Source organism: Arthrospiribacter ruber, assembly GCF_019343195.1.
Lineage (GTDB): Bacteria > Bacteroidota > Bacteroidia > Cytophagales > Cyclobacteriaceae > Arthrospiribacter > Arthrospiribacter ruber.
The window spans coordinates 346029-403699 of sequence record NZ_RPHB01000005.1 but is presented as its reverse complement, the minus strand read 5'-3'; the positions used below and the strand labels follow the sequence as shown (position 1 = coordinate 403699).

48 protein-coding genes, 1 tRNA gene and 1 other RNA gene (2 of these 50 cut by a window edge) are annotated in these 57671 nt (G+C 41.3%); 21 read left to right on the top strand and 29 right to left on the bottom strand.

The window, feature by feature from the left end:
* The 5 genes from EGN73_RS12470 to EGN73_RS12450 all read left to right on the top strand — a co-directional run.
* Nucleotides 1-1272: the 3' portion of a glycosyl hydrolase gene (locus EGN73_RS12470; RefSeq protein ID WP_219290217.1), read on the top strand. Its footprint begins 1878 nt before the window's first position; only the last 1272 of its 3150 coding nucleotides appear in the window; the start codon falls outside the window, past its left edge; it ends in the stop codon at nucleotides 1270-1272.
* A 286-nt stretch (nucleotides 1273-1558) separates the two neighbouring features.
* Nucleotides 1559-2845: a M24 family metallopeptidase gene (locus EGN73_RS12465; protein WP_246611565.1), complete on the top strand. Its 1287-nt coding sequence runs from the start codon at nucleotides 1559-1561 to the stop codon at nucleotides 2843-2845.
* Nucleotides 2846-3083: 238 nt separating this feature from the next.
* A complete protein-coding gene (locus tag EGN73_RS12460) occupies nucleotides 3084-6131 on the top strand; it encodes a SusC/RagA family TonB-linked outer membrane protein (protein ID WP_219290213.1) in 3048 nt (1015 codons plus the stop codon).
* A gap of 12 nt (nucleotides 6132-6143) precedes the next feature.
* On the top strand, nucleotides 6144-7559 hold the full coding sequence (locus tag EGN73_RS12455) for a RagB/SusD family nutrient uptake outer membrane protein (RefSeq protein WP_219290210.1): 1416 nt from the start codon (nucleotides 6144-6146) through the stop codon (nucleotides 7557-7559).
* Nucleotides 7559-9088, top strand: coding sequence for a S10 family peptidase (locus EGN73_RS12450; RefSeq protein WP_219290208.1), 1530 nt, complete (start codon nucleotides 7559-7561; stop codon nucleotides 9086-9088). The genes EGN73_RS12455 and EGN73_RS12450 overlap by 1 nt, the downstream gene beginning before the upstream one ends.
* A 293-nt stretch (nucleotides 9089-9381) precedes the next feature.
* On the opposite strand, the gene EGN73_RS12445 is transcribed toward EGN73_RS12450, so the two are convergent.
* Nucleotides 9382-9455, bottom strand: a tRNA-Pro gene (locus tag EGN73_RS12445).
* Between the two features lie 207 nt (nucleotides 9456-9662).
* Here EGN73_RS12445 and yiaK point away from each other — a divergent pair.
* Entirely contained in the window at nucleotides 9663-10688 is a 1026-nt protein-coding gene (gene yiaK, locus EGN73_RS12440) for a 3-dehydro-L-gulonate 2-dehydrogenase (RefSeq protein ID WP_219290205.1), read from the top strand.
* Nucleotides 10689-10736: 48 nt separating this feature from the next.
* Complete coding sequence (locus EGN73_RS12435) at nucleotides 10737-11330, top strand: sugar transferase (protein WP_219290202.1); 594 nt, start codon at nucleotides 10737-10739, stop codon at nucleotides 11328-11330.
* Nucleotides 11331-11376: 46 nt separating this feature from the next.
* Here the strand turns inward: EGN73_RS12435 and EGN73_RS12430 are convergent, their stop codons facing one another.
* The 6 genes from EGN73_RS12430 to ffs form a co-directional block, all read right to left on the bottom strand.
* Complete coding sequence (locus EGN73_RS12430; protein WP_219290199.1) at nucleotides 11377-11817, bottom strand: GNAT family N-acetyltransferase; 441 nt, start codon at nucleotides 11815-11817, stop codon at nucleotides 11377-11379.
* A gap of 132 nt (nucleotides 11818-11949) precedes the next feature.
* Nucleotides 11950-13359 (bottom strand): S41 family peptidase, encoded by a 1410-nt coding sequence (locus tag EGN73_RS12425; RefSeq protein ID WP_219290197.1) that lies wholly within the window; start codon nucleotides 13357-13359, stop codon nucleotides 11950-11952.
* Nucleotides 13360-13466: 107 nt separating this feature from the next.
* Nucleotides 13467-14177, bottom strand: a complete 711-nt coding sequence (locus tag EGN73_RS12420) for a cell division ATP-binding protein FtsE (protein WP_219290195.1) — start codon at nucleotides 14175-14177, stop codon at nucleotides 13467-13469.
* Between the two features lies 1 nt (nucleotide 14178).
* On the bottom strand, nucleotides 14179-14382 hold the full coding sequence (locus EGN73_RS12415; protein ID WP_009033271.1) for a hypothetical protein: 204 nt from the start codon (nucleotides 14380-14382) through the stop codon (nucleotides 14179-14181).
* Nucleotides 14383-14509: 127 nt separating this feature from the next.
* A complete protein-coding gene (gene fsa, locus EGN73_RS12410; protein ID WP_219290193.1) occupies nucleotides 14510-15169 on the bottom strand; it encodes a fructose-6-phosphate aldolase in 660 nt (219 codons plus the stop codon).
* A gap of 81 nt (nucleotides 15170-15250) precedes the next feature.
* An RNA gene (ffs, locus tag EGN73_RS12405) (signal recognition particle sRNA small type) lies at nucleotides 15251-15337 on the bottom strand.
* A gap of 142 nt (nucleotides 15338-15479) precedes the next feature.
* Between ffs and EGN73_RS12400 the strand changes: the two genes are divergently transcribed.
* The gene (locus EGN73_RS12400) at nucleotides 15480-15773 is read left to right on the top strand and encodes a hypothetical protein (RefSeq protein ID WP_219290191.1); all 294 of its coding nucleotides are present in this window, start codon (nucleotides 15480-15482) and stop codon (nucleotides 15771-15773) included.
* 42 nt (nucleotides 15774-15815) lie between these two features.
* On the opposite strand, the gene EGN73_RS12395 is transcribed toward EGN73_RS12400, so the two are convergent.
* The 6 genes from EGN73_RS12395 to EGN73_RS12370 all read right to left on the bottom strand — a co-directional run bounded on the left by EGN73_RS12395 (nucleotide 15816) and on the right by EGN73_RS12370 (nucleotide 21730).
* Complete coding sequence (locus EGN73_RS12395; RefSeq protein WP_219290188.1) at nucleotides 15816-17009, bottom strand: hypothetical protein; 1194 nt, start codon at nucleotides 17007-17009, stop codon at nucleotides 15816-15818.
* 4 nt (nucleotides 17010-17013) lie between these two features.
* The gene (locus EGN73_RS12390) at nucleotides 17014-17841 is read right to left on the bottom strand and encodes a type 1 glutamine amidotransferase (protein WP_219290185.1); all 828 of its coding nucleotides are present in this window, start codon (nucleotides 17839-17841) and stop codon (nucleotides 17014-17016) included.
* Between the two features lie 110 nt (nucleotides 17842-17951).
* On the bottom strand, nucleotides 17952-19058 hold the full coding sequence (locus EGN73_RS12385; RefSeq protein ID WP_219290182.1) for a carboxylate-amine ligase: 1107 nt from the start codon (nucleotides 19056-19058) through the stop codon (nucleotides 17952-17954).
* Nucleotides 19059-19147: 89 nt separating this feature from the next.
* Nucleotides 19148-20104: an ATP-grasp domain-containing protein gene (locus tag EGN73_RS12380; RefSeq protein ID WP_219290179.1), complete on the bottom strand. Its 957-nt coding sequence runs from the start codon at nucleotides 20102-20104 to the stop codon at nucleotides 19148-19150.
* A 16-nt stretch (nucleotides 20105-20120) separates the two neighbouring features.
* On the bottom strand, nucleotides 20121-20834 hold the full coding sequence (locus tag EGN73_RS12375; protein ID WP_219290176.1) for an esterase family protein: 714 nt from the start codon (nucleotides 20832-20834) through the stop codon (nucleotides 20121-20123).
* Between the two features lie 386 nt (nucleotides 20835-21220).
* Nucleotides 21221-21730 carry a gamma carbonic anhydrase family protein gene (locus tag EGN73_RS12370; RefSeq protein ID WP_219290173.1) on the bottom strand — a complete coding sequence of 170 codons (510 nt, stop codon included), beginning with the start codon at nucleotides 21728-21730 and terminating at the stop codon, nucleotides 21221-21223.
* 134 nt (nucleotides 21731-21864) lie between these two features.
* Between EGN73_RS12370 and EGN73_RS12365 the strand changes: the two genes are divergently transcribed.
* The 5 genes from EGN73_RS12365 (at nucleotide 21865) to EGN73_RS12345 (ending at nucleotide 27254) form a co-directional block, all read left to right on the top strand.
* Nucleotides 21865-22584, top strand: a complete 720-nt coding sequence (locus EGN73_RS12365; protein WP_219290170.1) for a YceI family protein — start codon at nucleotides 21865-21867, stop codon at nucleotides 22582-22584.
* Nucleotides 22585-22661: 77 nt separating this feature from the next.
* Nucleotides 22662-23912 carry an anthranilate synthase component I family protein gene (locus EGN73_RS12360; protein ID WP_219290167.1) on the top strand — a complete coding sequence of 417 codons (1251 nt, stop codon included), beginning with the start codon at nucleotides 22662-22664 and terminating at the stop codon, nucleotides 23910-23912.
* Nucleotides 23913-24989 carry a DNA polymerase IV gene (dinB, locus tag EGN73_RS12355; RefSeq protein ID WP_219290163.1) on the top strand — a complete coding sequence of 359 codons (1077 nt, stop codon included), beginning with the start codon at nucleotides 23913-23915 and terminating at the stop codon, nucleotides 24987-24989.
* 301 nt (nucleotides 24990-25290) lie between these two features.
* Nucleotides 25291-26250, top strand: coding sequence for a sterol desaturase family protein (locus EGN73_RS12350; RefSeq protein WP_219290160.1), 960 nt, complete (start codon nucleotides 25291-25293; stop codon nucleotides 26248-26250).
* A gap of 668 nt (nucleotides 26251-26918) precedes the next feature.
* Nucleotides 26919-27254 carry a rhodanese-like domain-containing protein gene (locus tag EGN73_RS12345; protein ID WP_219290158.1) on the top strand — a complete coding sequence of 112 codons (336 nt, stop codon included), beginning with the start codon at nucleotides 26919-26921 and terminating at the stop codon, nucleotides 27252-27254.
* Between the two features lie 45 nt (nucleotides 27255-27299).
* Here the strand turns inward: EGN73_RS12345 and EGN73_RS12340 are convergent, their stop codons facing one another.
* Entirely contained in the window at nucleotides 27300-29735 is a 2436-nt protein-coding gene (locus EGN73_RS12340; RefSeq protein ID WP_219290154.1) for a penicillin acylase family protein, read from the bottom strand.
* 133 nt (nucleotides 29736-29868) lie between these two features.
* Between EGN73_RS12340 and EGN73_RS12335 the strand changes: the two genes are divergently transcribed.
* Nucleotides 29869-30282, top strand: coding sequence for a Dabb family protein (locus EGN73_RS12335; RefSeq protein ID WP_219290151.1), 414 nt, complete (start codon nucleotides 29869-29871; stop codon nucleotides 30280-30282).
* A 406-nt stretch (nucleotides 30283-30688) separates the two neighbouring features.
* Here EGN73_RS12335 and EGN73_RS12330 read toward each other — a convergent pair whose 3' ends face one another.
* On the bottom strand, nucleotides 30689-31099 hold the full coding sequence (locus tag EGN73_RS12330; RefSeq protein ID WP_219290148.1) for a hypothetical protein: 411 nt from the start codon (nucleotides 31097-31099) through the stop codon (nucleotides 30689-30691).
* 110 nt (nucleotides 31100-31209) lie between these two features.
* Between EGN73_RS12330 and EGN73_RS12325 the strand changes: the two genes are divergently transcribed.
* Nucleotides 31210-31830 carry an alpha-ketoglutarate-dependent dioxygenase AlkB family protein gene (locus EGN73_RS12325; RefSeq protein WP_219290145.1) on the top strand — a complete coding sequence of 207 codons (621 nt, stop codon included), beginning with the start codon at nucleotides 31210-31212 and terminating at the stop codon, nucleotides 31828-31830.
* 604 nt (nucleotides 31831-32434) lie between these two features.
* On the opposite strand, the gene msrA is transcribed toward EGN73_RS12325, so the two are convergent.
* Entirely contained in the window at nucleotides 32435-33535 is a 1101-nt protein-coding gene (msrA, locus tag EGN73_RS12320) for a peptide-methionine (S)-S-oxide reductase MsrA (RefSeq protein WP_219290142.1), read from the bottom strand.
* A 243-nt stretch (nucleotides 33536-33778) separates the two neighbouring features.
* Between msrA and EGN73_RS12315 the strand changes: the two genes are divergently transcribed.
* The 3 genes from EGN73_RS12315 to EGN73_RS12305 all read left to right on the top strand — a co-directional run bounded on the left by EGN73_RS12315 (nucleotide 33779) and on the right by EGN73_RS12305 (nucleotide 39414).
* Nucleotides 33779-34357 (top strand): outer membrane beta-barrel protein, encoded by a 579-nt coding sequence (locus EGN73_RS12315; RefSeq protein WP_219290139.1) that lies wholly within the window; start codon nucleotides 33779-33781, stop codon nucleotides 34355-34357.
* A 103-nt stretch (nucleotides 34358-34460) separates the two neighbouring features.
* Nucleotides 34461-37169 carry a PQQ-dependent sugar dehydrogenase gene (locus EGN73_RS12310; RefSeq protein ID WP_219290136.1) on the top strand — a complete coding sequence of 903 codons (2709 nt, stop codon included), beginning with the start codon at nucleotides 34461-34463 and terminating at the stop codon, nucleotides 37167-37169.
* A gap of 115 nt (nucleotides 37170-37284) precedes the next feature.
* On the top strand, nucleotides 37285-39414 hold the full coding sequence (locus tag EGN73_RS12305; protein ID WP_219290133.1) for a TonB-dependent receptor: 2130 nt from the start codon (nucleotides 37285-37287) through the stop codon (nucleotides 39412-39414).
* A 456-nt stretch (nucleotides 39415-39870) separates the two neighbouring features.
* Here the strand turns inward: EGN73_RS12305 and EGN73_RS12300 are convergent, their stop codons facing one another.
* A complete protein-coding gene (locus EGN73_RS12300) occupies nucleotides 39871-40734 on the bottom strand; it encodes a TraB/GumN family protein (protein ID WP_219290131.1) in 864 nt (287 codons plus the stop codon).
* 253 nt (nucleotides 40735-40987) lie between these two features.
* Nucleotides 40988-41791 carry a universal stress protein gene (locus EGN73_RS12295; RefSeq protein ID WP_219290127.1) on the bottom strand — a complete coding sequence of 268 codons (804 nt, stop codon included), beginning with the start codon at nucleotides 41789-41791 and terminating at the stop codon, nucleotides 40988-40990.
* 344 nt (nucleotides 41792-42135) lie between these two features.
* Between EGN73_RS12295 and EGN73_RS12290 the strand changes: the two genes are divergently transcribed.
* Nucleotides 42136-45318 (top strand): S41 family peptidase, encoded by a 3183-nt coding sequence (locus EGN73_RS12290; RefSeq protein ID WP_425515030.1) that lies wholly within the window; start codon nucleotides 42136-42138, stop codon nucleotides 45316-45318.
* Between the two features lie 58 nt (nucleotides 45319-45376).
* Here EGN73_RS12290 and EGN73_RS12285 read toward each other — a convergent pair whose 3' ends face one another.
* The 7 genes from EGN73_RS12285 to EGN73_RS12255 form a co-directional block, all read right to left on the bottom strand.
* Nucleotides 45377-45787 (bottom strand): response regulator, encoded by a 411-nt coding sequence (locus EGN73_RS12285; RefSeq protein WP_219290120.1) that lies wholly within the window; start codon nucleotides 45785-45787, stop codon nucleotides 45377-45379.
* Nucleotides 45788-48469, bottom strand: coding sequence for a ligand-binding sensor domain-containing protein (locus tag EGN73_RS12280; RefSeq protein WP_219290117.1), 2682 nt, complete (start codon nucleotides 48467-48469; stop codon nucleotides 45788-45790). It lies immediately after the preceding gene.
* 323 nt (nucleotides 48470-48792) lie between these two features.
* The gene (gene fucP, locus EGN73_RS12275) at nucleotides 48793-50100 is read right to left on the bottom strand and encodes an L-fucose:H+ symporter permease (RefSeq protein ID WP_219290115.1); all 1308 of its coding nucleotides are present in this window, start codon (nucleotides 50098-50100) and stop codon (nucleotides 48793-48795) included.
* Nucleotides 50101-50114: 14 nt separating this feature from the next.
* Nucleotides 50115-50900 carry an L-fucose dehydrogenase gene (locus tag EGN73_RS12270; protein ID WP_219290112.1) on the bottom strand — a complete coding sequence of 262 codons (786 nt, stop codon included), beginning with the start codon at nucleotides 50898-50900 and terminating at the stop codon, nucleotides 50115-50117.
* A 9-nt stretch (nucleotides 50901-50909) separates the two neighbouring features.
* On the bottom strand, nucleotides 50910-51734 hold the full coding sequence (locus EGN73_RS12265) for an amidohydrolase family protein (protein WP_219290109.1): 825 nt from the start codon (nucleotides 51732-51734) through the stop codon (nucleotides 50910-50912).
* A 7-nt stretch (nucleotides 51735-51741) separates the two neighbouring features.
* Nucleotides 51742-52593 (bottom strand): fumarylacetoacetate hydrolase family protein, encoded by an 852-nt coding sequence (locus tag EGN73_RS12260; protein WP_219290107.1) that lies wholly within the window; start codon nucleotides 52591-52593, stop codon nucleotides 51742-51744.
* A gap of 132 nt (nucleotides 52594-52725) precedes the next feature.
* On the bottom strand, nucleotides 52726-53478 hold the full coding sequence (locus EGN73_RS12255; protein WP_219290104.1) for an SDR family NAD(P)-dependent oxidoreductase: 753 nt from the start codon (nucleotides 53476-53478) through the stop codon (nucleotides 52726-52728).
* 190 nt (nucleotides 53479-53668) lie between these two features.
* On the opposite strand from EGN73_RS12255, the gene EGN73_RS12250 reads away from it, so the two are divergent.
* Both EGN73_RS12250 and EGN73_RS12245 read left to right on the top strand, forming a co-directional pair.
* Nucleotides 53669-54541 carry an AraC family transcriptional regulator gene (locus tag EGN73_RS12250; RefSeq protein WP_219290101.1) on the top strand — a complete coding sequence of 291 codons (873 nt, stop codon included), beginning with the start codon at nucleotides 53669-53671 and terminating at the stop codon, nucleotides 54539-54541.
* Nucleotides 54542-54616: 75 nt separating this feature from the next.
* Complete coding sequence (locus EGN73_RS12245) at nucleotides 54617-55396, top strand: hypothetical protein (RefSeq protein WP_219290098.1); 780 nt, start codon at nucleotides 54617-54619, stop codon at nucleotides 55394-55396.
* Nucleotides 55397-55401: 5 nt separating this feature from the next.
* On the opposite strand, the gene EGN73_RS12240 is transcribed toward EGN73_RS12245, so the two are convergent.
* The 4 genes from EGN73_RS12240 to EGN73_RS12225 all read right to left on the bottom strand — a co-directional run.
* The gene (locus tag EGN73_RS12240; RefSeq protein WP_219290094.1) at nucleotides 55402-55806 is read right to left on the bottom strand and encodes a response regulator; all 405 of its coding nucleotides are present in this window, start codon (nucleotides 55804-55806) and stop codon (nucleotides 55402-55404) included.
* Entirely contained in the window at nucleotides 55803-56825 is a 1023-nt protein-coding gene (locus tag EGN73_RS12235) for a response regulator (protein WP_219290091.1), read from the bottom strand. The genes EGN73_RS12240 and EGN73_RS12235 overlap by 4 nt, the downstream gene beginning before the upstream one ends.
* Entirely contained in the window at nucleotides 56822-57268 is a 447-nt protein-coding gene (locus EGN73_RS12230; protein ID WP_219290088.1) for a response regulator, read from the bottom strand. The genes EGN73_RS12235 and EGN73_RS12230 overlap by 4 nt, the downstream gene beginning before the upstream one ends.
* Before the next feature lie 78 nt (nucleotides 57269-57346).
* Nucleotides 57347-57671 carry the end of an ATP-binding protein gene (locus tag EGN73_RS12225; protein WP_219290086.1) on the bottom strand. It continues 1676 nt past the right edge of the window, so the window shows 325 of its 2001 coding nt (coding positions 1677-2001); the start codon falls outside the window, past its right edge; its stop codon occupies nucleotides 57347-57349.

Here is a 57671-nt window from a genome sequence, read left to right as displayed (position 1 = left end):
GGTGATTTTGATCCTTATGTGTACAAAACGAGCGATTATGGAAAGACCTGGACTTTGATTTCTGATGGAATAGAAAAGTCGGAATCCAGCTTTGTGCATGTGACCAGAGAGGATCCGCTTGTAGAAGGTTTGCTTTACGCAGGGACTGACAAAGGGCTTTATATATCCAAGAATGACGGAGCGTCTTGGTTCAGGTTGAGAAATAACCTTCCTCCTGTACCGATTTATTGGATGACCATTCAGGAAAATTTCAGGGACCTTGTGATAGGGACATATGGGAGGGGCTTTTATATCTTGGACAATATTACCCCAATCAGGGAATTGGATGAAGATGTCTTGACCAAAGAAGTCCACCTTTTTAACCAGCGACCGGCATATAGGTTTCATGAACTTCAAGGGATAAAAACTGAAGGAAGGTCTATGACAACGGGCTTTAATCCTCCCTATGGAATGGATTTAAACTATTATCTCAGTGATCCTGCCCGAAAGGTAAGTATAGAAATCAGGAAAAAGGACGGGACGCTTGTCCGGACACTTGATGGTAAAAAGGATGAGGGCGTCAATAGAGTTTGGTGGGATTTGCGCTACGAAAGAACCCTCGAGCCGAGACTTTTGGTGGCTCCGCCGGACAAACCTTGGGTCAAACTGGAAGGCAGGGAATTTAGGCCTTTGGTAACATGGGATCTCGACCTATATAGAGGGCAGTTGGGTCCAAGGGTGGTTCCCGGGGAATATGAAGTCCATCTTATTGTGGATGGAAAAAAAGTGAAGCAATCTGTGGAGGTTATCAAAGATCCTAACACGGCGGGGACCCTGGAAGACATAGAGAAGCAAGTGGAATTCTCTCTCAAACTCAATGAGGCCATGAATGAAGTGGTCACGGCTATCAATGAAATAGAAGAAATAAGAAAGGAATTAGAAGAGCTGATCGTCCTACAGAATGATGAAGAAGTAGCTGTAAAAGTTAAAGATCTCGAAGATAAAATCCTCAAGATCGAAGGGGAGTTGTTTGATGTCAATCTTACCGGTGCGAGGGAAGATGCCTTCAGGAGCCCAATGAAACTCTATGGCAGAATTTCCGCTTTGGCCAGTGATATCGGAGGATTTGGTGCTGATTTCAGGCCGACCAATCAACAGGTAGAGGTATATGATGTCTTTAGAAAGCAATTGGACGATATACAGGTGCAGTATCAGAAGCTGATAGAAGAAGAAATCCCGGCATTCAACCAATACCTTATTTCCAGGAATCTTGAGTTGAGGTTGAGGAGATAAGCACTTGAACAGAGTAAGATCATGACAGAGGGCAAACCCAAATAGTAATTATATACATTCTATTCCTAATCAACAGACCCGAAAAATAACCTGCAATTTCATTGGCGTACAGAGGCGACAGTCCAACACAGTATATTTGACAATTGCTAAGTGGTTCTTTGTACTTGGCACTTCGTACTTAGTACTTTGTACATCCTTCTTGGTACAATGAAATTTAAGTCTCAGTTCAAAGGTGTCTTTAAGGGGGCTGTTTCCCTAAACCATAAAATTCACTAACCAACCAAATATGATGAACTTTAACCGACGAGCATTTATCAAAGCGGCGGCAATTGCCCCGGCAATAACTTTACCATTTGTGGGCTGTTCAGGTGCTGCCGAAAACCAGAAAGACCCCGCATCAGGAAATAAGCCTGATTTTAGTAAACTAAAAAATATGACTGCCGACGTGAAGCCGATCAGCAGGGAAGAGAGGCAATCGAGAATCGGAAAAGCGCAGGAGCTGATGAAGAAAAATGGCGTAGATGCCTTGTTTCTGGAGCCTGGTACCAGCATGAAGTATTTTTTGGATTTTGATTTTTTTCTGTCTGAAAGAATGGTAGCTGCTGTCATTCCGGCCAATGGAGAGCCTATTTATGTCTGCCCCAAATTTGAGGAGGATAAAGTAGGGGAGTTGGTAAAGTTCGGCTCCGAAATCAGGACATGGGAAGAGCATGAAAGCCCTTATGCTCTTGTTAAAGGAATTCTTTCTGACAAAGCTGGAAGGTCAGGCACCATGGGTATTGAAGAAAGGTGTAGATTTTTCCTTTTTGACGGGATCAAAAAGGAGGCGTCTTCTTTCGATTATGTATTGGCAGATCCCGTTACGGCAGGTTGCAGGATATATAAATCGCCTGCTGAAATTGCATTGTTGCAAAAAGCCAATGACATTACCATAGAAGCCTACAAAGTTTTGTTTGATTCCTTATATGAAGGAATGAGTCAGGATGATTTCAGGGAAATAGCCTCGCAGGCACATAAAGCCCTAGGAGCTACGGGATCTATTGGGGCCAATTTTGGAGAATGGACTGCTTTTCCCCATGGATCCAGTACTGTGCAGTATTTAAAGGAAGGGGATGTGGTGCTTGCTGACGGTGGATGTACCATAGAAGGATATAAGTCTGATATCAGCAGAACCATTGTGTTCGGTCAGGCGACAGATCGGCATAAAGAAGTCTGGAACCTTGCAAAAGAAGCGCAGACAGCGGCATTTGAATTGGCCAAAAACCAAAATGTAACATGTGAAGACCTAGATGCGGCTGCCAGAAAAGTAATCGAAGAAGGAGGTTTTGGACCTGATTATAAATATTTCTCTCACCGCTTGGGTCATGGAATAGGTATGGATGGACACGAATGGACCAACTTGGTAAGAGGGAATGATACACCTTTGGCTAAAGGAATGTGCTTCAGCAATGAGCCGGGAATTTATATAGTAGGAGAATTTGGAGTTAGGGTAGAGGATTGTATGTACATAGGAGACGATGGTCCTGTTTACTTTTCCCAGCCCAGCCCTGCTATTGACCAGCCTTTTGCATAAATCTAAGTGGGGACATGCTCTCCACTTCCATTTCCTTGAATACTAAACTATAAATGATACTTTTTCAATAATTATTTAATGAAAACAATGCCATTAATAATATTTATTTACCTTTAATCATTTATAATTAAACTATTAGTATGTAAAATTATTTTTATAGCACTATTCTTATGTAAATGGTTTTGATAATAAGGTATAAATCAAGAATTTAGATTCGTACTAACTAAATTATCATACCATGAGAAAAGCTTTACTTACGTCATGTATGCTGTTGCTTGCAGTCATCAGCGTATATGCCCAATCCCGGACAGTTACGGGTAGAGTGACCTCGGAAGAAGAACCCGAGGGGATTCCTGGTGTAAATATTCTGGTCAAGGGGACCGGAATTGGCACCACTACTGACCTTGATGGTCAGTTTTCCATCTCAGTCAATTCGGCTGATGATGTGTTGGTTTTTTCCTTTGTCGGATACAATAGGCAAGAAATAAGGGTGGCCAACCAGTCAAGTATCAATGTGAACATGGTTCCAGATACAGAAAACCTCTCTGAAGTAATTGTAGTGGGTTATGGAGAGCAGGACAGAAGGACCCTGACGAGTTCTATTTCTTCTATTAAAGGAAAAGATGTAGAAAACCTTCCGATTACTTCGCCGGATCAATTGCTTCAGGGCCGTGCACCAGGGGTGGTGGTCAACACAGAATCTGGTGAACCTGGCGGTGGCATGAACATCAGGATTCGGGGGACTACCTCTATTACTGGTAATTCAGACCCTCTTTACGTAATTGATGGAGTACCGATTATTTCGGACAATATCGCTGCCACTACTTTTGGTCAGCCGGTAAACCCACTTGCTGATCTCAATCCAGCCGACATCGAGTCAATGGAAATCTTGAAAGATGCTTCCGCTACAGCGATTTACGGTGCCAGAGCTGCCAATGGGGTAGTCTTGATTACGACCAAAAGAGGTAAAGCAGGAAAACCTGTCGTAAATATTACAATGTATGGTGGTATTTCTGAGCCTTGGAGAAATCCAAATGACCTAAGGGTGGATGGTCCTACGTTTGAAAGACTTCAAAACGAAGCCAGTCGTAACAACTGGATAGATCGCTATGGGTCTCTGGACGCTCCAAATTCTTCAGGACAGCCTTACGCTGCACCATTCCCTAACCCGGATGGTGCAATCGATACCAATTGGTTTGATGAAATTTTCCAAACTGGGTCCATCCGAAGCTTGGATGCCTCTGTTGCTGGAGGTGATGAAAGAATCAAGTACTTTGTTTCAGCAAACAACTTCTATCAGGAGGGTCTGGTAAGGCCATCTGAGTTCGAAAGAAGCAGTGCCAGAATGAACCTTGATTTTATGGTGACTCCAAGCCTGAAAATAGGTACAAGCGCCACTTATTCCGTGAATACCAGAGACAGGGCACTGAATGGGAATGCCATTGAAGGAGCTCTTTCCACGGCCTTCTTTTATCCAAGTAATTATCCTATTTATAATGAGGATGGTTCCTACCATAGACCTTTTTGGGAAAACCCGGTTGCTGTAGCCAACGAAACAGACTACCTGATGAAGACTACCAGGATCATTGGTAGTGTTTTTGCCGATTGGGAAATCACAGATGGTTTGGTCTTTAGGAGTACTTGGAGTATAGACAACAACCTAGTAGAGGAAGACAGGTATTTCAATACTTTCCTTGCAGCAGGTGAGGCCATCAATGGTTCCGCCCAGTCATATGTGACCAGAAGCAACAACTGGATCAATGAGAATGTGCTTACCTATCAGAAAAACTTCGGTGAGCACAACATAAACCTTCTTTTGGGAAATACTTTGCAGGAAAACCAGTTCTTAAGAACCCAGGCTATGGGTCAGGGTTTTCCATCCAATTCCTTCAAAAGAATTGAGTCTGCCGCCGTCAAGAACTCCAGTTCTACGGGTACTTCTTGGGGTATAGCCTCATTTTTTACAAGGGTAAATTACGGATATAAAGGTAAATACCTCTTTACTGCCAATATGAGGGCGGATGCTTCCTCCCGATTTGGTGCAGATAACAGATGGGGCTATTTCCCTTCCGTGGCAGGTGCTTGGAGAATGATCGATGAAGGATTTATGGAAAGCATTAGAGGTACAGTTTCAGATATGAAAATCAGGGCTTCTTATGGTATCACAGGTAACCAAGGTGGAATCGGTGACTTCCAGGCTTTAGGGCTTTGGGGAGGAATGCGAGGAGGGTTGAACCTCGGTGGTGTAGGCCAGCCTACAGGTCCGGCTTCCTATGTGGATGCCCCTGGAATTGCTCCCAATCAACTTGCCAATCCAGACTTAAGGTGGGAAACTACCGCTCAGTTTAATATTGGTTTTGATGTAGGTCTTTGGAATGATAGGCTTACCCTAACATTTGATTACTACGACAAGCAGACAAAAGACCTTCTTTTGAATGTACCTGTTCCAAAATCTCTAGGATTCAGTGTGCTGACACAAAATTTCGGGGAAATGGAAAACAGAGGTTTTGAATTGGGGATAAACGCATCTATTATTGAAAAAGAAAATTTCACTTGGACTTCTAGCTTTAATGTATCAAGAAACAACAACTTGGTGAAAAGACTGGCATTTCCATTTACTACCTTCACTAGGGATTATGTGAGGGTAGAAGAAGGATACCCAATGAATTCATTCTGGGTCCATGTACAGGAAGGAGTAGATCCACAGACTGGTGATATTATCTGGGACACCATGGGTGACGAGGAGTTTAATCCAAATATTCACAGACAGATTTTTGGAACTGCCATCCCTAGGTATGTAGGAGGTTGGACCAATATGGTCAACTATAAAAACTGGGATTTCATGGTTTTCTTCCAGTTTTCAGAAGGGGGTAACATTTTGAACTATGGCCGTTACTTCTTCGAACATGGGGGAGATAGGACCACAGGGTATTCCGCCCAACAATTGGACAGATGGCAGCAGCCAGGAGATATCACGGATATTCCCAGAATGTCTTCAAGAAACTATAGCGCCGATCTGAGACCTTCACGTCATGTGGAGGATGGTTCTTTCTTAAGATTGAAAAATACCAGCATAGGTTATACCATTCCGTCTCCAATCACTTCTAGAGTGGGAGTGGGAAGAGCAAGACTTTATGCAGCAGCTCAGAACCTGATCACTTGGACAAACTACACAGGTTTGGATCCCGAAGTAAGTACCAGCCCGTCTAATTTGGTAGCGGGGGTAGATATCGCTGTAATGCCACAGCCTAGAACCTATACTTTGGGAATAAACTTAACCTTCTAACCCACCACGAAAATGAAAAAGCATATATATAAAGGAATAGCGGCAGGATGGCTTATCCTGTCCGGTCTAGGAATAAGTTGTAATGTACTGGATCAGGATCCTCAGTTTCAGATTGCTACTGAAGAAGCATTTGCCAATGCAGTCAATGCAGAGGCGGCCCTTAATGGGCTTTACAATGAAGCACAATTGGTATACAACTGGAGGGTACAGACTTTGGGCGAACTGGCTTCTGACCTTGTGCAGTCAGTAGATACCTGGGACAACTTTAATGTAATAGATGAATTCAGACAGACACCTGATAATACCGAAATAGATGATCTTTACACGCAGATTTATAGGACTATAGATTTGGCCAATAACATCATTGCTTTTGCACCGAACGTCCCTGACCTTTCACAGGAAAGAATCAACGATATGCTGGGTCAGGCCTACGCTTTCAGAGGAATGATGTATTTTCACCTGGCTACTTATTTTGGAGGTATACCTGGAAAATATGGGGAACTGGGAGTAATTATAGAAACTGAGCCTTCAATAGGAGTCAGTGAAGATGCTTTCAAAGAAAGAGCTAGCCTTGAAGAAACCTGGAATCAGGCAAGGATGGATCTCGAGCAAGGTGAAAGCCTTTTGCCTGAATCCAGAGCAAGCAACTTTCTTTCTCGTTCTAGATTAACTAAAGCAGCAGCTGCAGCCATGTTGGCCAGGCATAGTCTTTATCTGGATAACTGGACGGAAGCTGAATCCAAAGCTACACAGGTAATCAACCAAGGTTCATTCGAGCTGGTACAACCCTTCTCTGATATCTTCAGAACAGATTTCTCTGCAGAATCTATCTTTGAAATGCATTATAATGTAGTGGATTTCAGTGGATTCAGACAGTGGTATTTTCCTGCATCGCTCAATGGTAGGGGTGGACTGAGCTTCCATCAGCCTTTTGCCCAACAATTGCTTGACAGGCAGGGAGAAGATGATAGAAGTGATCTTATTGCCTTAAATCCTGCTTTTGGTGGGGTATATTATTCCACCAAGTTCGATGAATTGCAAAATGCATCCAACGTTCCTGTACTTCGGATTGCTGAAATGTACCTGATCAGATCAGAAGCCAGAGCGAGACAAGGAAATGTTTCAGGGGCTATTTCTGATCTCAATGCTGTCAGAAACAGGGCAGGATTAGCTGATGTGAGTTCCTCTGGTGGTGAAGAACTGATAGATTTGATACTTGAAGAAAGAAAATTTGAATTTGCCATTGAAGGCCACAGGTTTTTTGACATGACAAGGACGGATAGAGCAATTGAGGTGTTTACTGATTTGCCAAGAACTACGGGATCTACCACCTACTCCATAGGGGACAGAGGAAGGTATGTGTTCCCGATTCCAAATTCGGAAATCTTCACCAATTCCAATATGGTTCAAAATCCAGCCTACCGTTAATGAAAGCTAAGTTTATATACATTTCATGCCTAGCCTGCCTCCTCTGGATGGGGAGTGCAGGCTCTTCGCTTATGGCACAGGGAATTTCTGCAGCCGCCAACCCGAATCAGCTTATCATGCAGGAGTTGGAAGTGAGCGAAAAGGACCACAGCATACAGGCTGCAGGAAAATCCCTAAGTTATAAAACCACTGCCGGGTTCATGCATATGTCCAATGAGGGCGGCAAACCCAAAGCAAAGTTTTACTTCACTGCATATACCCTCAAAAATGTCAGCAATCCAAAAGATAGGCCAATAACATTCGTTTTTAACGGTGGGCCTGGCTCTTCTTCAGTATGGCTGCACATGGGCGGTCTGGGTCCAAGAATGATTGAAATGACCGAAGATGGAGAAGCATTGCCTCCTCCTTACAATGTCATTGATAATCCCAACACATGGTTGGACAAAACAGATCTCGTATTTATAGATCCAATAGAAACAGGGTATAGCCGACCTGCAGAAGGTGAAGATAAGAAGCAGTTTCTAGGTTACGTGGAGGATATTGCTTCAGTTGGGGATTTTATCCGGGCTTATGTATCGGAGTTTAAGAGATGGAATTCTCCCAAATTCCTATCTGGAGAAAGTTATGGAACGACCAGGGCAGCAGGGCTCTCAGGTTACCTACAGGACAGGTATGGCATGTTTCTCAATGGCATCATCATGATCAGTGCGGTCACTAATTTTGCCACGCTTAATTTCGCACCTGGGCATGACCTTCCTTACATCATGTATCTTCCTACTTATGCAGCCATTGCTGAATACCATAAGGCTTTGCCTAACGAGGTGTCTGACTTAGATGCTTTTATCGAAGAAGTCAGACAATATGCAAAAGGGGAGTACGCTACCATGCTTATGAAGGGAGACCAGCTTACAGAAGATGATAAGCTAAGACTTGCTGACAAACTTCACCAATACACAGGTCTGTCTAAGGAATACCTGGAGAATACCCATTACAGAATTCATATCAGAAGGTTTGTAAAAGAGCTTTTGAGAGACAGAAAGCAAACTGTGGGTAGGCTTGACGGGCGAATTCTTGGTCTTGATTTGGATCATGCCGGCGAAGGCTTTGAATTTGATCCAAGTTACAACAAAGCCATTTATGGACCTTACAGCATGGCGATCAATGATTATGTGAGTAGGGAACTGGGCTTTGAAAGTAACCTGGCATATGAAATTCTCACAGGAAGAGTGAGGCCTTGGAACTATAGCAATGTTCAAAATGAATACCTGAACAATTCTGAAACCTTGCGAAATGCCATTCACAAAAACCCTTACCTCAAAGTGATGTTCATCAACGGTTATTATGATTTGGCTACACCTTTCTTTGCTACAGAATATACCGTAGATCACATGATGGTAGCTCCTGAATTGAGGGATAATATCAGCATGAAGTATTATGAATCAGGACACATGGTCTATATTCACAAGCCTTCCTTAGATCAAATGACAAAAGATGTCAGGGGATTTTATGAGGAGGTTTTAAAAAAATAATCCGCTTACAACCCCGATTCTCTTAAAGGCCGCCTTGTTATCAAGGTGGCTTTTTTTATATCATCTTTATCCTAGTCCCAAAAGAAGCTTGGGTAGGATTTTTGTCTACCTGATTCTGATAGCAGGGTGGATTTTCTTTTTTTGTGTTCTCTTTTCTTAAAAAATCTCAAACCAATTAAAAAGTATGATATTGAATGCCTCCAGCGAAGAGAGTCAATTGGAGTTTAACTTAAGCAAAAAGACTTCCTCAATAAACAAAAAAAGCCTCTTCAATAAAGAAGAAGCTTTTTTAGTCGGGGTGGCAGGATTCGAACCTACGACCTCCACATCCCAAATGTGGCGCGATACCGGGCTACGCTACACCCCGAGTTCCATTCAAGGTTGCAGGTTTTTTACCATACTTCCTCTAACAGGTTGGCAAAAGTAGAGGTAAAGTTGAAACAATCAAAAATTCCTGTGAAATCTTTGAAAACTTTTTTGCAACATTCCTAGAACACATCCTTTGAAATTTACTGTTTCAGGAATATTTCCAAGTTTACTGTGGCTGTAAGTATCTTTAATTTATATTTAGGTAATGGTAGAATGCATCAAAATTCCTTTTGCGGAAATATTCAAGCAACTGACAGAAATTCTCAATAGTAAAGGATTTTCTCAGTCTGAGGCAGAAAACTGTGCCTGGCTTTTTGCCCAAGCTAGTTTGGATGGCGTGCCATCCCATGGACTGAACAGGTTTCCGCTTTTTTGTGAATTTGTGGACAGGGGAATCGTGGACCCTAAAGCAAGTCCTGAACTAATCCTCCAAATGGGGATGTTCGAACGTTGGGACGGCAGATCAGGAGCAGGGCCACTCAATGCCCAATTTGCCATGTATAGGGCGATTCAGCTTTCAATGCAGAATGGCATTGGGATGGTTGCCCTACAAAATACCAATCACTGGATGCGTGCAGGGAATTATGGGCTACAGGCAACTGAAAAAGGCTGCATTGGGATTTGCTTTACGAATACCAAGCCCAACATGCCCGCTTGGGGAGGAAGTGAACCTAAACTTGGCAATAATCCCCTGGTCATAGCAATTCCGAAAAAGGATGGACCTTTACTGCTGGACATGGCCATGTCCCAGTTTGCTTATGGCAGGCTACAACTCTTCAAAAGTGCTGGCCAACAGGCTCACTTTGAGGCTGGATTTGATGATAAGGGTGGTCTGACCAAGGATCCGGAAAAAGTTTTAAACAACGAATTGGCTTTGCCTATAGGACTTTGGAAGGGGGCAGGTTTGTCCTTGATGTTGGATATCCTATGTGCAGTTTTATCAGGAGGAAACTCGGTACATCAAGTGGCAGGGAAAGGAACTGAAACATGTTTGTCCCAGGTTTTTATCAGCATTTCTCCAGTCAAATTAGGACTTGATCAAGACAAAATGGAAGAACAGGTTGTCGAGGTTTTGGAAGATTTAAAAAGATCGGCAGTATTTGAAGGTCAAGCAGTAAGGTATCCAGGGGAGCATCTTCTAAAGACCAGAAAGTCCAACATGGAAAATGGGGTGCCTGTGGAAAGCAAAATATGGGAAAAGATCAAAGAGATTGCTTCAAGTTTATCTTGAAATTTGTTTTGATATAAATCACCTCTATTTTTGATCAAATAATTATTCATGATTAAAAGGATTTTTGATTTTAGTGTTTCTTTTATTGCCTTGCTTTTATTGTCGCCTATTATGTTGATTACGGCTGTATTGATAGCAGTCAAACTTGGGAGACCTGTTATATTTTTGCAAGTCAGACCAGGGAAAAACGGTAGACCATTTAAGATGATGAAATTCAGGTCAATGACTGACAAGAGAGACGCTAATGGAGAACTTTTGCCTGACGAGTTGAGGCTGTCACCTTTTGGAACCAAGCTTAGGTCCACAAGTCTGGATGAATTACCCGGTCTGCTCAATGTGTTGAAAGGGGATATGTCATTGGTCGGTCCCCGGCCTTTATTGATGGAATATCTTCCTTTATACAATAATTTTCAAAAAAGAAGAATGGAAGTGCTTCCCGGTATTACCGGATGGGCTCAGGTGAATGGAAGAAATGCGATTTCATGGGAAAAGAAGTTCGAACTGGATGTTTGGTATGTGGATCACAGGAATTTTTGGTTGGACTTAAGGATTTTGTGGATGACATTGATAAAAGTATTTAAAAGGTCAGACATCAATGCTCAGGAAAGTCAGACTGCACATAAATTTTTAGGAAGTAAATAGTCAAAAATTATTTCTTTAAAACGGGCTTTATATTTCAATTTAATATCTATTTGTTGAGGCTCATTTCTAAGATTGGAAAAGGATTTCCCTGCGCATCAAGCGGATTTTTCTTGAAAGTTTCGAAACCCATCTTCCTGTAAAAACCGACAGCTTGCTGGTTTTGCTCATTGACATCGACACGGCTAATGTTCTTCTCATAAATGGCAAATCTAGTCAGTGCTTGTCCGACACCCTGTCCACGATATATAGGATGGATAAAAAGCATTTCGATTTTGTCTGAGGACAATCCTAAGAAACCCAGTCTATTGCCTTCCAGATCGAAGAAAGAATACAAATCCACATGTGAAAAGGCTTTGCCTTCAATTATGATCTGTTTGATTTCCTGGATTTTTTCTTCTGTCAAAAAATCATGGGTGGCACGTACTGAGGCCTCCCAAATCTCTAATAATGCAGGATGCTCTGATGGATTATTACTGGATTTTATCATGACTATTTGGGTTTTTACAAAGAAAACAAAGTCCTGTCAATTCCCCTTTCCATTGATATAAAACAAAAGTTTCTAAAGAGGAAATCATAAAGTATTAAAAAAGCTGTCAGTTTTTTTTTGACAGCTTTACTGTTAGGGCTTTTGAGGAAATTTGAAATCTTCGATAATGGTCCTCCCAGTGTAGGCTTTGTTGGCAAAAGAATCCCCCAATTGAATCCTATCTACCTGTGCTCTTCTTTCTGTAGCAGATGAACTGCCTGTAATATCGTCTATGGCTAATCTCAGGTAATACTCTTCAGTATCTCCTAGAGGAGCCAAAAATCTTTGGCTCAATTCTTCCGCTTCGATATCCGGGGCAAAACCATTGATAAAGTCGGACTGTCCGGCACTGTTGAAAAGCATGGTGATAATAGGCATCATGCCAAAATCGTTTTCAGGGTTGTCACTATCCTGAAGTAAGGCGGAACCCACATTTTTACCTTCAGTGGTAGTTCCGATCAATTTGACATCCATGTATGGTTTTAGTCCATTGATGATCATTTCACTGGCTGAAGCTGTCCTTCCGGTGGTAAGAATGTATACCCTGTTATTTTCCAGAATAGGTCCCAAGTTTTGGCTTTTGGACAGGAATTCAAGGTTGTCATCCTGAAACTCCTCAAATTGGCTCAAGAAGCTGTTGTATCTTTGTTCCAGGAATACATCCTCAGTAGTGACATTTGGAGCTACTAAAGAGGCCAAGTTGAGTGTGCTGGCTAAGGAACCTCCTCCATTATAGCGAAAATCCAAAATCAGGTTATTGATTCCTTCTGATTTGAACTTCGCAAAAATATCATCCATTTGCCTGTCATATCTATCTTCCTGGCCCGGTATACCCCTTGCAAAGAAGTGGTAGACTACATAACCTATTTTTTGATTTCCAACTGTGTAAACTGTATCAAGGAAGTTAGGGTTTTCGGAGAGCTGAACGGTGGATAGGCTTACCTCTGGCTGAGGCTCATAATGATCTTCCTCTTGGTTGTACCTGAGAAAGCTGACAGAATGGTTTTCTGAACGGGAACTTAGCAGACTTTGACGATTGGAAAGGGTGATTGTAGTTCCATTTATCTGAGTGATCACATCTCCACGCTTCAGCCCTTTTTCTTCAGCTGGACTTCCTTTTTTGATATAAGCCACAAATGCCAGTACATTTTCATTGTTCTGACTTTCTCTGGCAAGCAGGATTTCATATCCTGCTTCTCTACGGATTCCTTGCAGGCTGTTGGCTATTTCTTGGTAATTTGGGAAGATGGCAGAATACCTGTCAGTAGGCTTGAATAGCAAGGCATTAAAATACTCCTCCGGGTCAGAATCAATGGCAATAGGATCATTCATCTGTTCAAGCCAATAATAGCCCTGATCCATAAGGTTTTGAATCCATATATTGATTTTTCCGTTTCTGGAATTTCTTTTTTCAGTTTCCACAGGATCTTCTCTTTCCTGACAGGAAAAAAACACCAATGTCATTACAGATAGAGACAGAAAGAGTTTTAAGATTTTTATCATGATAGTATCCGTTGGTCCATTTATAAACACTTGTAGATGTACCAGTGTTTTTTTTAGCTTCTAATGGTACAAAAATATAAGGGAAAAGTCAAAAAAAAATACCTCAATTAAAATGAGGTATTGATGGAGATATCCGCTGTTTTACTATCCAATAACTTACCTTTTTCGCATTTGAGTACCCTGTAGGGATATTTCCTTAGGAGGTCGTGGTTGTGTGTGGCCATAAGGATGGCAGTTCCCTCTTTGTTGATTTCCTGAAACAATCTGAAAATACCATCTGCAACGTCAGGATCAAGGTTTCCTGTAGGCTCATCCGCCAATAAGATGGAAGGTTGGTTGATCAGTGCTCTGGCGATTACCACACGCTGCTGCTCCCCTCCGGAAAGCTGGTGTGGCATCTTGGTGGAAGCGTCTGCCAATCCTACCCTTAGGAGTACTTCGATCATCCTGTTGTTCATTTTGGATTTATCTTTCCAGCCGGTGGCTTTCATGACAAAGAATAAGTTTTCCGCAACAGATCTGTCCGGGAAAAGCTGGAAGTCCTGAAAGACGATTCCCAATTTCCTTCTCAAGAATGGGATCTCTTTTGTTTTGATCTTTTGAAGGTTGAAACCGACTATTTCAGCCTCTCCCATTTTTAAAGGTAGGTCAGCATAGAGGGTTTTCAATAAGGAACTTTTTCCACTTCCGGTACGACCGATCAGGAATACAAACTCATCCTGGTCAATGGTAAATTCTACATTTTGAAGAATGGCATCCATTCCCTGAAAAATGTGTGCATTGCTTACTTTTATGATTGCCTGGTTTCCAAAGTCCATTTTACAGTTCTAATTTTTGGAGTTTGCCGAATGGCAGTTGGTTGATCAGTTCCTCGAGTTCTTTTTCTTTCCCTTCCAGTCCAAACTTTTCCAGGTTTTTCATGGGTCTGTCAGCTCTGAAATAGGCCACAAGGACAAAATTAAGATCACGGATCTGAATGTAATCGGGAATTTTAGCTTTACCTTTTACTTTGATGATGTACATGGTAAAAAATCTTAACGGTGATGATGTGGTGTTATTACCTTGGAATTGCTGAAATGTTTTGGCTAAATGGAAACAAATTCAAAAACCGGAGGGATAGGACCTCCGGCTTAGTTCAATTACATCATTTTTATTTTCCTGCGGCTTTGGCATGGTCAGCCAAGAACTGGGCCAAACCGGAATCTGTCAAAGGATGCTTCAATAGGCCTGTGATAACCTTAAGCGGGCAGGTAGCCACATCTGCACCAAGTTCTGCACACTTGATCAGGTGCATGGTATGTCTTACAGAAGCTGCCAATACCTGTGTAGCGTATCCATAAGTGCTGTAAATGTGAACAATCTGTTCGATTAGCTCGAGACCGTCAAAAGAAATGTCATCCAGCCTACCAAGGAAGGGGGATACAAATGTAGCGCCTGCTTTGGCAGCCAAAAGTGCCTGACCAGCTGAAAATACCAAGGTACAGTTAGTTCTGATGCCTTCATTGGAAAAGTATTTGATGGCCTTAACACCATCTTTGGTCATTGGGACTTTAACTACGATCTTGCTGTCAATTTTGGCCAGCTCTAGGCCTTCTTTGATCATGCCTTCAAAATCAGTAGCAATCACTTCCGCACTTACATTGTCATCCACAATATCACAGATGGCTTTGTAGTGGGCTTTGACTTTTTCGTCTCCACTGATGCCTTCTTTGGCCATTAGTGAAGGGTTGGTAGTCACTCCGTCCAGCACTCCTAGGTCATATGCCTCTTTGATCTCTTCCAGGTTCGCTGTGTCTATAAAGAATTTCATGGTTAAAAGGTTTTGTTTGATGAAGGACAAAGTTAACTGAATAATGGGGAATTGGAAGAGTCCCGAAACTGAAAGGCAAAAAAAGAAGCGGCATCGCACCGCTACAACCGCCTACCCTTGCTTCCTTCCGGACCTGGGGGATTCAGCAGGAGCTGGTCGTGCCGCTAGTCCACAAAGGTAAAGCAAAATCTTCATCTTCCAAATGCCTAAGACAATATTCAGAGGGGTAAACATCTAATTGCCTAAGCATCAATTGTAAATATTATGGCAAAATTTTTGTACCTTTTTCTATAGAATTAAAAATATAATTATGAAAAGAGGTATAGTTTTTATTGCAACTTTAATGATGTTAGGGTCTTGTGGGATTTTTCTCCCACGTCCTGAATTTGAAAAAGGCATGACGGAGAGAAGATTTTTGAGGCAAAACAGAGATGCCAAAATAAGCAACTTGGATAATGGAAAAACGACCTACCGAGTGGACAGAGGAGAGAGGTTTTTTGTTTTGGCCACCTTTGAAGATGGGAAGCTTGTCAAATTAGAGGAAAGAGAATCAAGACCAAATTGGATGACTCCGCAAGAAGATCCTGAAAAAAGAAACAGGTAAGTTTATTTATAAAAAAGATCGCCATCAATTTGGCGGTCTTTTTTATGTTTTTTCGAAAAGGCCCAGGGTACCACCCACCCAGTCTTTGTCTTTATTGAACTTTACACCTATCATTTCTCCGCGGCTTAGCCTTACCAAGTTGCCCATAAGGGTAGGGGACTTGTCTTTTTCCGGCCATACAGCCAGTATCCTTACTTCTGCTTTTACTTTGCCGTCCGGAGCTTGAAGCACCGGGGAATAGTGTACTTTTTTTTGTAGGATATACAGGTCTTTTTCTTTTACTGCCTCTATATCTTCTTTTTTGACATGAAAGATTACACCGCTTCCCGAAAAGGAAAATAAAGGTTTGAGCACGTAGTTTTCAAGATCCTCAGGAATAATTTCCAATTCGCTGAGCAGCTTGGTTTCTATGAAATAAGGGCCTTGAAGATATGGCAGTATAAACTTTGATATTCTAAAGAACCAATTTGGATGCCCTGCCCATTCTACATCCAGGTCATCCATAAAGCTGAAGTTCAGCTTCAGGTCTTTTCTCAGTTCAAGCTCATCAAAAATGACTCTGTTATAAATCCTTTTGATATGGATTTTTTCACCATTCTCATTTTGATAATAGAGTTTATTCCCCGATTTGAGGATTTCGGTGACACAGCAAATGGGAATATTCAGGTCCTTTTGACAATAGTAAAAATCGATTTTGGTATTTTGCTTTTCTGGTTCGATTTCCAACAAAACCACTTCCTCAGGTCGATGGCCGTTGAGGATGGTTTCCTTTAGCTTTTGCATGTAAGCCTCTTCATCCAAGCCACCTAAGTAAGGAGTAAGCCCTTCCAAAAAGGGATATTGTTTGCGGAGTTTTTGGAACAAATGGTACTGGAAATTAAAGACTGAAGGAAATCCCTGTACTTCTATTAACTTTGGAATCAGATTGCCCTCTTCTTCACAAATCCCAAAATCAATCGCCAAGAACTGGGTGTGAGCATCCTCATTAGGGACATTGGAATTGACCAAGAGGGATTTTTGGGTGATCGACCGAAAATCATCTCTCTGAATAAAGTCTATGACCTGTTGGCTTCCTTCCAACAATTGAGACTTGAGCGCATCGGGTAAGAAAAAGGGCGTCTCTGCTATCCTAAAGGTAGGGAGGTAGTCAAAGTCTGCGGTGATATCATTAAGGAAGGCTTGGTATTTCTCTTTGCTAAATGCTTCATTGAACCTTTTTCTCTGTGTCTCGATCATGGCTTTAAGTCAATTGTAGCTGCTGTTCTTTTTTTATCTTATCGATGGATTGCCTAAGAAAATTAGGAATCAGGGTTTCGTTGGTTTTGTATATGGTATTTTCATCCACCAACCTTTCCAGCATGGTGCGGTATTTTGCCTTACCTTTTTGCTGGATCAACTTTTCTCTCACCTCTTGTTTTTTCAGGTGATTGAGAAAACTCACCGGATCCGCCTCAGGATGGAACTGTGTCCCTACCAATTCATCAGAAAACCTTACACCCATAATTGCCCTTTCGTATTCTACATGGCTTCTGATCTTTTCCAAAGCGATTATTTTGGCCCCTAGTTTTTTGAATACTTTCTGATGAGGCTTCACTACCTGATAGTCCCGGGAGTCTACCGCCCAAAAAGGATTATCCAGATTTTCAAAAAGAGGGTCATTCATGCCCTGTTCCGTTTTGTGTATGGTCATTACTCCAAAAGAAGTGGATTTCCTTTTGGTGATTTCGGCCAGTCCAAAGTGCTTCACAGCCATCTGGAAAGAATGACAAATAAATAGGATGTATTTTTTCCTTTCTTGGTTGAGGTTCCAGTTCCAGATTTGATCCAGAAAAGAAGAGAATTTGACTTCCCAATTGCCATCTCCTTCCAAAGGATTGCCCGGTCCGCCAGTGGCAACATATAGGTGGTACTCTTCCGGATTTGGCAATTCTGCCTTTCCACGGACATCATATACTTTGAAAGAAAGCTCTTCAGAAAACCTGTTGATAATATCATGGATACACCTCATGCCCTGATTTGGCTCCCCGTCATACATGTCCAAAATGGCCACTTTAATTTTTTCCTGCATGATATTTTTCGATAAATAAGGGCGCAAGATAGTGTATATCAGTAAATCTACCAGCCGATTATAGGAAAGGAATTTTTTCCATCAGGACAGAGCTCAGCTCCGAAGGGATGTCAAATGCCTTTGGTAAATTCTCCGGTTATGAAATCTACTACTTCTACCAGATCGTGATTTTCGTTAAAAACCTTTAGCTGCTTATCTGCTCCGGTACCTTCTGCTAAAATCTTATGGATGTAATTGATTTCTTCCCTGCTGCCGAGTTCATCGACTACATCATCCACAAAATCCAGGAGTTCAAGCATCAGGGCTTTGTATTCCACCTCTTTTTTCTGCCCAAAATCTATCATCATCCCTTCAGTCCCGTAACGGGCTGCCCTGAATTTATTTTCTCTGATCAGAGCGATCCTGTAGACATTGAAGCTGGTGTTCATCATGTGCATTTTATAGAGCTTGGCCACTACCGCCTGAATCAATGCCACCAGGCACATGGTCTCGTCGACTGTCAGGCACATGTCGCAAATGCGGAACTCAATGGTAGAAAAGAAAGGATGCATCCTCAAATCCCACCATATTTTCTTAGGGTTGTCGATACAGTTGGTTTTGACCAGTGTCTCCAGAAAATTGTCATAAGACTGCACAGAATCAAAGTATTCAGGCAAACCGGTTCTTGGGAATTTGGCGAAAATATGTGCCCTATACGCCTTAAAACCAGTATCCCTGCCTTCCCAGAAAGGGGAGTTGGTCGATAATGCATAAATATGTGGCAGAAAATAACAGGCCTGATTCATGATGTGCAAGGCTACTTCCCTGTTTTCAATCCCCACATGGACATGAAGGCCAAAAATAAGGTTGGAACGGGCCGTGTCCTGCAGTTCTTTGATGATCTTGTCATATCGTGGATCATCTGTAATGGGCTGCTCCTGCCATTTGGAAAAAGGGTGGGTTCCTGCTGCTCCGACAATGAGGTTTTGTTCACCGGCAAGATCCACGATTTTCCGTCTCAGAAAAGATACTTCCTTTCTGGCATCTGCTACATTTTGACAAATATTGGTGCCTACCTCTACTACAGATTGATGCATTTCTGCTTTCACCTGTTCTTTGAGGATGATTTTAGCTCCATCTACGATTTTGGACATGTGCGAGCGTAGGTCTCTTGTCTCAGGATCTATGATCTGATATTCTTCCTCCACACCTAAGGTGAATACGGGTAATTTCTTCATACTAAATTATGGTTTTTGATACAAGATGATTGCGGGGACGAAGGTGAAATGCTGATTCATTCATTATCCCCGCAATACCCGGATTCGCATTAAAATCTTTTGGCCATGCTGACTGCATCCTTCATGAAGGTGCCCCAGGTCAAGTTGATTTTTCCCGGTTTTTGAGACTTGGCATAGGCAATGGCCATTTTGGCGGCTTCCTCTACCACCCAATCAAAGTTGGCCTGTCCTACAGAGTTAATATCCGCATCAGGGGCGGGGTTGCCAAAATCAATGGCATAAGGCACGCCGTCCTTTACAGCAAATTCTACTGTATTGAAATCATATCCCAAGCCCTGACAAAGCTTGATGGTATAATCTTTTACCGTTTTCAAAAGTTTTTTGGAAGAAGGTGGTCCATCTACCACATAGCGCAAGTGGTGCGGATTGCGCGGTTCATATTGCATGATCCTCACTGCTTTCCCTCCTAGACAATACACCCTGAAATATTCCTCAAAGACAATTTCTTCCTGTAGCAACATGACCAGCTGTCCGGTTTCTCTATGCTTGGCAAAGAAATCTTCCTTGTTTTCCAACCTGTAGACATTTTTCCATCCGCCTCCTGCATAGGGCTTCATATATGCCGGGAATCCCACATAGTCAAAAATGCTTTCCCAATCCAATGGCATTTTGAGGTTTCTGAATGATTTTGCAGTAGTGTCAGTCGGATGTTCTGCCGATGGAAGGATTACCGTGTTTGGAAGAGGTACACCAAGTTGGTCAGCTAGGGCATTGTTGAAAAACTTGTCATCTGCTGACCACCAAAAAGGATTATTGATGACGGCAGTTCCTGTAAGTGCCGCGTTTTTCAGATAAGCCCGATAAAAAGGTACATCCTGTGAAATCCTGTCAATAATGACAGCATACTCAGTAAGCTGATTTTGCACGACTTTATCTATAGAAACGGGTTCAGCTATGATGCCTTTTTCTTTTTTCTCATTGACTCTTTCGACAAATGCATGGGGAAAAGTGTCTTCCATGCCAAATAGGATTCCTATCTTTTTCATAAATGATTGATATTGGTTAATTGAATTTGATTCTTGATAAATAATGAGGGAACATTTCCTTCCAAACCGGCCAGTCATGCTGACGGTCTTTTCTGACATCCAGCCAATGTCTCACCCCTTTGCCCTCCAGGACATCAGAAAGCCGGATATTGGCATCGAAACAAATGTCCCAATTGGAAGTGCCGAGCACGATGTCCATTTTCCAAAGCTCCTGGTCGTGGAGACCGGGCAAGTATTCCAATGGAGAGTTGTAATACACATCCTGATGGTAGTATCCATCCATAAAATTCCTGATCTCAAAAGCCCCGGACATGGAAAACATATGACTGACATAGCCCGGATGCCTGAATGCAAAATTGGCAGCATGGTAACCTCCGAAGCTACAGCCTGCCATCACTACTTTTCCTACACCTGTATTCAGCCTGACTCTTTCCACGACTTCGTGGCAGATCATTTTGTCGTAGGCCACATGGTTTTGTATCCTTTGATGGGGATGTATATGCTTGTTGTAAAAACTGTCCCGGTCATTGCTCTCAGGACAGAAAATCTGTATGAGGCCCTCATCTAGGTACCATTTGGCAGACTGGATCAGTCCCATGTCTCTGTTTTCATGAAATGAGCCCATGGATGTAGGGTAAAGGATCACAGGATAACCCTGATGTCCAAAAACCAGCATTTGTACTTCTCTATGAAGGTACTGTGAGTGCCATTTGAAATATTCCTCTTTCATATTTCTCTAATTTGTTAAAAATTTAGTCTTTCAGCCCTGAAGCAAAAGATACTGTTTTTTTTAATTTAATGTTTTACCTCTTAGCTTTTTAAATTCGACTCGCTCGATCAAAGAGTTTATTGCCTGTTACATGGCTGGGAAAACGGCAAAATCGTTGGATCTGGCTTTTGCTTAATTTAGAGAATAAGTTTTTGTAATGCAAAATCATGTAAACCTAATTGAAAAAATAGATTCGGAAATTACCTAATTGTTAAGATTGTATTTAAATGTGCTTAGGTCACTAATCCTACTTTGTAACGTTAGAAAATGACAAGAAAAAACCTGCCAGGTTTGACCTAATCTGCTAATTTGACAAAATAGACCTAAGATTCGTTTTGGAAGAAAAATCATTCAAACCATTGCGCATATTTAGGATAGTTGTCAGCAGTTCTTCTGATGACCTCGATCATCTCATCACCTGTATCCTTTACTTTTTTGGCGGGCATCCCTGCATAAATGCTGTTGGCCTCAACCACTGTTCCGGCCAAAACCACCGCACCGGCTGCGATCACTGCTCCGGAATGGATTATAGCATTGTCCATCACAATGGCACCCATTCCGATAAGTACATTGTCATGAATCGTGCAGCCATGTACTACCGCATTGTGGGCAATAGATACCCTGCTGCCTATATATGTTCCTGATTTCTGATAGGTTCCGTGAATTACCACACCATCTTGAATGTTGGTGTCATTTCCTATCCTGATTTCATGGACATCACCTCTTACAACGGCATTGAACCATACGGTACAGTTGTCTCCCATTTTCACATCTCCCACAACGGTCGCATTGTCCGCCAACCAGCAATTTTTTCCAAATTCAGGGTCAAATCCCCGAACGCTCTTTATCAATGCCATATACTTGATTATTTACTTTTTGATGAAATAATTTTCATCCAAAGATATTTTTTTTTGTGAAACCATGAACTTTTTACAAACTTCTTGGTTTTCGTGTACATACATTTAATACCGAAACAAAACAATTTACAATTATGAAACTATTGCAAAAAACAGGATTGGTCTTAGCTTCTGCCTTTATGATGGTCGCTTGTGGACCAGGAGGTAACACTGTAGAAACAAGAGAAGCAGAAGATGTAGCAGAAGGTTCTGGTACAACGCTTGCCGTAGATGAATCCACCAGCAAAATCAACTGGAGAGGTTACAAGCCTTCTGGTCAGCATTACGGCTACATCCCAATGAAAAACGGTGAGGTAATGGTTGATGGTGACGCCCTTACCGGCGCCAAATTTGTTTTTGACATCACTTCCTTGAAAATTGAGGATTTGAAAGAAGAGGATGAAAACTACGGAAAACTTTGGGGACACTTGCAGTCTGATGATTTCTTTGATGCTGCAAATCACCCTGAGGCTGTTTTTGAACTTACCAAAGTAGAGCCTTTCTCTGCCGGAGAAATTGAGGACAACGAAGAGTTCGAAACCGACAACACGCCTAAAAAAGATTCTGAGTTGGTGAAAGGAAACCCTACCCATTGGATTTCAGGAAACCTTACCATGAGAGGTACTACTAAAAACATTAAATTCCCTGCTGTAGTGGATGTGAACAACGGTGCAGTTACTGCAAAAGCTGGTTTCAACATCGATAGAACTGACTGGGGTTTGATGTACGGTGACGAGAGTGGTGTGACTGATAGAGCAAAAGATCAGTTCATCTACAACACCGTCAGTGTAGAGTTTGATATCAAAGCCAATTAATTCAATAATTTTATAGATTAAAAAGAGGAAATCGAAGGGTTTCCTCTTTTTTTGTGCCTTTCCTTTATTTTTGTCCTATGCAATCAGTTACTAAAGCCACCCTTACCAAGGATCCTTTATGGAAAGAAAAACTTTTGGCTTGGCTGGATTTACATTATCCGTACTTCTGTTTTCAGACGGGGCATCAATATGATTACCCTGAGGGTACTTTTCCGGAACAGGCCTGTGCTGCCAGAAGTAAAATCACCCAAGAGGAGGCTTTTGCTACATATGGAAAAATTAGCATGGCCGGACTTGTAGGCTATGATTTCAAAAATCAGGTTGAAAAGCTCAAAAGCGAAAACAGGACACTTTTGGAGCTGGAGGATATGGTTTTTTTTATACCGGAGATTACCATATATTTTGAAAGGGAAGTTTTGGTTTTTGCAGGTGAAAATGCGGAAGAAGCTCTAAAGTCTTTTGAGAATTTTAAAGGGCAAATTGATTCCAATCCCAGCGTTAAAGTGACTCCTCTGAGTTATGAAGAAGCCTACACCAAAAATGTAAAAGCCATACAAAAACATATCGAAGAAGGAGATGTCTATGAGTTAAATTATTGTATGAGTTTTATTTTCGGAAACCCTGATTGGTCACCTATCAAAGGTTTTTTGGATCTGACCGGAAAATCTCCCATGCCATTTTCTGGAATATTCAAGGCGGATGAAAAGTACCTTTTGTCAGCCTCTCCGGAACGCTTCTTGAAAAAATCCGGAGAGAAACTTATTGCTCAACCCATAAAAGGAACCATAAAAAGGGGAATGACGGAAGAAGAAGATGAGGCATTGAAATCTCTGCTTTTTCAATCAGAAAAGGAAAGGGCGGAAAACCTGATGATCGTAGACCTGATGAGAAACGACCTGTCCAAAATTTCACATACTGGCAGTGTCCAGGTAGATGAGCTATTTGGTGTGTATGCATTTCCCAAAGTACATCAGATGATCTCTACAGTCTCGTCTAAGGCTCAAAAAGCACTGGACTTTAAGGAGATCTTACATGCGACTTTCCCTATGGGAAGTATGACGGGAGCACCGAAAATCCGCTGTATGGAGCTGATAGAAAAGTATGAGGATTTCAAGCGGGGGTGGTTTTCCGGGAGTTTTGGGTATTTCGAGGCCAATGGAGACTTTGACCTCAATGTAGTCATCAGAAGTATCATATTTGACAAAAGGGCAGGAGAGGGTTACTTTGCAGTAGGTTCTGCAATTACTTATGATGCAGATCCTGAATACGAATACCAGGAGTGCATGCTCAAAGCCTCAGCTATTATGGAAATCCTGAAAGGAGGATAAATGGAAAAAGTCAGGAAAATTATCCATGTGGATATGGACGCTTTCTATGCATCAGTAGAGCAGATGGACAATCCGGCACTGAGGGGCAAGCCTTTGGCAGTGGGTGGAAACAGGGAAAGGGGAGTGGTGGCCGCAGCCTCTTACGAGGCAAGGAGGTATGGGGTCAGGTCTGCCATGTCGGGTAAAATGGCTGCATTGAAATGCCCTCAGCTTATTTTTGTAAAACCAAGGTTTGAAAGGTACAAGGAACTGTCACATCAAATCCGAAATATTTTTTATGACTTCACTGATCTGGTGGAGCCTTTGTCCTTGGATGAGGCTTTTTTGGATGTCACACAAAACAAAGTCAATAACCCCTCCGCAACTTTGATCGCTCAGGAAATCAGAAAGAGGATCAAGGAAGAAATTGGGCTGAATGCCTCTGCCGGCATTTCTTATAATAAATTTTTGGCCAAAACAGCTTCAGACATCAACAAGCCCAATGGTCAGGCAGTTATCCTTCCCAAGGATGCGGAAATATTTCTTGAAAATTTACCGATAGAAAGGTTTTTTGGGATAGGGAAAGTAACTGCTGAAAAAATGAAGGCTTTGGGGATTCACAATGGAAAAGACCTCAAGCAATTTTCCCTTCAGTTTCTCACCAAAAGGTTCGGGAAATCAGGCCTGCATTTTTACAATATTGTCAGGGGAATTCACCTTTCGGAGGTTCAGCCCAACAGGATTAGAAAATCCTTGAGTGCTGAAAATACCTTTTCCAAAGATCTGGGTTCCTATCAGGAGTGGGTGATGGCATTGGAAGGGGTGTTTGAAGAATTGCAGGAGAGAATCCGTAGGTCAGGGATCAAAGGCAGGACAGTGACATTAAAAATAAAATACCATGATTTTACCCAGCAGACCAGAAGCAGGACATTTGAGCAATATCCTGACACTGCTAAAATATGGGAGACTGTTTTGGAACTGTTGAGGCAGGAAGAATTAAACTCAGCCGTGAGGCTTTTCGGTATCGGCCTTTCCAACCTCAATGTAGAAGAGGAACGCGTTCATTTTGGCAAGCAGCTTTTGATTGACTTTGAATAAACTTTTATCTACAAGTGTAGCGTTCTTTCTGCTACTGTAACTTAGGTCACAAAAAAAATTTAATTTTTGCACTACTTTTGGTTTGGAAGATTTTGGTGCCATTGGTCAAGAATTCAGACCAACATCAGCATTTTCCTTGATGAAACTGTCATTAAAAATTAGGTTGGGATAAGATACCTTTTAGGGTTCTTGATAAGAATAATGTGCTCTGGCAACAGTGTGCATTTAGTTGTGGTTTATGGGAGTACCGAAATGGGGCAATTAAGTGGATTGTCCCTTTTCTTTTTAAGGTTGGTGAAATATGGATTTAGAAAAATATTTAAAGATAATCGGGGACTCTTATTTCGGATATTTCCATTATCTGGTCAATGAGATGTTTTACCCAAGTTGGACCAATTATTTCTGGTGGCTTTTGGGAATGTCCATTGCAGTTTGGTTATTGGAAATTTTCCTTCCTTGGAGAAAGGATCAGGCCATTTTTAGAAAAGACTTCTGGCTTGATGGATTCTACATGTTTTTCAACTATTTCCTTTTTTCCCTGATAGCCTACAATGCCATATCCAATGTGGCCGTAGAGGCTTTCAATGATTTTCTGGCGCTTTTTGGAATAGAGAATATGGTGGCAATTCACATAGAGGCATGGCCGAGGTGGGGACAGTTTCTGCTTCTTTTCCTCTTGGCAGACTTTATTCAATGGAATGTCCATGTCATGCTTCATAGGGTGCCAGCTTTGTGGGAATTTCACAAAGTTCATCATTCTGTAGAACAGATGGGTTTTGCGGCTCACTTGCGTTTTCACTGGATGGAAACAATTATCTACAAATCAGTGCAATATATTCCATTGGCGATGATAGGCTTTGGGCTGGAGGACTTCTTCATTGTACACATATTTGCGACTACTATTGGCCATCTCAACCACGCTAACCTTAGAATAACTTATGGCCCATTGAAATATATTTTGAATAATCCTATCATGCACCTTTGGCATCATGTAAAGGCACTTCCTGAGGATAGAAAATATGGGGTCAATTACGGAATCACCTTGAGTGTCTGGGATTACCTCTTTGGTACTGATTATATCCCACATGAAGGAAGGGACGAGCCTTTGGGTTTTGATGGGGTAGAAGATTTTCCCAAGACCTTTTGGCAACAGGTCAGTTATCCATTCCTGAAAGTTAAAAAGAACGAAAATGGGAAAGAGGGTTTTCCTAAAGCCCCTTTTGAACAACAAATGAAAATCAATGAAACAGATACGCTCTAATTGGAAATTTATTCATTTTCTATGGTTGCTTTTGGCTTTGGCTCCATTCTTTCCTGAGCCACATTTATTTGGTAAAGTTCGTTGGATCTTGGGAGGTGCTCATGGTATGGAACTTTTGGACTGGTTTGACTTTTTTTTCCATGGTGTTCCGGCTGTTTTATTTCTAAGAATACTCATTTTGAAAATTTTGGACAAATTTCAAAAAACTACTGCAAGCCAGTAGTGCAGCCAACCTCTTTGTAGAGGTGGAATAATAGTTTTATGAGTATCCAGATCCTTGCAAGTTAAACCTTAAGAGCCAAGCCGTAAACATTACTTTTAACAGTAAATTGAAACTTTGGAGGGTGGGATGAATTTCGTCCGGGCCAGCGCAGGCCTTGAGCGTGGATAGGATTCGAAATTCTTGATTTTTTGGCTACTTTTTCATCAAGGAAAAAGTAGCTTCATAATCAAAATTTGATTTGAATTTAGCAGAAAGAACTGGTTCAAAACGATCAATGGCTACGTGCAATGAAGCGGATACTCATATAGTTTTTTTAAATACTCTTTTTAAACGACAAAATCAGTGACAGCAGAAATACTTTTTACCTTCAAGTTACTATGTGATTTTGGTTACTTTTAATGCCAGTCCTTGAGCTTACTTTTGTTTTAAATAAAATATAACAACCATGTTTGATTTCTTTAGAACAAAACCAAAAAAATATACAGACCTTAAAGCTGAAGAGTTTAAAAAAGGTATGACTGACAAGGATGCAGTAATCATAGATGTGAGGTCACCAGGCGAATTCCAATCTGAAAAGATTAAAGGTGCCAGAAATATAGACCTAATGAGTAGAGGCTTTCAAGCTCAACTTATGAATTTACCTAAAAATAAAAAATATTATGTCTATTGCAGAAGCGGCAATCGAAGCGGTCAAGCATGTGATTTAATGTCAGATATGGGTTTTGACCAAACTTATAACTTGCAGGGAGGAGTCATGAGATGGCCTTTTGATCTAGCATGATTTTGCGAAGAAATATGACCAGCTTGAATAACAAGCTGGTTTTTTTTAGGATTTAGGTTTAAGCATAGTTTTTTCAAAGGCATTTTCTTTAACTTTTTCTTTGGAATAAGGCACTCTAAAGAAATTGTCTTTAGACCAGACAGGAAAAAGGTTGCCATAAAATGGACTGTCGGGATCCCCGGATTGTCCAGGAGTGTTGATTCCCAAAGTTTTATCCCAATCACCGGTATCTACTATGATTCTAAAGGAAGCACCGGAACTGTTGTTGTCTCCATAAGCATTGGCGGCAGGTGTAAAACTGTAACCTCCCCTAGGTACGGGGCCCATATCCAGCTTTTTTTGCCAATCTTCAGCCAATAAATCGCTCAGAGGATGCCTGTGCCAAGCATGTTTGTAATTCTCTTGGCCATATTGCCAGTTCTCCTGCTTTTCTCCAAATCTACTTTTCAGCTCTTCTAAAGCTTCCAAAAAGCTCTCCTTTAGGATTTCTTGCATCATTTTTTTGGAATCAGAAGGGAAAATTTTTTCTGGTCTCTCTACCCACTGTAGTACCCTTGTCATTTTGACCACTCCAAAATCATTGTGTAAATGCTTAGGAACCAATTCATTTCTTAACCTGTCTCTTAGTTTTCTTTCCCACATGACATAAATGCCCGCAGAAATACTGTTTGGGTCAAGATTATGATCCCATTCAGAAAGTCTATCTTTGGCTTCCAATGCAGCACTGTCTTCAAAAGACAAGTTCAGCAAGTGAGGCACCAAGGCCCTTGCAGGCAAAGCTTGATAGTCATTTTGTAAAGCACCCATTCCCTCCATAGTGAACTTACCTGCCTTATCCAAAACTTCTCTTACTCTGTCTCCACGGAATGCATCCGCCCAATCAAATCCTATAGCATGCTGATGGGGATACTCCGGAGGGGTCACATTTTCATTGGCAGTAGCGATCCGTCCATTTTCAGGATTATGCAGATGGGGCCTTTCTTTTATAGGTAAAAAGCCCTCCCAATCCATACTTCCATCACCCAAAGCAGGCAAAAGACCTGAATGTGTTTTTCTTAAAGGAGTAATCCCTGTTGCCTGCCAACCGATGTTTCCGTCTTTGTCCGCCCAAACCATATTCTCTGCCGGGATATGGTTGTAAGCACAGGCCTCTCTAAACTCTTCCCAGGTTTGGCTTTGATTCATTCTAAGACTTGCCAAGTATGGGGCACCACCTGGATTGAGCCATGCACATTCTACTGCAACGGCTTTATTCAGTTCTTCATCAATAAATGTCACTGGCCCATGAACCGTGTAATAGTGCGTGGTGATGACATCATCCTGGCCTTTGACGGAGATGGTGTCAAAGATTTTCTCCATTTCGAGCCATTCTCCTTTGTATTTGTACTTATGTGGGTTTTCCGGATGCAGCTCATACACCCGCATGTCCTCATTGTCTGTTTCAAAAATGGTCAATCCCCAAGCACCTTGGCCATTGTGCCCGATAGAAACCCCGGGAATTACCGGTTCTCCTGCTCCTATGACATTCCAACCGGGTGCATGTAGATGAACCCAATAGCGAAGGGAAGGTACAGCATGCAGCCTATGGGGATCATTGGCCATAAGAGGATATCCGCTTTGGGTTTTTTCACCGGACAGCACCCAATTGTTGCTTCCCATATCAAATTTCTCATACATTTCATGTCTTTGTTCTTCTTCATGAACGAAGGCCAAAAATGCCTCAGAATTGGCTTTTTCAATCCTGTGCGCTACCTGTACATCTTCAGGCTCAAAGGTCAAAGCTTTACGGAAGGATTTATAAGGAGCCAAAATGTCTTTTTTCAACAAGGCAGTGGGTATGCCCTCCGGTATGGATAGGTCAGGCTCATTGGGATGGAAATAGTAAAGTTCCTTTGCCCGTTCTGCTCCAAGTTCCGCCACCACTCTGGCATATTTGAGTTCGTCCTCTACATTTTCCAAGAGTCCCTGATGCCTTGAAATCACCACTTCCCAAGTCCAAAATTCCGGTAGGATATCCAAGACTTTAAATTCAAAAGGCAATAAATCAGGATTGTCCCGGACCTCTTTGATATAGGCATTGACACCTAGGACAAAAGCATCTACAATAGCTTCCCCATTGGGATGATAATGGCTCAGTTCCTCTTTTTTATCTCCTCTAAATTTAAATAGGCGGGCTCCTTTATCCCTTTCAATTTCCCTAGGCCCGAGGATCTCAGCGGCAGTGCCTGTAGCCCTTCGTCTCCAAACCTCAAACTGAAAGAGCCTGTCTTTCGCTGCCAAGTAGCCTTGGGTAAAAAACAAGTCCTGTTCGTTCTTGGCGTAAATATGGTTGATGCCATTTACATCTCGGATAACTTCCACATCCTCCAGTAAACCCTTGATTTTTTCATTTTTGTCACTGCAGGAGCTGAGGAAAAGTAATGCGGAAAATAGGTAAAGATAGAGAAATACGTGACCGGTTTGGCATTTGAAGTTTTTCATAAGCAGCGCATTACATCTGGGTTTAAAATAGAAATTTGTTAATTTTTGGCATTTGCTAAGTGAAAATTGTACGAGCGGTCAAATGCTCTTATGATATTTTAGCAATTTGCACTTTCAACCTATTAAAACAGATATGAAGAAAACATTTTGGCTTGCGGGTATGGTAGCCCTGTTATTGGGATGCCAACCTGCTGAAAAGAAGGAAGAAAAAATCATTGAAAAGGAAATCGTAAAAATGGACAATGCCTTAAGACATGTGGTGCTTTTTAAATTTAAAGATGAAGCTTCTGAAGAAGATGTGCAAAAAGTAGTGGATGCTTTTATGGCACTTCCGGACAAAATTGATGAAATTAAAGCCATAGAGTGGGGAACCAATAATAGTCCAGAGGGCTTGGATCAAGGCTTTACGCATTGTTTCTTTTTGACATTTGCCTCTGAGGAGGATAGGGATGCTTATCTGCCCCATCCTGACCACAAAGAATTCGGGTCTATTCTTAGGCCACACCTCGACAAAGTATTGGTAGTGGACTATTGGGCAAAACGTTAATAATTAATATGTATATCCGCAATCAGGCCAGTAACCAATTTAAAGTGGGGCTTGAATAACCATGATATTAATAGATATTTGATCCGCCTCGGCGGACAAATTATTTATTGATAACTTGTCCCGGTTTATCGGGATTGGTTAGAAATCATAGGTTAATTCCCCTTTTAAGAGGCTATTATTGAGAAAGCAAATTATTTTGATAATTAAAAAAGGCTGTCTCATAAATTGATCTTCAGATTTATTGACCAAGCAAAATCTGTTTAAGAGTCAATCCCTTTGTGGCTTAGTGGCTTTGTGGCTAGAAATGCCACGAAGACTCTAAGGCACAAAGTTTCACTAAACAAACTCCAAATAAAATTTGGGCAACGTTTTGAAGGATTAACTTATGAGACAACCTCTTTAATATTTAATTCGTCCCAGCTGGAATCTCATTGTTTCGGGCAGGTGAGGAATCGTCTATTTCTACTACCTCATACACCACATATTTACTGGCGCCTCTCCAAGGCAACTTTCCAAGGTATTCTCTGTACCTCAACTCCACGAACTTGCCGCTAGCTCTTTCAAGTTGCTGGGCCACATCGGATCCCACAGCGCTGAAACGAAATTCATTGCTTTGAAGTGCTCCTGCTTGCGGGCTTTGAAAGCCATCCTGTACCAATCTTCCTTCATAGGTCTTAAATACAAATCCCTTCTTTTCGAAATAATTTAGGCTGCCTCCTTTGACTCCTTCACTGAATACAAAAAAGTAATTCCAGTAAACGAATCCTGCCAAGAATAAGACCACAATAGCCAATCCGATTTTTACATATTTGTTCATAAGTGCATTTTAAAAATTAAACAGCTTGAATTTGACATAATGTGGTGAATATTCCAATAGCTTGCTTGTTTATTTGTAAACTTTGCCTGCTTGAATCTGGTTTTGCCATTATGGATCTTTTCCCTATTTCCCCCGATCAAAATCTACTTCCTTTCGATGGAGAAGTGTTCTATTATCCAGACTTTTTTGGAGAAAGTCTAGGGATGAAATTTTTTGAATTGCTTAAAAAAGAGATCCAATGGAAGCAGGAACCAATATGGATTTTTGGAAAAAAGGTGATGCAGCCAAGACTGACAGCTTTGTATGGGGATCCGGAGATACCTTATGGATACTCAGGGATTCAGATGGAAGCCAACCCTTGGACGGAAAAACTCCAAGAGATCAAAGAAAGGGTGGAAGTTCAGGCAGGAGCTCACTTTACCCATGTTCTGCTGAATTATTATCGCAATGGCGATGACAGTATGGGTTGGCACCGGGACAACGAAAAGGAGCTTGGAATCAATCCCGTGATTGCTTCAGTAAGTTTTGGGGCTGAAAGGGAATTTCAGATGAGGCATTATAAGCAGAAAAATATAAAGGTCAATGTGCACCTGAAAGACGGTTCTCTTCTCCTGATGCAGGGAAGTAGTCAGCATCACTGGGAGCATCAGCTTCCCAAGAGAAAAAAAATAAGCAGCGGAAGAATCAACCTGACTTTCCGCCGCATTATTGGGGGAAATAAAATTTGTTAGTTTTAAAAGTGAATAAGAAACCTGATAGGTTTAATAACCTAAAGAGTCCCCATTAGACCTAATACATAGGCTAAAACCTGACAGGTTTATGAGTATCCACTTCATTACACGTAGTTATTGGTTGTTTAAAACCAGTTCTTTCTGCTAAATTCTAATCAAAATTTGATTATGAAGCTACTTTTTCCTTGATGAAAAAGTAGCCAAAAAATCAAGAATTTCGAATCCTATCCACGCTCAAGGCCTGCGCTGGCCCGGTCGAAATTCATCCCACCCTCCAAAATCACAATTTACTGTTTAAAGTAAAGTTGACGGTTTGGCTCTTAAGGTTTAACGTGCAAAGATCCGGATACTTATACTGTTTTTTTTAGCTTGGTAAAGATAGCAAATCCAATATCTAAGAATAAGCAGTCCGCCGAGGAGGGTTTGGAATCCATAATATTTATTCCGCTATCTTACCAGTAGAATCTTTAAAATAGAAAAAACCTATGAATTTAGGCTTATATCAATGAGTATCTAATATCTATTAGTATCGGATTGATCCAGGTGCCTGATTAAATTGCTTACTGGTCTAATTACGGATATACATTATTCATATATATCTTCTTCAATCTTCCAACACCCAAAGCCAATCCCCATAACCTTCGGCTTCCATGTCTTTTTTATTGATAAATTTCATGGCCGCAGAATTCATACAATACCGTAGATTGGTAGGATTGGGGCCGTCGTTAAAGACATGGCCTACATGGGAATCCCCTAATTTACTTCTGACTTCCACTCTGACCATCCCGTAGGAAGTGTCAGTAGGTTTGTCCAAGAGACGGGCATCAATGGGCTTGGTGAAGCTTGGCCAGCCTGAGTAAGATTCATATTTGTCTTTAGAGCTGAACAAGGGAGCTCCTGAAACTATGCAGACATAAATTCCCTCTTCCTTATTACTGTTGTATGCATTATCAAATGCCCGTTCTGTTTCTTCATGCATGGTCACATTGTACTGCAGGGTAGTCAGCCTTTTTTTTAATTCAGCATCTGAAGGTTTCTTATATTTTTCAGACAGGTTACTTGGCCAATGCTTGGCTATAAATGCGTCTCTACCGGATCCTTCCCGATAAGCATAGTATTCCTCCGGATTCTTCTTATAATAATCCTGATGATAATCCTCCGCAGGATAGAAATTGCTGTATTTGATGACAGGGGTCACTATGGGTTTGTCAAAAATCCCTGCTGCTTCCAATCTCTTGATTGAGTTTTCGGCGACTTCTTTTTGGTTTTTATCGTGGTAAAAGACCGCTGAACTGTACTGGAACCCCCTATCATAAAAGGAGCCCCCCTCATCCGTGGGGTCAAATTGCTGCCAAAAGATATCCAAGAGCTCTGAATAGCTGATGATGTCGGGATCAAAAGTGATCTGAACAGATTCTCTGTGGCTTGTTTTTCCAGAGGCTACCTCTCCGTAAGTAGGATTTTTTTCTTTACCGCCCGAATAACCGGATATTACAGACAAAATCCCATCAATCCCTTCAAATGGTGCTTCTATGCACCAGAAGCATCCTCCTGCAAAAGTTGCCATAGCTTTCTTTCCCTTATAATTCTCTATATCAATGGATTCGCTTTGTGAATCACCATTTTCAGCTTGGGAACAGGATACAATGCTTAACCATAATACCTGAATTATAGCCAGTAAGAAGATTTTTTTTGCTGTTTTCATATAAGTAATACCAGAATCAGAATTTATGATTTTTTGAGGCATGGTTTTAGATATTGCGTTTAATAATAGATGAAGTAATAAAGTCAACGAACAGACCGTTTTTTGGGAAGACTGTCGAACCTTTTAACACTTACGATAGTAAAACTCCAAAAAGATGAAGCTGTTTTGAATTGACTTGTTAAGTCTTCTAAATTGATCCATATGGACATTTTTACCAACTATTAATTATATAACTAAATAACTATGAAAACTACCTTAAAAGCAATTTTGGTCATTTTTGGATTGACCTTTTGGAGTTTCGGTGTTGAAGCGCAGACCGGCGGAGGATTTGGTATTAAAGGAGGACTCAATTACAATTCAAACGGAAAGTATTTCCAAGATGCCGGAGCCGTATGGGGAAATCCCTGGAGCAATATGGGCTACAATTTGGGTGTTTTTGGCAAGGCCAACCTGGGACCTTTTTACCTTAGACCTGAACTGGGTTATACCAACCTTAAGTCTGAGGTCAACAATATTCAGGTCACTACGCAAAGACTAGATGCCCCCATCTTGGTAGGTTTAAATGTTTTTGGGCCCCTCGTCTCAGTTTTTGCTGGCCCCTCGTTTCATTATTACCTTGAGGATGGTTTGAGGGATTTTGATTATGAAAAGTACAATGCGGGCTACCAGTTTGGTATAGGGGTGAATTTTGGGAACTTGGGACTGGACCTGAGATATGAAAGAGTGCTCAATGGACAGACGGTGGTGATTGATGATGTTTTTACCGGCAATAACGATTTCAGGTTTCAGCAAGTCTTGCTCGGTTTGTCCTTTAAGTTTTAAAGAAATTATTTTTCCGTTAATCAAATCCCCTGTCCAGCAGGGGATTTTTTTGTTTAGATGCCACTTTATTTTTTACCTTGATCCAGCCAAAATAACCTATTGTATGAATATCTCTAAATCAAATGCCTTTTCAGGTATTTTTATTGCCCTGCTTTTCTGGGCCTGTCAAGAGCCCGAAAGGTTTGTAACGGAAAAACCTGAAGAAACCCGATTTACCAAAATCACCCTGATCGAAAAGCTTGACGAACCCATGGAAATCGAAGTCCTTGCTGACGGAAGGGTAATGTTTATCGAGCGAAAAGGGAAAATCAGGATGTATGAACCCGAGACGGGCACAGCTAAAGATATTGGTTTTATAGATGTTTTTTACGAAAGTGAGGATGGTTTACTGGGATTGGCAAAAGATCCTGACTTTGAAAAAAATCAGTGGATCTACCTTTACTACTCACCTGTGGGAGACTATCACATCAACAGGCTTTCAAGATTTACTTTGATCAATGATCAGGTGGATATGGAATCTGAAAAGATCATGTTGGAAATTCCACAATTCAGAGGTTGCTGCCATAGTGGAGGCTCAATTGAATTTGACAGTGAAGGCAACCTTTATCTGTCATTGGGTGATGACAGTACACCGTTTGAATCTGACAATTACAACCCTATTGACGAAAGGACTGGTAGGCCAGAAAATGTTGATGCACAAAGAAGTTCTGCAAATTCCAATGATCTCAGGGGAGCAATTTTGAGAATTACCCCACAGGCTGATGGGACTTATACCATTCCTAAAGGGAATTTATTTCCTGAAGGCACTCCCAAAACCAGACCGGAGATTTATGTGATGGGAAATAGAAACCCGTTCCGGATTTCCATTGACCCGATGAACGGAAACCTGTATTGGGGAGAGGTGGGGCCAGATGCCCACCAGGACAGCTTGGGGAGAGGGCCTAGAGGCTACGATGAAATCAACCAGGCCAAAGGACCGGGATTTTTTGGATGGCCTTATCTGATTGCAGATAACAGGCCTTATTGGCACTATGATTTTGAAAAGAAGGAGAGCAATTATGAATATGATGCAAAAAAGCCTGTCAACTATTCTCCCAACAATACCGGACTGAATGAATTGCCGCCTGCACAGCCAGCGTTTATTTGGTATCCCTATGCTGCTTCTGATGCCTTTCCCCAGCTTAGGGAAGGGGGTAGAAATGCCATGGCAGGACCGGTTTATTACCCTGACCTTTTTCCAAAAACAGAGGTAAAGTTTCCCCGGTACTATGAAGGAAAGCTTTTTATCTATGACTGGATGAGGAATTGGATTTTTACAGTGACTATGGATGAAAACCATGACCTTGTTTCCATGGAGGAATTTATGCCGTCCACGGTTTTTGACAAACCCATGGACATGCAGTTTGGTCCTGACGGTTCGCTTTATATTTTGGAGTATGGGACGTATTGGAGTGCCCAAAATGATGATTCAGGCATTTATAAAATAGAGTTCAGTGCAGGTAACCGAAAACCAATAGCCAAAGCAAATGCGGATAAAACGCAGGGAGCGGCACCCATGAATGTGCAGTTTTCAGCAAGCGAAAGCTTTGATTTTGATGAAAACGATCAGTTGAGTTTTGAATGGGATTTTTATGGAGATGGTTCAATGAACAGTGCTGAAGAAAACCCTGTATTTACTTACGAAAAGCCAGGGATATATCATGCCTCACTGAAAGTTAGAGACCTTGAAGGGTTGGAGGCTAGCGCAAGCATTGAAATAAGGGTAGGAAATGAGCCACCACGGATAGCAGTGGATTGGCCAGAAAACAGAAGTTTTTATTGGGACAATGCTCAAGTATCCTATGAAGTGTCCGTTCAGGATAAGGAGGATGGTATTTTGGGTGAAGGGATAGAAGAGGAAAATGTCCAGGTGAACTTTTTGTATCTTCCAGAAGGCTTTGATAGGGTAGAAGCTTCTATGGGACATCAGCAAGAAGACCCAGTACAGGTCATTGGGATGAATCTTACTGCAAAAAGCGGCTGCAATGCCTGTCATGCTGTAAGTGAAGCCTCAGTAGGGCCGAGTTATAAGGAGGTGGCGAAAATGTATGAGGATAGAGCAGATGCATCCGTTTACCTGAAGGAAAAAATAACCAATGGTGGGTCTGGAGTTTGGGGAGAGCGTTTGATGCCTGCCCATGCACATTTGGAGGAAGGAGTTATAGTTCAAATGGTTGATTATGTTCTTTCTCTATCTCCTAATGCGCAAGGGAAGAAGGGAAAAAGCATGCCTTTAAAAGGAAAATTAGATTTTGATGCGCACAGTAAGCAGGAGGCCAATGGTACTTACATATTCACTGCCAGTTATAGGGATAAAGGCGCCAATGAAATTGAACCAATTTTTAGAAGGCAGCAACTGGTTTTGAGGAATCCACTGATACTTGCAGCGAATGCAGATGAATTCCAAGGTGCGGCGAAGGCAAACCATCAAAATTCAAGGTTGGTAAAATTCACAGAAGACAATTCATTCATCATGTTTGAAAATATTGACCTGAAGGATATCAATAAATTGGTTTTATCCATAGACCCCAACAGAAAAAGTGGATGGATAGAGGTCAGGAGTGGGGGAGAGTCAGGCGAGCTTTTAGGCAAAAGTGAGGTCCTGAGTAATGATCTCCGTCCAATAAACCATAAGGGAAAATGGTTTGATGTGGAAATTGCATTGCCTCAAACAGAAAATCCTGATGACCTTTACCTGATTTTCAGAACCGAAACAGGAGTTGATATTTGGAATTCATTTCTTTTGAACACAGTGTATTTTGCCCAAAAATAACCAATCATCAAAGTTCTGACCTGATAAACCATTTCCTGAATGAGGAAATGGTTTTTTTGTATAATTTCGAGCTCAGAATACGCAAAATAACCCCTACCTATTAAACAAAGATTACATGAAGTTTAAGATCAGTCTTTTGGCAGCTGTAATTTGTGCGGCAGCAGGACATGTCACAGCCCAGACACAGGAGAGACAGCTTGACGAAGTCACCGTGACAGCTCAAAAGCAAGAAGAAAACCAACAGGAAGTTCCTGTATCCCTGTCATCACTCACAGAAAAAGATATCCGTCAGTTTAGGCTTTGGAACAACAGAGACCTGAGCGGAGTATTTCCCAATTTTTATGCTGCCCATTCCGGAGATGGCAGGACCGTAAATGGAATCCGGGGCATCGCCACTACTTCCTATGACCCGGCTGTAGCCACTTATGTGGATGGGGTGATACAGTTTGACCTGGATACCTACATCAACCCGCTTCTGGAAGTAGAAAGGATAGAAGTACTCCGTGGTCCTCAGGGAACCTTATATGGAAGAAACGCCATGGGGGGAGTAATCAATATCATCACCAAAAAACCGAGCAATGTCACCAAAGGTTTTGTGGGTGTGGATTTTGGTAATTATGGACTACAAAGGTATTCCCTCGGAGTTCAGACTCCTTTGATAAAGGACAAACTCTTTTTTGGTGTGTCAGGACTGTATGAATCCCACGGTGGTTTTTTTACCAATGCTTTTGATGGGAGTAACTTTGATAAAAGGAACACTTTTTTGGGCAACTATTATCTGAGATACCTTGCCAGCAACAAGTGGTCCATGACTTTGAATGTAAAAAACAATCACAACCGAAACGAAGGGGCCTTTCCTCTGGCCGGATCTATTTCCCAGGCCATGGACAATCCATTTGTGCTCAATCAAAACAGCCCGGCCAGGATGAGAGATGATGTCTTCAATGCTTCTTTGAGTGTGGATTATACAGGTGAAAAAATCAATTTCAGTTCACAGACGGCTTTTCAGGAAAATTATAGGATTTATGAAGGGGAGCTTGACGGGGATTTTTCCCCATTGGATATTGTCAATATTTTCAATGATTACGGCAGGGATTGGAACAGGGTATCGGTATGGACCCAAGAAATGAAACTTTCTTCTGTTAAATCTTCTGAGTCCAAATGGTCTTGGTTGACAGGAGTCTTTGGTTTTATTCAGGATGAACCTGTCAAGCAGGCTACTAATTTCGGTGCGGATGGACCAATTTTCGGTGCCCCGGCCAATGCTTCAAGCATTCTTACCAACATAGGGCATAATAGAGGTTTTGCCTGGTTTGGAAGTGCTACCTACCAACTGACGGACAAGTTTGATGTGAATTTGGGCATGAGATATGACATTGAAAGGAGAGAGCTGAGGGGATTTGGTGAGTTCCAGGCCCAGGGAATGCCAGAACCAATTGTAGTACAACCGGAAATCAGTGCTTCTGCCAATTTCAGTGCCTTTTCACCAAAGGCCATCGTGTCCTACAAAGTGAATTCAGAGCAGATGTTGTTCACTTCATTTGCCAGAGGATTTAGGGCGGGAGGTTTGACTCCAATCAGCTCAGACCCTTCAGAAACACCCTTGCAACCATTTGATCCTGAGTTCAGCAATAATTTTGAAGTCGGCATCAAAAATGACTTTCTGGACAATACACTAAGGTGGAATTTCAGTGCTTTTTATACCACTGTACAGAATATTCAGGTTCCACAGTTGATACTTCCTGATGCCCAGGTGATCACCCGCAATGAAGGGCAGCTGACCAGCAAAGGGCTTGAGTCAGAGTTGACAGCTTTGATCGGGCGGAACCTCACATTTGGCTGGAATGCAGGAATTACAGATGCCAGATTTTCTCAGTTGAACCTGGCTGGAGAAGGAGATAATACCGATTTTAGTGGCAATAGGGCATTGTTTACACCCGGTTTTACTTCCTTGGTATTGGGTCAGTACCAGAAGGTGTTGAATCCCGAGAAAGAGATATCCCTGATGTTGAGAGGGGAGTGGCAGTACATGGGGGAGACCTTCTTTGACCTGCCTAATACCTTGAGTCAGGATCCCTATCAGCTGTTCAATGCCAGAATAGGGGTAAATGTGAGAAACATTGAGTTGGGACTTTGGGCCAGAAATATAGGTAATACAAGGTATGTTGCTTATGCCTACAATTTCGGAGCTGCTCATCTTGGGGAGCCAGCGACGTATGGCTTTTCGGGAAGGTTTAATTTCTGATGATTTGCTTTTGGGAGATGTGAGAAGTGAGATTTGAGATACGAGATTTTAGATTGAGGCTTAACCTAACCCTTGAGGTATTTCAATCCTCGAGGGTTTTTTTCCTCATGCAGATTTTGCTGATCTCCACGCCTCGGTCTGTGTCCTCACAGACCGGAACAGTACCATGGCCTCTGTTATTGTCGTCACTAACAGAACTCTCTTGCCTATCAATAAACCCTATACCCAATTACTTGCTTTAGAAATCCAACCCTTCAACTTAATCCAACCAATATTTCAAAATATCCCGAATCGTTTCACTCTCGGGATCTCCGTTGCACTTCGATTTCGCGAAGCATATTTCTACCATATTTCAATTATATCTAACCCTTAAGAACCTCTTCCTCATAAATTCTAAAAAAGAGAAAATCCAATCCTTATTAACTTATAACTATACACATACCGGACACTTATTGATCAGTATTTAACCGCTTCTACGGTATAACCTTGTTGCTTGAGCAAATGAATAACTCCATTTTCGGAACCCAAATGCCCTGCACCTACTGCTACAAATATGGGACTATTTGCCATGGCTTCTTCAATCTGCGGAATCCAGTTCCGGTTGCGCTCATAGACCAATAGGTCTCCATAATTTCCTAGAAGGGGAGAATCTAAAATATGGTCATGAATGTGTTCTATGTCATTGGTCAAATACACTTGGATCAATTCTTCAAATTCTTTTTTACCCTTTTCCATGTCCATAAGGGACTCACTGAGATCTTTGATTTGATCTTTTATCGGTATCTGATCAAAAAGTCCAGCCTGAAACTCCAATGTTTCCAGGCCTTCAATCTTTAATTTGTTTTGCTGCGCCTGGCTTACAAAAAACTGTTCATAAGAGCTCTGCTGCTCACAAGGGATCAATCTTGTAAGTACTAAAGAGCTGAGCATAAAAGGCTTCATGCTGCCAAACCTGTCCAGTCCTGCGCCAAAATTTTCTTTGAAAAAGCGGTCAAAATGTTCTTGCTGCTCTTTATCCATGTATTCGCTGATGTTTTTCATCCCTTCATTGAATGTTATTTTGGACATTTTGGCCATCATATCAGGATCGGCCATATCAATTTCCAAAAACAACTTTTCTGTACCGGCCAAAGCCTCCATAATGGTTTCATTCATCATGAAATCATCTTCGCAGATAATGTGGATCGTACCAAAGACATAAGAACTATTTTCAAGCCCATTTCCACTGATTTTCCAAAGAAGAGAGGATTCGCTTTGTGCAAATGATTGAAAAAAAATAACCTGGAGTAAAAGTAAACTCCTTAAAAACCTGTTTTTCATAGTGGTGTAGTTTAAGTAAACCTGCTTATCAGAAATCTTGTGCCATAGATTTGATCAGACTGCAATTGTCGGGATACTTATCCACATTTGACAGTCCTTTGCCCTCATAGGATATATAAGGACCCAAGCTAGTACAGGCTTGGTTCAATGTTGATTACCCGATACACTGGACAAATAAATTTCCGTTTAATAAAATCATTTTTATCCAGAAATAATACGGCTTTCCAAAAATTATAAAATATGGAAAATGTACTTATTTGATCACCAGTAAGGGGACATGGGTGTGGTAGGCCATTTCTACACTTTTACTTTTGTTGAAAAGGTACTCAAAGAAGGTTTTGTTTTTGGAAATGGTTGCTAAGATAGAATTAGGTCTGTTTTTTAGAAAATCCTTGATACCATCTTCTACCGTTTCTGCATGTACCACATGGAAACTTGCAGATACGGTGGGATAGTTTTCTTTCAGGTAGGATTCTAAGCCTTTCATTTCAATTTTTCTGTCAAATGACAATTGTTTACATACATGAAAAAATTCGTAAGGGAGCCCTGTTTTTTCGGTCAGTTCAAAAAGCCGCTTGAAGTGTATTTCCTTTTCATTGATCAATTCCAATCCTACACAAATTTGCTTCTTAGATGGCAGGTCAGCACCATTGGGTACAGCCAAGACTGGAGTCATGGCATCTTTTATAACATGAGCAGTATTGGATCCAATCAGAGCTTTTTTGATTCCACTGGCTCCTTGGGTTCCCATGACGATCAGGTCGTACTCTTCACGGTAGGCATGGGAGGTAACCGCAGTGGCTACACTGCCCTGAATAATTTTGTAATCAATCTGAACACCCTGTTGCCTGAGCCGGGAAGAAATGTCTTTCATCTGATTTTTTGCATCCCTTTCTATATTGCTTATGATTTCGGTGGCCTGAGCAGCAAAATCATACACGGCATAGAAGGCGTACAGCAAAGTGATTTCTGCTTTGAAGATTTTGGCTATTTCAGTAGCCATATCCAATGCGTTGGAAGCATTGTCGGAGAAGTCTGTTGGGACAAGGATTTTCATGTTTATTGTTCTTTGGGTTTCAGGTATGAATGTAAAAAAGGTTCTATTGATAAATGATGATTTTGATCATTAATGGGAAACTATTTCTGGCACTGCAACAGTATCCGGTTTTTTTTCAATTTAAATTTAGGAAAAAGACGAGGAGTATTCTTCGATTTTGGAAAAAAGTATCGGAATGCTTAAACAGGCACATTTTAAATAATTTTAAGTGGAATTGAAGAATTACACATTTATGTAAAAAATGAAACCTACATCCAATGCTTTTCCTAATTTTATGGGCTAACCTTATATATAAATTTATGCAGAGATTAAAGTTTGTGTGGGCCTTGGCGATGGTCCTGCTCATGGGTTCATTAGGTGCGCAGGAAAATCCCCAATGGCTCAGGTATCCGGCTATATCCCCAGATGGGAAAACCATAGCTTTTACTTACAAAGGAGATATTTATACAGTTCCCAGTTCTGGTGGAAATGCGGTCCAACTTACCTTTCATGATGCCCATGATTTTATGCCGGTATGGAGCAAAGATGGAAGTAAACTGGCTTTTGCTTCAGATCGCTATGGTAATTTTGACGTCTTCGTGATGGAAGCTCAAGGTGGCGCGGCCACAAGATTGACTTTTCACTCCAATGATGAAATGCCTTACACTTTTTCCCCAGATGGAGGACATGTGATTTTTGGTGGAGTCCGGCAGGATATAGCCGAACACAGGCAGTATCCTACCGCTTCCCAACCGGAGCTATACAAAGTACCTGTAAAAGGAGGTAGGGTAGACCAGATCTGGACACTTCCTGCAGAGGCGGTGCAGGTAAATGCCGATGGAAGCAAATTGATCTATCACGATAAAAAGGGTGGAGAAAATCCTTGGAGAAAAAAACACACCTCAGCGATTACCAGAGATATTTGGATTTTTGATTCAGCTTCGGGGGAGCACAAGATGCTGACGGAATTTGAGGGGGAAGACCGAAATCCTGTTTTTTCGGCTGATGGCAAGACTGTTTACTACCTCAGCGAAGCAAATGGAAGCTTCAATGTTTTCAAATTTTCCCTGGATAATGCCGATAAAAAAGAGGGAATTACCAAATTGAAAGATTTCCCTGTTAGGTTCCTTAGTATTGCCGAAAATGACCTTATGGCTTTTTCTTATGATGGTGAACTTTACACCCTCAAGGATGGTGAAGACCCAAAGAAGGTAAAAGTGACCATCAGGACCCAAGCTGTAAGCAATCCTGACAGCTTTATCAGCATCAATGGGGGAGTAAGGGAAATGTCTATTTCTCCAAATGGAAAGGAAATCGCCTTTGTGGCGAGGGGAGAGGTTTTCGTTACTTCAGTAGATGGAGCGATAACTAAGAGAATTACCAATACACCGAATCAGGAGAGTTTTGTAGAATTTGCTCCGGATGGGAAATCCCTTATTTATGCTTCTGAAAGAGACGGTAGGTGGCAGATTTTTAAGGTAAGCAGAGAAAGGGAAAGTGATGAACCATTCTTTTTTGCAAGCACTTTGCTCAAGGAAGAAGCGGTAGTGAGCAAAGAGGTCGATTGCTATCTGCCTAAGTTATCCCCAGACGGTAAGAAATTGGCTTTTGTGGAAGGAAGAAGAACATTGAAGGTGATGGACTTAGATAGTAAGAAAGAAATCACTTTGATGACACCGGAGCACCTTTTCCACATGAGAGATGGAGACCAGTACTTTGAGTGGAGCCCGGACAGCAAATGGCTTTTGGCAGCATATAGGCCAACAATGGCCAATGGAGAGGTGGTCCTGCTAGATGCAGAAGGTAAGCGGGAAATGTACAACCTTACCCAGAGTGGATATGGAGATGGAAGACCGAAATGGGTAAAGGATGGCAAGCAGATGATCTGGTTCAGTAATAGAGATGGAATGAAGAGTTTTGCTACAAGTGGAGGCTCTCAAAATGATGTCTTTACGTTGTTTTTCACCAAAGAAGGCTACGATCAGTTCAATCTTAGCAAAGAAGATTTTGACTTGATGAAGGAAGTGGAAAAAGCCGGTAAAAAGGATGAGGAGAAGAAAGATGACAAAAAGGATGAAGGTAAAAAAACCGAGCCGCTTCAGATAGACTGGGAAGATCTTAGGGACAGAAAGGCCAAACTTACCATTCATTCGACAGAGTTGGGAGATGCTGTATTGGACAAAGAGGGTGAAAAATTGCTTTATTTGGCAAAGTTTGAAAAGGGGATGAACCTGTGGAGCACAAACCTGAGGACCAAGGAAACAAAAATGGAATTGAAGTTGGATGCATCTTATGGAAGCCTGGCCTGGGACAAGGAAATGAAAAACCTCTATCTACTTTCCGGTGGAAATATTTCCAAGATCACGGATAATGGAAGCAAAAGGGAGCAGATTAAAATCTCCGGAGAAATGACCATGGATAAAGAGGCCGAGTTTAAAGAGATGTTTGAGCATATCAAAATCAGGACAAAGGGTGCTTTCTACACTCCTGACATGCATGGAGTAGATTGGGATGTATTGACAGCGCAATATGAAAAGTATCTGCCATACATCGGAAATGGATACGAGTTTGCTGAAATGGCTTCCGAAATGATTGGAGAACTCAATGTTTCTCACGCCGGTGCTTCCTACAACCGCTCTATTCCTGAAGCGGATGCTACGGCATCCTTGGGTATATTTATGGATTATGCACATCAGGAAGACGGTATCAAAATCAAAGAAATCATCAAAAACGGACCTTTGGACAAAGCTGGATTAGACATCATGCCTGGAATGGTTATTGAAAAAATTGATGGAGAATTGATATCCAAAGACCTTGATGTGGCACGCTACCTCAATAGGAAAGCTGATAAATTCACCTTATTGGAACTGGTGGATGTCAAGTCAGGCAATAAAAAGCAGGTCACTGTAAAACCAATCACCTTGGCAGAAGAAAACAGACTACTTTACAGAAGGTGGGTCAAAAGAAATCAGGCTGAGGTTGACAGCCTGAGCGATGGTAAGTTGGGCTATGTACATATCCCAGGTATGTCAGACGGGCCTTACAGGACCACTTATGAAGAAATGATGGGCAAATACCATGACAGGGAAGGCGTGATCGTGGATACCAGGTTCAATGGTGGAGGCGATCTTGTTGCAGACCTGGCGATGTTCTTTACAGGGGAGAAATTTATCACTTACGCCACTGAGGACAGAGATGTAGGTTATGAGCCGACGTTTAGGTGGACCAAGCCTACTTTGGCCATGTTCAATGAGGGCAATTATTCAGATGGGCATTGCTTTGCCTGTGGATATACAGATCTGAAAATAGGGAAAACTGTGGGTATGCCTACTCCGGGTACTTGTTCTTTTGCAGGTTGGGAGATGTTGTCCAATGGAGGGAGATGGGGTATAGCTCCTATTTCGGCCAAAGATAAATCCGGCAACTGGATGGAAAACAATGAGAAGAAGCCGCAGTTTCAGGTGAAGAACATGCCAGGAAAAATTGATAAAGGCATTGACCAACAGCTTGAAAAGGCAGTGGAAGAATTGCTAAAGGAAGTTGAGTAATCGGAGGGGTCTCAAAGAATTTAAAAAAACCCGGTAAATGTGCATTTACCGGGTTTTTTTATGGATTTGTCATCCAACTGTTCAGCTTCTGTTTAATAGATTTACACTGAAAGTCTACCAGAGGCTTTTCCATAAAATCCACTACCAAATCATATGTATTCGCTTTGTCCCTGTCAGATTGGGATAGGGAAGAGGTTACCATAATTACCTTTACCTGATCGGAATTGGTAAGTGGGCTTAATTTGTTCAAGAATTCCCAACCATTCATGTAGGGCATGTTGATGTCCAGAAAAATCAGGAATTTGTGATCTTTGGAATTGATTTTTGGTCCGATGTAGTCCAAAGCATCCATAGCTTCATCAAAACTTAGTGGTTGTTTGCTCAGTCCAGATTCCCGGATAATGATTTTATGTAAGAATATTACTCCTGGATCATCATCGATTACCAGAACTTCTGTATTGCTGTTCATTTATTTTTTTGCAAAATGCTCTGACTTTTTGTGCGTTTGTCTCACTAGTGCGTCAAGATCTTCGAGGGTTTTCAATACCTCTTTCTCCAACTCTTCCTTGCTTTTACCTACATCCTGGTATTTGGGATAGTTGATCAAAAGTTGGATAAGGCCGAGGGCTTTGGTAAGAGGTGCCCTAACTAAGTGTGACTGCTGCCAGGTTATATCCTTCAGTGCGGAATTTTGTGACTCAATTTCTTCAAGAGCTTTGGTCAGTCTTTCGTTGGTAGTGCTCAGTTCAGTGGTTCTCAATGTTACCAATTGCTCCAGTTTGCTGTTGACTTTTACTTTGGCAGTGTAGTTGACAATAAATATGATCAATATGCATACCAAAATTAAGACTAAAATTTTAAACCAAAGAGATTCGAAAAAGAATCCTTTTACAAGAATATCCAACTTATGGGTACTGTCCAGTTTTCCATTTCTGTAAATCCTAAATTCAAGTAAGTGTTTTCCTGGGTTCAAACCGTTGAATGTCAGATATCTATTATCTTTGACTTGAAGCCAGTTGCCTGATGCCGGAGATATTCTGTAAGTAAGGGAAAATTGAGCGGGATTTGAGAAATCAATATTGGAAAATGATACCTGAAAATTGTTGTTGCCAGCTGGGATAATCAATTCCGAACCTATGATCGGATTTTTCTGATCTGCTACCAGTAGTTCGTCCCATTGGAAATTGGCCGAATTTTCCTCCCAATCGATGTTTAGGGGATCAATGATTCCAACACCTTCGACTGTGGGTATCCAGATTTTATTTTCCCCATCTTTGAATGCAGATGGGAAAATCAAGCCATTGGTTTCAGAATTGGGCATTCCGTGGCTGTTGTTGTAGGTCACAGAATTGATAAAAAAATCAGGGTCATCTGATTGCTTAAATCTTCTGAGCTCGGCATCCGGGAAATATTGTACCCCAAAGTTATTGCTGATCCATACTCCGGTATAGCCATCATGGGTAATGCTGAATACCGAAACAGCATTCAACCCTTTTTCCTTTGTAATTCTTTTGAAGTTTCCTTTTGTATAGACTACTATTCCCCCATGAGTACCAAACCATAAGTCTCCGTCATTATCTTCATAAACCGCATAAATGACATCCTCACCCGGTTTAAGAGGAAGTCTTACCTGTTCCCTTATCTTTCGGTCTTTGATCCTGAAGAAACCTGCATTTCTCGTACCTGCTATCAGTTCTCCATTTTTTAATTGATGAATGCTTGTAAAGTTGGCATTTCTAAAAGAAGCAGGAAGCTCGAGTGTGACAATTTTTCCTCCTTGCTCCCTGTAATGAATCCCTCCATAGCGGGTCAGTATCCAAAGTGTCTCATCTGCATCCCAAAAAATGGCGTACACATAATTGCTTCTTAATCCATCTGATTCGGTGATTTGACCTATAATCTTGTTTGAACTTTTGTCTATGATAGAGACACCGGCGGTAGTACCTGCATAAATATGGTTTTTATCTTCACCAATACTATTAATCCAATTGAGTAGAAGGCCATCTTTAGCGGAAATGTTGGTAATATTACCTTTTTTTATTTTGTACAAGCCTTCAGATTTGGTACCTATCCACTGGTTTTGATCAGAATCTTGAAAAATGGCCTTGATGTTTTTATCTATAAGCTGAGGGAATGGTACTGTCCTTACTTTAGCAGGTTTGACTACGACCAACCCACGTCCATGAGTTCCGAGATAAAGGTTTTCTCCATCAAAAAGGATTTTTCTGACGAGGTAATTTTTGACTTCCTTGAAATAATACCTTTCTATTCCTTCTGCACTGATTCTTATGATGCCATCTTCGGTAGATCCGCTCCACACATTATTGAACTGATCTTTGGTAATGCTTGGAAAATTGAAATCTCTTATTCGATCAAAGGATACCAATTGGGTCAGGACCTTGTTATCTTCTACTCTGAAAATTCCTTTCTCCGGAATTCCGATGTAGGTCATACCATTATCCATCATTACCCTTCTTACATTGGTGTCTCTTTCGGTAAGGAGTTGGTAGGTTTTGTTGCTATAATTGTAGTGAAAAAGTCCTTTATTGGTACCTATTAGCATACTGCCGTCCCCTTTGTGAAAAAGGCTGACCACTTCCAAACCTGGTTCAGTTTTCCAATTAGGAAGTTGGCTGAACTGGTCATTTTTCCACAAGTGGATATTTCCATCCTGAGTACCGATCCACAAATAGCCATTGCTGTCTTCAGAGAGGGTCATGATCCAGGAATCCTCGGCTATGTGATTACAATCAATTACTTTGTGGATGTTTTTTTCGAGCAACGCAATACTCCTGTCCGATGAGGCCCAAATGCCACTTTTACCTTTGAAAAAGGCATAGTAGGTCTGGTCCAACATCACTGGATAGGTATCCTTGTCAAAAACCTTTATCAAAGAACCATCAAACCTTGCCAAACCCTCCTCAGTAGCCATCCAAAGAAAGCCAGTATTGTCCATCTCCATAGCATATATGGCGTTTTGAGGGAGACCCTTGGTATTGTCCCAAAGCTGCACTACATAGTCTGCCTGGCTTTTTAGTTTTTTTAGAGGAGGGTCTTCAGCATCAGCATAAACAGGCTGAAGTATTGAAGTCCAAAGACTAAATAAAAGTAGAAGGCTGATATCTCTTATATGCTTAATCCTAAAGTTCAAAGTATTGGGCGAGTTATGTTTTGTACTTAATGGATTTTGTTTTGAACAAGTCTATTTTTCTACCTTAAATTGAAGGTTAATATGACCCAATCAAGCATCTATATTAATCAAAAAAAATCCAATTCAATTTTTTTTTCAAACCTTTTTTTGAGTCCATGATAGGATCCTTTTTTTTGATTTTAAGTGTAAAAAAAATGTGTAAGAAATTTAAGAGCTTTGTTTAAATGATAGGGTTTATGATATAAGGATTATTTTTTTATTGATTGATTTTAATAATTTGATATTGAAAGGATTGCGAATGATGACTTTGTATTCACAGATTCTCAATGCCCATTTTGTCTTCTTTTGGCAAATATAGCTACAACAAAAAAGCATATAAGTGGTAATGCAAAGGAGAAATTCACCTCTGGAACACCCAATATTCTTAAATCGTCATAGTCAGGTCCTCCAAGATCCAGTATAGCTCCCTGTAATGTAGGCATGATAGCCCCTCCTACAATGGCCATGACCAAAAATGCCGCTCCATACTTGGCATCATCTCCTAACCCTTCCAAGGCTATGCCATAGATGGTCGGAAACATGAGGGACATGGCAAAGGAAATCCCAACCAAACAATACAGACCTAATATTCCAGTAATGAAAATAGTACCTAATGTAAACAGAACGGCAAGGCTGGAAAATCCAAAAAGCAAACGGGAAGGGTTGACAAAGCGCATCAGGTAAGTACACACCCAACGGCCTATCAAAAACAGGATAAGGGCTGTGTAGGCAAAATTGACAGCTGAAGCATTGTCGATTCCCAAGGTTTCGGCATACTGGTAAATGTAAGTCCATACCATGATCTGTGCACCTACATAAAACATCTGGGCAATGACACCTTCCCGGAACTTGGCATTTGAAGCCAACCTTTTCATGGAGGGGACAAAATCCAGTTGCTCATCATTGGATTTGTTTTCCGGCATTTTTACCAAAGCGATGACGACTGCCAGGCCTAATACCACGATTCCCAACATTACATATGGATCCCTGATTACCATGAGGTCATTGGTACGGATGATGGCCTTGGTACTTTCATCCAAATGGGCAAAAATCAAATTGCCATCAGCATCGGTATTGTTGGATTGCAGGGAGTTGAGGATAAACTCTTTGGCGACAAAAAGTCCTGCCAATGCACCCATGGGATTGAAAGCTTGGGCCAAATTGAGCCTTTGTGTGGCCGTGTCAGTGGCACCCATCGATAGGATATAGGGGTTGGCTGTAGTTTCCAAAAATGCCAGCCCAAAGGTCAGGATATACAAAGCAGTGAGGAAGAATCCATAACTTTCCCAAGCGGCGGCTGGATAAAACAGTACCGCCCCGAAAGCATACAATCCCAAACCTATAAGGACACCGGTTTTGTAAGAGTACTTTTTGATAAATATTGCCGCAGGCAAGGCCATGGTAAAATATCCACCATAGAAGGCCATTTGCACCCAGGATGCCTGGACGTTATTCAGTTCCAATACCCGCTTGAATGCTGCCACCATGGGGTTGGTAATATCGTTGGCAAATCCCCATAGGGCAAATAAAGTAGTGATCAAAATAAATGGCAACAACAGTTGCCTGGATACAATGGGTTCTTGGGTTTTCATTGATTGTCTTAAAGTCAAGTGCCTATTGCTCTGTCAAGATGGGTATATCCTCCATCTACAAAAAGCAATTGACCTGTTGTGTGAGATGACCTGGCAGAGAGGAGGAAGACAACTGTATCGGCTATTTCGCGGGCAGTGGTCATTCTTTTTTCCAATGGAATTCTATTTTCTATTTCAGCCAACTTTTTTTCAGGATCCTCGAAAGTTTTGATCCAATTGGAATACAAAGGTGTCATTACCTCTGCAGGTATGACCGCGTTGACACGGATGCCATATGGAAGTAGCTCTACCGCCCATTCCCTGGTCAATGAAAGCTGGGCACCTTTTGCAGCCGTATATCCACTGGTATTCCCTTGGCCGGTAAGGGCTGTTTTGCTGCTGATGTTGACAATTGATCCTTTTGATTTTTTGAGTTGGGGAAGGGCAAAATGAACCAAATCGTAATAGTGTCCTAAGTTTTTTTCTACGGATGCCCTGAATTTGTGGGGATCTCCATTTTCAAGTCCTATACTGTCATTTGCACCGGCATTATTGACAATCCCATCAATCTGCCCAAATTTTTCCAAAGCAAACATCACTGCGTCTTTTGCATCTTCTGTATTGCTTAATCTTTTTTCAAACTGCGCTCCCTGGGTTCCTTCAGATTTCCATTTTTGTAACATTTCCTTTCCCTCAGCAATGGATGGGTCTATCATGACAGGTATGGCACCTTCTTCAGATAGTACATTACTGATGGCAGCTCCGATTCCTTTGGCACCACCTGAGATTAAAAAGACTTTTCCTTTAATTTTTAAATCCATATTGTAATTTTAAATATCATAAAATATAGCTGCATTCTTGCCAAAGACTTTGCTTTTTTCACTTTCTGAAAAGGAGCTGAAAAAAACCTGTGCAATATCATGGACTTCTGTGTAGGAGGCAGCCACAAGACATACAGGCCAGTCTGACCCATACATTAACCGGTCTGTACCAAAGGCCTCCGTTATCTTTTCCAGATAGGGATGGAAATCGCTTGGTTTCCAAAATTGCCAGTCTGCCTCTGTAACCATTCCGGAAACTTTACAATATACATTTTCCAACATTCCCAATGCAATCATTTTTCCTGCCCAGGGTCCGAAATCAGCTTTTTTGATATTTGGCTTGGCCAAGTGATCGATCACAAATTTCTGATTGGGAAATTTTTTGGCCAATTTCAGTGCATGATCAAGGTGCTGAGGATAAATCAGAATATCGTATGTGAAACCGAATTTTTCCAGCAAAGATATTCCTTTGACAAATGGCGGATTTTCCATTGCTTCAGGTGGAAGTCCTTGCAATACTTTTCTAAAACCCACCAGTGCTTTTTTTTCCTGCCATTTCTCAAGATCCTTTTCAATCTCTTTGGATTCAAGATCCACCCAACCTACCACACCCTTGATCCAAGGGTTCTGGTGAGACATTTCAAGAAGAAATTCTGTTTCCTGAATGGTCTCCTGAGCTTGAACAGCAATGGATCCCGATATGTCATTGGTCTGTAATTCAGGTAGTAAGTCCTGGGGAAGAAAATTCCTTCGTATTTTTGACATGCTTTCATCTATCCAGTCATAACGAACCGGATCATATTTCCAGAAGTGTTGATGGGAATCGATTTTCATGTCGGCCTTATTTTGCATGGATTGCCTGCTGGCGGGCCTTGCCCAAGCCATCAATTCCCAATTCTACGACATCACCTTCTTTGAGGTACCTGGGCGGTTTCAGTCCCAAGCCTACACCTGAAGGTGTACCTGTAGAAATTACATCTCCAGGAAGTAATGTCATGTATTGGCTGATATAGGAAATCAATGTAGGAATGTCAAAAACCAGATCCGAAGTGACGCTATCCTGTAGCATTTCACCGTTAACACTCAGCCAAAGGCGCAGGCTATGGGGATCTGGGATTTCATCTTTTGTCACCAAATATGGACCTAATGGAGCAAAATGATCCGCACTTTTGCCCTTTACCCACTGTCCACCATGATGAAGCTGAAAATCTCTTTCACTCACATCATTGTGAAGGCAATACCCCGCCACATAATCCATGGCTTCTTCTTGACTTACATAAGTGGCTTTCTTGCCAATAATGACAGCTAGCTCTACTTCCCAATCTGTCTTTTCAGAATTTCGGGGAATAATAATTGGATCATTTGGTCCGCAAATAGATGAAGTGGCTTTCATAAACAAAATCGGGGTCTCGGGTACCGCCATACCGCTTTCTTTGGCATGCATGGTATAGTTGAGTCCTACACAGATGATTTTTGAGGGTCTATTGATAGGTGACCCCAAGCGCGTGGAAGGATCCACTTCTTCGAGAATGTCTTTGTTTTTCTCCAGCCATCCCTGAAGCCTGTTCAGTCCGTCATTTTCAAGGAAATCTTCTGTCCAGTCTTCTCCGAATGAGGAGCAATCCAGCCATTTATCTTCTATTGCAATTCCTGGTTTTTCTTGTCCTTGGTTTCCAAATCGGATAAGTTTCATAGTGGTTATTTAAGATTTAAGATTTAAGATTTAAGATTTGAGATTTGAGGTTTATGCTTAGTTAAGAGTGTATTAAACGAAGTCTTGAGTAAGACTTGGTTCTTTGTTCATTCTACAACCGTTCATCTTGCCTCAAGCTTTTAGCCCAAGAAATCCCCCGTCTATGGGGAAGTTGCTGCCTGTGATAAAAGAGGCTTCATCTGAGGCAAGGTAATAAGCCATTCCAGCAATTTCATCCGGTTTTCCCATTCGGCCTATGGGCTGGGTTGCAGCCAATTTATCAAACATTTCCTTTTCCTTACCGGGATAATTTTTTTTCAAAAAGCCATCCACAAAAGGAGTGTGGACTCTGCCAGGTGAAATGCAGTTGCATCTGATATTGTCCTGTACATAATCCCTGGCAATGGAAAAGGTCATAGACAAGACTGCACCTTTTGTCATAGAGTAAGCAAAGCGGTCAGGTAATCCCATGGTGGCAGCCACTGAACACATGTTGATGATACTTCCTCCTCCATTGGCTTTGAGCTTTGGAAGGGCTGCTTGAGCACAGGAAAAAACACCTTTGATATTGACCTGGTAGAGCGAATCAAAGTCGCTTTCTTGGGTAGTCTCTAGATTTCCTATATGAGATATGCCTGCATTGTTGACCAGCACATCCAATTTGTCTGGCAAGAGATCAAAAATTTCCTGTACTTTCTTGACATCGGAGACATCAACATGAAAGAAACATACATTGAAATTTTTGCTGAGAAGCCTCTTTTCTACTTCAGCACCGTTCTGTTGGTTATAGTCCAAAAAGAAAACCTGGTAATTTTCCTGGGCAAATCTTTCGGTAATGGCCAGCCCGATTCCGCTTGCCCCACCTGTAATTACTACTTTTTTCATTTTTTAAAGTTAGCTTGGATTCAATATAAATTGAATTGTCAGATTTTCAAGTTATTTTTCTGTCAGAGGGAAATAGAAATGATGCAAGTTGCTCAAATTTGTCTCGGATGACTACTGCTTAATTTTAATTTATGCATATTATTTTAGCTGTAGGATTCATTTTGTGAAAAATTTGGGTAAAATTTAGGGCATGAAAGCGAAATTACTCGAGAGAAGAAACCCATTTGACAAATCGTTCAATTCAGCCATTCATGTTTATCCTCACTTTTTGGATATTTGGCATTACCATGCTGAGCTTGAATTGGTGTACATTCTGAGTTCTACAGGAACCCGTTTTATTGGGGACAGCATTCAACCTTTCGAAGCAGGAGAGCTGGTATTGATAGGGGAGGGGCTTCCGCATATGTGGCAAAATGATCCGGAGTATTTTGAAAAAGATTCAGGATTAAAGGCAGAAGCCATCACACTCCATTTTAAGAAGGATTTTGCTGGAAATGGACTTTTGGAAATGCCCGAAATGCATCAGATCCATCAACTTTTTGAGTTGGCAGCTCAGGGGATAGTGTTTGGGAAAGAGACTGCAGATCAGGCCAAAGAGAGGATGCATGAAATCCACGGCTTGAATGGTTTTGACCGGCTGATCAGACTTCTTGAGCTGTTGCAAATGCTGGCTACGCAGGGTGATTATCAGTTTTTGAGTACAAAGGGATTCTCCAACCCGGCAGAGAAAAGCGGTGACAGAAGGATTGACAAGGTATATGCTTTTACTTTCAACAATTTCCGGAAAAACATCACTTTGGATGAAGTAGCCGATGTGGCCAATCTGAATCCAACGGCATTTTGCCGTTTTTTTAAGAAGCACACTAAAAAGAATTATTCTAAATTTCTCAATGAGATAAGGATAGGATATGCCTGCAAACTTCTTTTAGAGGAAAGACTTAACATCTCGGAAGTAGGCTATGAATCAGGCTTTAATAACCTCTCCAACTTCAACCGGCAGTTCAAAAATCTGATGTCCATCTCTCCGAGCCAGTTTTTGGCGAAGCATCATGTGAAAAAATAGTTGGGGACCTATGCTTTTTTGGCATGTAAATTGAAAAGGGACAACTCCCTGTTTTTCAATTGATAATATAGAGCCATGAAAAGTAAAAGATTAAGTGTATACATCTTGCTGATTTTTACCATAATAGGTAGCTGTATGTCTGAGCTTAATGAGGATGAGCTGGACAAAGGAGAAGATGATGAACTGGTCCTGTTGTTGATCGATGAAGATAGCATAGACAACGGAGATGAGCCCAATGGTTTTTCGGACATAGATGTCAATGATCAAATAGCTAGGGTGGGACTTAGAGAGCAATTGAGTTTTTTTAAAAACAATAAAGGCAAAACTATTGACTTGTACACAGGTCAGGTAGGAGATGAAGGCTGGTTTGCCTTGACAGCCATTCCCAATACTTGGATCAATGCAGGCCCTACAGAAAATGGCACAGAAAATTTTCTTGCACCTGGACCTGGACTCGGAGCTCCCAATATAGATGAGGACAGGGAAGTATTACTTGATGAAATCTCCGGGGTGACTCCGCTGAGGGCTACTGGTTTAAAAATGCTGGAAGGAAAAAAAGTCCTGGCTGTGGTGTTTGACAGTGATATAAGTATCAATTATTCGCCACTAAAAGGGAGCTTAAAAGGCGATAATCTTGGATTGGTAGCATTTGAGGTTTTGGAAGTAAGGAAAAGGGACAACGGGAGTTCTTCTTCCCTCCCCATTGTGTCGATCAGGATATTGGACAGTGATGAGGTCTTGGGTTGGAAAAAAGTACTTTTCAGTAATCCTCCTGTACCCCAGACCTCTTCAGAACCATTTGATATAACACCTCCAGCAAGTGCTATAGGTCCTGTCTTCGTGGATGCCAAATGAAGTTTTTATGGATTAAGGTAAGAAGCTATTTTTTCAATTTGACTGACTTCTTTCATCATGGCTTCAGTAACAGGCTTTTCGATGTAGCCTATCACTTCTTTGTAGTTTTTGGATTTGTTTTTGTCTGATTGGTTGACAGAAGAAGTAATGATCACCACATTAATAGAACCTTCCAATGGCATAGAACTAAGCATTTCTAAAAACTCCCATCCATCAAAGGCAGGCATGTTGATGTCCAAAAAAATCAGAAATGCCTTTTCAGGTTTACTACTGGCATGGAGGTAATTTATGGCTTCCACTCCATTGGAAAAAGTACTCGGATTATCATGTAGCTTTACTTTAAGTACTAGCCTTTTGATCAGCATAAGGACGATTTCCTCGTCGTCTATTATGAGTAATTCAAATTTCATTTGATTTCAGTGATATTTATTTGTTCTGTTTTATGCGTAATGTCCCTGACGATTTTATCCAATTCCTCGGCAGAATCCATTATGAGTTTGTTGTAAGTTTTTAATTCATCTTGATCCAAATCATCGTCATCGATGAGGTTGACCAGTCCCATCAGTCTTGCCAAAGGAGCTCTGACCACATGCGATTGGATCCAGGCTATGTCTTTCAGTTTTGCATTCTGGAGCTCTATTGCTTCTATGTACTTCTTTTTGAAAGTGACGTCATTTGCCAATAGCATCCTTGCGGGTTTGCCGTCAAACAACAAGAAGTTGGAGCTTGTCTCCACAAAAATCACGTCTCCATTCTTTTTGATGTGTCTATATTCTCCTGAAAACTTGGGGAGTTCACCTTCTTGGTTTTGGACCATTTCCATAGTTTTCTTTAATCTTACCTGATCTTCCTCCGGAATAATATCCAACATCCGCATTTGTAAAAACTCTTCCTGGGTATAGCCATAAGCAGTTACGGCAGCCATGTTTACATCCAAAAACTGCCATGTTTTCAGGTCATAAACCCAATTGGGAATTGGACTTAATTGGAAGAGGTTTCTATATCTTTTTTCGGATTCCTCAAGCTGGTTGAAAACTTTTCTTCGCTCAATACTGTAAATGATGCTTTTGTAAAGGACGCTGGAAGTCAATTCATCTTTAAGCAGGTAATCTGCAACCCCAAGTTTGACTGACTTGCGGCTAAATTCCACATCTGAATATCCTGTAAGTACTATTATTGGGATATTGCCTGCTATATCCATCACAGCTTTTATCAATTCCTCCCCGCCCATATCGGGAAGTGATAGGTCCAAGAGGACTATGTCAAATGTCTGTGATTCTGATAGTATGATTTTGGCTTCTTTGTAACTGTTAGCTCCCGTAATACGAGGTACCAATACCGATTCTTCCAAATAGGTTTCTACCAGAAGTCTGTCCCCTGGATTATCTTCAATGATAAGAATGGTATAAGTCTGCTGGTCTTTGATCATAATACAAATTTGTTTCTGGGTAATTCTACGATATTGCTCCAGAAGTTTTCGATTTCTACTATTACTTTCAGAAAAGCATCTACTTCCACAGGCTTGATGATATAACAGCTTGCGTGGTTTTCATAGGCTTCGTTGATGTCTTTTTGTGAGGAAGATGTAGTAAGCATTATTACGGGGACCTGCCTGAGGCTTTCATTTTCTTTGATAAATTTCAAAACTTCATGTCCGTTTTTTCGGGGAATATTGATATCCAAAAGCACTAAGTCCGGAGCAGGGACATCCTGAAAAGGTGCTGTCTTGGTAAGATAAGAGATAGCTTGCTCCCCATCTCTTACTACTTCCATATCACTTTGAATGTTGGCCATTTCAAAGGCTTCCTGTGTAAGGACAATATCACCTTCATTGTCTTCTACCAAAAGAATTTTAATCTTGTCTTTTTTCATGGTTCAGGCTCTTAAAAGTTCACAAACAATGGGTGATCGGCTATGTCAATGTAAAATATACAAATTAAAATAAGTATGTCAATTTTTTTCTTCCTCAGTTTTTCTAATAGTAAAAAATATGCTGGTGCCTATATCAACAGTAGATTCTATCCAGATTTTTCCCTGATGGGTTTCTACTATTTTTTTGCAGATGGCAAGACCTATTCCAGTTCCTGTAAATTCTTCTTTAGTGTGTAGCCTTTGGAATATGTTGAATACCTGATGATGATAAATTGGATCAATCCCTATCCCGTTGTCACTTATGCCAAACTGCCAGTAGTTTTCATCTTCTTTGACTTCAATATTTATTTCCGGAGATTGGTCTGCTTTGCTGTATTTAAGGGAATTGTCTATAATGTTGAGA

Excerpts from the sequence above, each read along its gene's own strand:
- EGN73_RS12250 (WP_219290101.1), top strand. The coding sequence starts at position 53,669 with ATGAAAGCGAAATTACTCGAGAGAAGAAACCCATTTGACAAATCGTTC.
- EGN73_RS12375 (WP_219290176.1), bottom strand. The coding sequence starts at position 20,834 with ATGAAAGAGGAATATTTCAAATGGCACTCACAGTACCTTCATAGAGAA.
- EGN73_RS12240 (WP_219290094.1), bottom strand. The coding sequence starts at position 55,806 with ATGAAATTTGAATTACTCATAATAGACGACGAGGAAATCGTCCTTATG.
- EGN73_RS12230 (WP_219290088.1), bottom strand. The coding sequence starts at position 57,268 with ATGAAAAAAGACAAGATTAAAATTCTTTTGGTAGAAGACAATGAAGGT.
- EGN73_RS12260 (WP_219290107.1), bottom strand. The coding sequence starts at position 52,593 with ATGAAACTTATCCGATTTGGAAACCAAGGACAAGAAAAACCAGGAATT.
- EGN73_RS12365 (WP_219290170.1), top strand. The coding sequence starts at position 21,865 with ATGAAACTATTGCAAAAAACAGGATTGGTCTTAGCTTCTGCCTTTATG.
- EGN73_RS12460 (WP_219290213.1), top strand. The coding sequence starts at position 3,084 with ATGAGAAAAGCTTTACTTACGTCATGTATGCTGTTGCTTGCAGTCATC.
- EGN73_RS12415 (WP_009033271.1), bottom strand. The coding sequence starts at position 14,382 with ATGTACATCATCAAAGTAAAAGGTAAAGCTAAAATTCCCGATTACATT.
- fucP (WP_219290115.1), bottom strand. The coding sequence starts at position 50,100 with ATGAAAACCCAAGAACCCATTGTATCCAGGCAACTGTTGTTGCCATTT.
- EGN73_RS12265 (WP_219290109.1), bottom strand. The coding sequence starts at position 51,734 with ATGAAAATCGATTCCCATCAACACTTCTGGAAATATGATCCGGTTCGT.
- EGN73_RS12360 (WP_219290167.1), top strand. The coding sequence starts at position 22,662 with ATGCAATCAGTTACTAAAGCCACCCTTACCAAGGATCCTTTATGGAAA.
- fsa (WP_219290193.1), bottom strand. The coding sequence starts at position 15,169 with ATGAAATTCTTTATAGACACAGCGAACCTGGAAGAGATCAAAGAGGCA.
- EGN73_RS12285 (WP_219290120.1), bottom strand. The coding sequence starts at position 45,787 with ATGAACAGCAATACAGAAGTTCTGGTAATCGATGATGATCCAGGAGTA.
- EGN73_RS12420 (WP_219290195.1), bottom strand. The coding sequence starts at position 14,177 with ATGGACTTTGGAAACCAGGCAATCATAAAAGTAAGCAATGCACACATT.
- yiaK (WP_219290205.1), top strand. The coding sequence starts at position 9,663 with ATGGTAGAATGCATCAAAATTCCTTTTGCGGAAATATTCAAGCAACTG.
- EGN73_RS12385 (WP_219290182.1), bottom strand. The coding sequence starts at position 19,058 with ATGAAGAAATTACCCGTATTCACCTTAGGTGTGGAGGAAGAATATCAG.
- EGN73_RS12465 (WP_246611565.1), top strand. The coding sequence starts at position 1,559 with ATGATGAACTTTAACCGACGAGCATTTATCAAAGCGGCGGCAATTGCC.
- EGN73_RS12380 (WP_219290179.1), bottom strand. The coding sequence starts at position 20,104 with ATGAAAAAGATAGGAATCCTATTTGGCATGGAAGACACTTTTCCCCAT.
- dinB (WP_219290163.1), top strand. The coding sequence starts at position 23,913 with ATGGAAAAAGTCAGGAAAATTATCCATGTGGATATGGACGCTTTCTAT.
- EGN73_RS12400 (WP_219290191.1), top strand. The coding sequence starts at position 15,480 with ATGAAAAGAGGTATAGTTTTTATTGCAACTTTAATGATGTTAGGGTCT.
- EGN73_RS12350 (WP_219290160.1), top strand. The coding sequence starts at position 25,291 with ATGGATTTAGAAAAATATTTAAAGATAATCGGGGACTCTTATTTCGGA.
- EGN73_RS12370 (WP_219290173.1), bottom strand. The coding sequence starts at position 21,730 with ATGGCATTGATAAAGAGCGTTCGGGGATTTGACCCTGAATTTGGAAAA.
- EGN73_RS12290 (WP_425515030.1), top strand. The coding sequence starts at position 42,136 with ATGGGTTCATTAGGTGCGCAGGAAAATCCCCAATGGCTCAGGTATCCG.
- EGN73_RS12310 (WP_219290136.1), top strand. The coding sequence starts at position 34,461 with ATGAATATCTCTAAATCAAATGCCTTTTCAGGTATTTTTATTGCCCTG.
- EGN73_RS12270 (WP_219290112.1), bottom strand. The coding sequence starts at position 50,900 with ATGGATTTAAAAATTAAAGGAAAAGTCTTTTTAATCTCAGGTGGTGCC.
- EGN73_RS12450 (WP_219290208.1), top strand. The coding sequence starts at position 7,559 with ATGAAAGCTAAGTTTATATACATTTCATGCCTAGCCTGCCTCCTCTGG.
- EGN73_RS12245 (WP_219290098.1), top strand. The coding sequence starts at position 54,617 with ATGAAAAGTAAAAGATTAAGTGTATACATCTTGCTGATTTTTACCATA.
- EGN73_RS12390 (WP_219290185.1), bottom strand. The coding sequence starts at position 17,841 with ATGCAGGAAAAAATTAAAGTGGCCATTTTGGACATGTATGACGGGGAG.
- EGN73_RS12235 (WP_219290091.1), bottom strand. The coding sequence starts at position 56,825 with ATGATCAAAGACCAGCAGACTTATACCATTCTTATCATTGAAGATAAT.
- EGN73_RS12335 (WP_219290151.1), top strand. The coding sequence starts at position 29,869 with ATGAAGAAAACATTTTGGCTTGCGGGTATGGTAGCCCTGTTATTGGGA.
- EGN73_RS12395 (WP_219290188.1), bottom strand. The coding sequence starts at position 17,009 with ATGATCGAGACACAGAGAAAAAGGTTCAATGAAGCATTTAGCAAAGAG.
- EGN73_RS12430 (WP_219290199.1), bottom strand. The coding sequence starts at position 11,817 with ATGATAAAATCCAGTAATAATCCATCAGAGCATCCTGCATTATTAGAG.
- EGN73_RS12300 (WP_219290131.1), bottom strand. The coding sequence starts at position 40,734 with ATGAAAAACAGGTTTTTAAGGAGTTTACTTTTACTCCAGGTTATTTTT.
- EGN73_RS12315 (WP_219290139.1), top strand. The coding sequence starts at position 33,779 with ATGAAAACTACCTTAAAAGCAATTTTGGTCATTTTTGGATTGACCTTT.
- EGN73_RS12295 (WP_219290127.1), bottom strand. The coding sequence starts at position 41,791 with ATGAAAATCCTTGTCCCAACAGACTTCTCCGACAATGCTTCCAACGCA.
- EGN73_RS12255 (WP_219290104.1), bottom strand. The coding sequence starts at position 53,478 with ATGAAAAAAGTAGTAATTACAGGTGGGGCAAGCGGAATCGGGCTGGCC.
- EGN73_RS12425 (WP_219290197.1), bottom strand. The coding sequence starts at position 13,359 with ATGATAAAAATCTTAAAACTCTTTCTGTCTCTATCTGTAATGACATTG.
- EGN73_RS12455 (WP_219290210.1), top strand. The coding sequence starts at position 6,144 with ATGAAAAAGCATATATATAAAGGAATAGCGGCAGGATGGCTTATCCTG.
- EGN73_RS12330 (WP_219290148.1), bottom strand. The coding sequence starts at position 31,099 with ATGAACAAATATGTAAAAATCGGATTGGCTATTGTGGTCTTATTCTTG.
- EGN73_RS12340 (WP_219290154.1), bottom strand. The coding sequence starts at position 29,735 with ATGAAAAACTTCAAATGCCAAACCGGTCACGTATTTCTCTATCTTTAC.
- EGN73_RS12325 (WP_219290145.1), top strand. The coding sequence starts at position 31,210 with ATGGATCTTTTCCCTATTTCCCCCGATCAAAATCTACTTCCTTTCGAT.
- EGN73_RS12435 (WP_219290202.1), top strand. The coding sequence starts at position 10,737 with ATGATTAAAAGGATTTTTGATTTTAGTGTTTCTTTTATTGCCTTGCTT.
- EGN73_RS12345 (WP_219290158.1), top strand. The coding sequence starts at position 26,919 with ATGTTTGATTTCTTTAGAACAAAACCAAAAAAATATACAGACCTTAAA.
- msrA (WP_219290142.1), bottom strand. The coding sequence starts at position 33,535 with ATGAAAACAGCAAAAAAAATCTTCTTACTGGCTATAATTCAGGTATTA.
- EGN73_RS12305 (WP_219290133.1), top strand. The coding sequence starts at position 37,285 with ATGAAGTTTAAGATCAGTCTTTTGGCAGCTGTAATTTGTGCGGCAGCA.